The organism is Photorhabdus hindustanensis, from assembly GCF_002968995.1.
Taxonomy (GTDB): domain Bacteria; phylum Pseudomonadota; class Gammaproteobacteria; order Enterobacterales; family Enterobacteriaceae; genus Photorhabdus; species Photorhabdus akhurstii.
On sequence record NZ_PUWT01000049.1, the window covers coordinates 1 to 57,671 of the forward strand.

Consider the following 57,671-nt stretch of genomic DNA (forward strand, 5'->3'; position numbering starts at 1 on the left):
TGCCAAAGAGCTGCGGGCATTGCAAGGTGACTACAGTGCCCGGATAGGCGAAATTCAGGAAAAAGCCAGAATGCAGGGGCTGGATTCCCTTACGCCGGCAGAAGTGCGGGAATGTGCAGATTTACGCGGTGCGATGTCAAATATTGACGCATCACGGAATTTGGTGCTCCATCGTGCCCAAGTCACCGGCGGCTCAGAAGAAACCACCCAGGAAATCGTGAAGATTATGGGGCAGACGGGAATTGCGGCGTCTGCGGGGGTGGCCGCAAAAGGAATAAAGGGAAGCCCTATACCGGTTCCTGATCCTGTGACAACTAATAATGGATTAGTGTATAAATCAAACCCTAAACATACCCCAGGACAAATAGGTTATCACCGTAATGCCGGGACTGAACCTAAAAATTCGGTCGAATTGTTTGGCAATTCAGTTGCAAGTGGTAAAAAAAGATACGCATTGGATAGTGATGGTAATGTACATCAATTTACCAATACTAATGATGGTACGTGGCATTGGTCCGGTAGTACAGGTGATAAAAGTGCGGCATTAAGCAAGAGCGACGTTCCATCAGACGTTAAAAAGAAACTTGGTTTACCAGAAAAATGGAGATAATTATGATTTTTGGTGATCCAAATCATTTTGCCATACTTATAGAGTATTTATCTGATTGGAGTACAGAAAATGGATATAGAAATGGCTTATTTCATTTTTGTATAGATGGAAAGCTGTATCCAAATAGTGCGAAAGTAGCAACATTAGGAGGAGATATCCTGTGTTTATCTGATGGGAATGCTTTGGCATTACCTGTTGAAAATAATAATATTTTTAATATGGAAAAAAAAGAAGCTTACTTCTCTATGTTAAAAACAATGTTGCCTGAACGGGCTGAACCAGGGAAAGAAGTATCAGACGATTTTGTTACTTCTTACAAATATCAAGCATCTACATATAATTTAGAAAATGACTGTTGTTATGTTTTTGCTGTATCTAATGGCAGTATGATAAGAATCTTAGGTTCAAAACTGAGTGTTTTAAATGGTAATGATGATGTTGGATATCATTGGGAGGAAATACTAAAACCACATATTACTGATATTATTTTAGAAAAGGAAACAGTGAAAAACATTGTCACTTCGACAATAAATTATTATTACTGCCTAAAGTAAAATCCCATCCATGTGAACTGCTCCCCAAATGTTAGATAATCATCCGGCATTTAAAAGGAGCAGTTCATTACGTCTGAGAAAAGTGGCTTACAGGCTAAAAAGTCGCGAAAACACGCAGAGAGAACAACAAGCTGTACCGGCACAGAGCAATGTGTTGCTGTTGCCAAAGAGCTACGGGCATTGCAAGGTGAGATGACCGAACATTACATAACCACTCACAAAATACCCAGTCCCATACACCAAAAGAAACTTTTACCGGGCCTCGTGCCCGGTTTCTTTACCCTAGTGTTAAAAAATGGCCTTCGGATTATTTTAGCTCCTCATTAATGACCTGCCGAACAATCAACTTTGCGGCCCATAGACGCCGCTCAGACTTTTAGCTAACCTAACCAGAAAATAATCATATTATTTATCTGAACATTGTTTCAACAAGAGACTACCCAATGACTAACCATAATGACATACAACGTACAATGCGCGCTCAGATTCGGGGAGCAAAAGCTGCCAGGATTTATCGTAATTTACGCCAGCGTTTACGTACTTGGGATGCACATTGTGTTGCCAAAGCCCACAAATACAATCTCCCCAGTTGGATAGGACATTTACCAATTTATCTATTTGTTGGCAGCTCAGTTATTGCATTACTGCTTGGGTCATTGGCTATAGCTATAATGGTTATACTGGCCTTTGTATTATTACTAGGAATTTCTCAAAACATGTGGAATAAAAAAAAATTCAAATATAAGTGAGCAAAAAGCTGCTTATGAACGTTTTTCATGGGAACAAGATTGGGATAAAGACACTTATAAAAGACATTCATGGGAATCAGATGACTGTTGAGATCAAGAGTAACCCTATCCAGTCATCCATATCAGGCTATACTAAGTAACAATTAAAGCTTTCCAGATGTCTTAGAACCTAATTGACTGCCAGCCGCCTTGCTATCCTTAGTTGCTGTGCTGCCTGCATTTTCTATTACTCCACCAACTTTAATTCCCGCCCACGACAACGCTCCCATCCACAATGCCGGCAGCACAATAAACATCGTCCCCATCACAAAACTCATAATGATATCGTCTGTGCTATTCTGAAAACCGGCCATATTCCAGCGGCTGTGCGTATCTGAACCATACAATGCCTCCAGAAGCCAACTGTCTAGCCAGCGTGCCAACTCCCACCAGAATGTCAAAAAGTTCAGCGCAAACACGACAAAGGTCAGCGTAATGACCGTCTTATATTCATAGACAGCAAATACTATAATCAGGGGCAATATGATAATCACCGCCATCAGTATAACAGCCTGTACCATTGGTAATGCCTGGCGCATTGCATCAAACGCCGGAAAGGCCGCCAAGCTTCCCAACGACACCCCGCCCAATGAGGCTATCCGGCCCACCGAATTCATCAGGGTAAAATCTGCGTTACCGCCGTAGCCTGCATAGACATGTCCCCCTTGAGATGCGGTCAAATTTTCCGGGCTCACCAGACGCCGTATCACCGCTTCTTTGTATTCTGACGTATCTTTGCCCATCAGTTTCAATGCTGCCGATAGCCGAAACCACATGCCTGGCTCAACCTGAGCCATCACCCGTTTTTCCAATCCTACCTGACTGTCTGACCACCATTCCTTACAGGTCGGATATCCCCCCTGCCCCGTATTAGCCAAACCGTCATCCCGGTGCGGTTTCCAGGGAAAATCCGACCGGGGCGTTTTTGACTGAAGCACATCATAATAACCCGCACTATTCAGAAACGTTTTTGACCCTAACCATTCAATATCCCGTAATACCGCTTCATCCAAAGTTCTTCCCTCGTCCCGACGTTTCCACTGATACAATGCCAGCACATAACAGTCATGGGTGAAATCCTGTAATATCTGAGCCAGAGCCGGATTATTAATTCGCGTATGCTGGACCTCAAAACGCAGTTGCCTCAGGTCGGGACGGCAAGGAAGAGAAGCTGTTGCGGCCTGAGTCACCCCTTTGGAAATCTGATGAACCAGTATCCACCAAACCAGAGCCGCCGCTGTTTTACCATCAAGCGACGATATCACGGACGCATAACCCGTTTCAGCCGGTTTCGGTGTCCAAGTACCGCAACTTTTTGCCCGCGAGTCATCATACGTAATGGTATTCAGACTCACATTGACCAACGGCACACAGCAAACAATCATCACCAAGAAAGCGCCATACAAGGTGTTTTCAATCCGGGTCACTGAGAGCATGCCCTTATTTCCTTCATCCTCCCCATCTTCCCGGACTTGCAGCCAGATACCTATCATTTTGAATGTCAGCGGCAGCACAAATAACCCGGTGGCCAGCAGCACATTCCACAAGCCGTTATTCACCATCCAGCCCAGCAGGGTCAGAAAATATTCCAGATAGCTGTAAGTTGTCATGACTGCTCTCCGGAGACGAAGAACATGGCATACTCACAACATCCCACAAATCCCAGCGAAATGAGTGCCATCCGTTTCAGAGCCGCTTTCTGTGTTAACGGCAATGGGGATCGCCACAGCTGCCACATGAAACAGGCAATAACACTGTACATGGCCAATCGCCAGGCCAGCCAGCCGTAACGGGTCGCGTACATCCAGTGTTGTAAGGCATTGAACTGAGACGGATACGCCAAGCCAACTGCGGCAACAAGTAACATGCCCCCCATCATCAACGTGACGATTAACCCTCGCCTGAAATTCTGTTTCAGTCTCACGCTCAACCTTTGTGTAGTGCCAGCAGGTACCCGGATTTCACTTTGCTCAGACATCATTATTGTCCTTCGCGCCCTTTCGGCGGCACGGACAAGGTGTGAATACGGCTGTCGGTATTATCGATGGATTGCCGTTGCAGATTCATTTCAACCCGATTTTGTTCACGCTCAAGCGTGGTCAGTGCGGTATTTTGTGCAATCGCCCGGCGCAACTCCATTTCATTCTTCAGGGCAGTAATTTCTCTGTCCAGTGTCGCAATACGACGATCACTCTCTGCCATAGCCTGCACCTGAGCAGCGGCATTCAGTTCTGCCTGCCCGGTCATCAACATTCGCCGCATAGTGAGCGCAGTCTCAATGGTGTCTGCCATCGCTAACTCACTGGCCAACCGACTCACCAGCGCACCACTGTCCGGATCACGTTTCAGGGCCTGGACAACCCCACGAGTCACCGCCAAGCTACCCGTTTTGAGTTTTGCCAGATTGACTACAGTAGGCGCATTTTCCCCGCTGACCAGTTTCATCAATTGCTCAATGTTGGTTCTGGTAGCCTCTTCCAGCATCGGCGCAAACCCCGTCCCAGCGACACTTGCACCCGGCTGGTCTTCGGTACCGCCACTGGTACACTGACGACTGTCAGTACAGGTACGAACCGAACGATCACCTAACACCCTGACGACCGCGGCGGCGGCTTCTTCACTGTTCTTGAATTTCTGGCAAGCAGCGCCATTACATTGTGTGCGGTTGACATTGGCATGGCTATTCGCCGGCAGGTTGTTCATCATATTGAAGCCGGCTTTTGCCAGATCCCGGATAGGCTGAATGGCTTTCTGCCCTTTTCCTCCCCGTTTTTCACCCCCAATCCAATTTGAACCTTGTGTACCGTCCGCAACCTCCATTTTTTGTGTCGTGCCGACCGCATCACCGTTGCCGGTATTCACCAGCGTTTTGTATTCCTCCATCAACGCCGCTTTAGTCCATTTACTGCTATCCGAGAAATCCATCATACGCTGTGACATGTTCTGGCAACTCAGTTGTGATTTGTCGAACGCAATACCAGCCTGTAACACACCGTTGGTCAGCATTTCATATAATCCCGGATTAGCACGCTGGATAACCATTGCCGGCAAACTGGCTACGGCCCCAGTAGCCCCCTGTATTACTTCCCCCATCAGGTTTTTAAACCCCGAAGTCAGGCCATTAAGCTGATTCCCTACCGTCGTTTTTAAATCAAAGTTACCGCACATCAGGTCACTGCTCCAACCGAGGTTTAATCCACCCAGATGTTGCAAATGACTGCGGGTCGCCGGCTGCGATATCACGGATCCGCCACCTATGTTGTAAAACAGTTTGTCCGATACAGCCCCATTCAGGCTTTTCCCGTAACCTATCGGGCTGTCAGCAATGGCAAAACCTGCCGCCTGAACAACAGGAGCACGCATAAACGCCAGTGCTATCAATACAGGCAAAAATAATCGTTGTCTCATCCCATGATCCCAGTCTCAAAAATCGGTACTGTAGAGAAAAGTCTGCCCACGTTGCTGACAACAACTGTACGGTTGCCACAATGCAAAGACATAATTCCCGTCCTTGCACAGGTAGTCTTCTAAAAGCCAACTTAGACAACAAATGGTTCAACTTGTGATAGAGTATCCTAGGATATTACCTAGTAGGCAACATCGGGGATAAGGTAAGTTAAAACCGCCGAAAATTTTGTTGCCCTCATTTAAATTCTCACGTTAGGTTAAGCTGGATTACCGTCATATGCGCCAGATATCTGAATTTCAGTGTCTCCATTAGTCATGATCCAGCTCATTAAGAACTCGATGAGATGGACGAAACCGTCTGGTTCTTGGACGATGGGAGCGCTATCCTGTCAACAGTGGCTCAGACCGAACGGCAGCGGAGACTGGAACAAACCGACGAAGGGCGAATCGAAGCCAAGGGCGTCAGGTTCCGTCCATAAAACCGACAACAGGTTTTGGTAATGAAAGGTGAGGATTTTTGAGCTTCCGAGATTGTTAGGCAACTGGGTATTAGCCACTCCACCGTCTACAAGATACTGAAAGAAACAAGATAATCATGACATCAGAACTACAGATTTACACCTCGTTACTCACCGATGCAAAGGAACGGATCCGTGGGGGTCAGTTCAGAGCTGCGCAGTCCGTCAATGCTGAACTGATCCAGATGTACTGGGACATCGGTCACATGCTCCATGAACGTCAGGAGCAACAAGGGTGGGGAGCAGGGATCATCCCGAAGCTGGCACGGGATATTGTTAATGAATTGCCAGAGGTCAAAGGCTTCTCAGAAAGGAACCTGAAACGCATGCTACGTTTCTACCGCGAGTACGCCTTGCCACGAATGGAGCAACAAGGTTCCGGAAAGCCCGTATCGACAATTGTGCCACAGCCTGTGGCACAATTGCCGTGGGGTCACAACATTCTGCTGATCGAGAGGATAAAGGATCAAACCGAGCGATTCTGGTATGCAGAACAGACTCTGATACAGGGATGGAGCCGAGACTCCCTGCTTCATATGATCAAAAGCAATGCCTATGCCCGGCAAGGCTCGGTTGTCAGCAACTTCAAAAACCGGTTACCCGTATCTCAATCGGAGCTGGTACAGCAGACCCTGAAGGATCCCTATGTTTTCGATTTCCTCACCCTATCGGAACCCTTCAAAGAACGTGAGCTGGAAACGGAGCTTCTCAAACACCTTGAAAAATTCCTACTTGAACTCGGCGAGGGATTTGCTTTTGTGGGACGACAATATCGTATTACCGTAAGCGAACAAGATTATTACCTTGACCTGCTTTTTTATCATCTGACTTTGAGGGCTTTCGTTGTGATAGAGCTGAAACGAGGAGAGTTCAAGCCTGAACATGCCGGTAAGATGAATTTCTATTGCTCTGTGGTCGATGAAAAGCTACGGCATTCCACTGATCAGCCCACCATAGGTTTGATTTTGTGCCAGACCAAAGACCGGATACTGGCCGAATATGCCTTGCGCGGTATTCAAAAACCAATTGGCGTTTCGGATTACGAGTTAACCCGTACATTGCCAGAGGACTTAAAATCCAGCTTGCCAAGCATTGAGGAACTGGAAGCAGAACTCAGTCATAATGATGAAAACACCCCCTAACAAATGAAAGGAATTTCCCCTCAATTTGGTTACTGTATCCATCTTCCGTGTCATTATGAGAATAACCAATATACTGCTAAGTAAGTATTATAACCGTTGGCCTCGTATTTGGAGGCCATATCTTTCAGCAACATAAAGGCATAAAATCATTCTTACTATTATTAAAGAGGTACTTGAGACGTTTTACCAACCAATCCACATCACACCGCTTTTACCTCTAAAGATATTTTTTAAAAGTACTCATCATCACGGTAATAGCAAGCCCTAATAGGAGAGCTGCGGGTAACAAGAGTAAATTAGGATACACAGCCGATGGCCAAGAGAGATATAACAGACAGGGTACACAAAACGCCGGTTTCACAAACCGTTTGGCGTGATGATAGACAAAGCTCGATTCATAAGCGGCACCATAACGTCTCAAGTCACGTCGACTGAGTCCTTCAACAACAGCAACACCTATAACCATCACAAACAATGGCAAAAACAACACTAGAATAGTGAGCCGGATAATAAAGGTTACGGTCACATATACCGTTGCCAACAGGTACTTCCGCAAACTTTCCGCCAGCCATACACTCCAATCGCTCAACTCTCTCACCATTTCATGGTGGCTCCGAGCTTGTACTGTATGCTGTTGATTAATCCAGTCCAGTGTACCACTGTCTACAAGCACCCACTGATAACCCCATTTTAACCAGATATTGAGCGTAGTAGCGGGCTCTGATAAAGTAAGCTGCGGGTAAACTCTTTAGACAACCAACCGCTTTCCGTGATCATAACTTGTTGGCTGTGTCTCTCTCCCTGTTCCGGCCAGAAAAAGGCTATCCCAAAATATTCAATCACCAGACTGAAAAACAACGAAGCCAGCAACAAGCCAATAAGTATCCACGGAAAATCCCACAAAACTGTTTTTAATGGTCCTGACTTTTTCGGTGGTGTCTGCGGCGATTTAGTTTTCTGTTGCGTCATCGTCAGCTTCCTCATCAAGAGTCAGCACCGCTGGATTTAACATCATATCCAGGTCAGCCTGACTGTCACTTGGCATTGAGCCCGCTGACCACCAGGATTCACTGGTACGGTAATGTTTACGCATATCATCAGCGATTTTTTGCAGACTTGCCGGCATCAGGTCATCATCATCGGCTGCCGGCAGCGGCATCCGAATCTTCCATAACCGTCCCCCTTCAAGCAGAGCAAATGCCTGACCTTTCGGCAGATTAATCACCTCGGCGGGGGTAATTAACGGCGTTCTGATCGTGCTAACCCGGTCCTGAGTGTTAGAGGTAAAGTGACTCCCTTGCTCCGGACTGGAGATATCGGTAATCCCGGAGACCAAAGTTTTAGTGTACACTTCCACCTCTGGCAACTGGCGGGTTAGCAGTTCGGCAGTGTTGTTTTCCCTAACCCGCAGCATAACCAGGGTATTAAAATTTCCTGTTACCTGTGCCGCTTTAGCACTGCTGCCAATGCGTGCTTCGATATCAGACAAAGTCTGAGTGTAAGCGGTTACCTCTATCCCGGCACCGCCCCCCTTGTTAATCAGCGGAATAAATTCATCGCCCATCAGCTCATTGAATTCATCACAATGTAAGCTAATGGGGAGTTTTCTCGTTTTACCTTCTGGCAAACCGTCATCCAGACCAAATTTGTAGATATGACCAGCAACGGAAACCAAGTCTGCGAACATGGAATTGCCTACTGCCGAAGCTACTTCTGCATCCGATAAAGCGTCCAGCCTCACATAGACGATACCTTTCTTGCGTATCACTTGTTGCCAGTCAAAGATGGGACGCGGATCATTCATATCCGTGTAATCTGGTGCCAACAGCGCGGCTATTTTCCCCGTTGTCAGCTTTTCCAGTAATGGCAACAGGGACGCCACAATTTTGTCAAAATAGGTGCGATCATAGCGAACCGCACTGCGCAACCCGTCCAGTATCGGATCATAGAGTTCTTTCCCCACTTCTGAGCTTAATGCCATTTCAATCGCCCAGATTTTCACTGCATTCGCCTGCCCCTGCATATTGCGTGGCAAATCGTCTTCCGTCAGCAGACCCAGGCTTTTCTCCACCTGCTCCCACAACACAGGCAGGCATTGCCTGATAATTTTTTCAGCATAAGTTTCATACAGTTCGCCAATATTGGTGACATAACGTAATATCAGGGTGTAATCCGGTCGCTGCCCCAGTGCCACCAAAGCACGAGTAACGATATTGACAAAGCGCCAGGCAAACTCACGAAAAGCGGCACTGTTACCCGCCCCACTCAATTGTCCTGCTATACGAGAAGCGACTTCTGAAACCCGACCAAAACGCCCAACAGCATTGTAGCGAGCACTAATATCCGGCCAGCCCAGATGAAACACATGGAACTCATCTTCCCGCCCGGCACGATGCGCTTCCGCCCACATGCGTTTAAGCAGGTCTGCATCCCCTTTCGGATCAAACACAATCGTGATATTACCCCACCGGATATCCTGCGTGATGAGTAACTCTGCCAGCCGAGTCTTACCAACACGGGTTGTACCGAGGACCAACATGTGGCCAACCCGCTCGCACAGGTCCATTGATACATTAACCTCTTCCGGCTCAATGCCATGCAGTGCCGGATTGCCCCCTACTGGCGGCAATGGCCTCAACGGGTTCCACGGAGAATCACGTTGAGTCAGACGACATAAGGAGGGCAATGGGTACTCAAATCGCCGCTCAAATGCCCTCGCTAATTGATAATACCGGGAAGGTTGAACATACGCAGAGTATTCAGAAATCGTTGTGTATGTTTTTGTTGCCAAAGAAACCCTTTCCCCAGAAATAATCTCTGATGACTAACGGGCACCTGGTAGCTAGCCATCACATAACGGGGCAATCGTCGGATATTGCGCCGGTAGTTCAGTATACGTAACCCCTGTCCGAATCGGAGACCTGATAACACGCCAAAACCTGCCGCCATGACATAACTGACCGATGGTGACAATGCCACAGCCCACGGCGCTGCGATACAGACACCGGCGGCAACCGCCGAAACAACAGCGGTATTCATCTCAACTGCCGGACGTAACTGCGCTTCAATCACATAACGATCACCCATCTAGCCCGCCATAACACCACAATTGCCAACAACAATCCCAATAAAAGCACCGGGAAACTGTGTGGTAACACCAGTTCGGATAATATAGGATGACGGGGCCACATCAACGCACCTGCTGGGTTAAGCCAGTATCGGTAATCAACACTGGATAATGCTGTAAGCGCAAACGACGAGCCAAATCACTGCCGGAAGCGGGGGCTAATACCAATCCCTCGGCAAGCTGACGCAGTTCATCCAGTTGTGCTTTATCCCGCACACTGACCAGCAACCCCACCGCCTGCTTTTTCCGAAGGCCAACTAAATTTTTCTTCAACCACTGTTTTGACAAGGTATCGTCCCCAATAATGAACAACGCTCCCATTCCTGGCAATTGCAACGGACGAGCGTCAACAGGTCCGGGAGACAATTCCGGCGTTTCCACCGGTAACATTCCCCCTTCAGTTAAATCTGGCGGGATCGCCTCCGTATTTGAAGAAGTCGTCGGTTCATTGTCCTGAGCGTTAATGGCCTCAAAATACGCTGCTGTAGATTGTCCACCTAAATCAGCCACAATAGTCAGTGCAGCCTGAGAACAGGGCGTCAATATCATCATTAAAAATAAACGGCAGCGATAACGGATTAAGTTATGGATTAACATCTTCTTTATTTTTCCTTCGGTTCAATCCAGGTCCGTGTCGTATTAGCCACAGCAATATTGGTAGACAAAACAGGATATCGGGTCTTTAGCGTACTCAGTTTACGTGCGACGATTTTCCGATACTTACTCGCGGGTTGACCTCCAGCGGGATGGTGATAACAGCCTGCCGCATTCAACCAACTACCCGGATTGGATTGATAACAGGTTTTCAGAATACGGGCTGCCACATGAAGATTAGTATAGGGGTCCAAGGCATCCCAATAAGAACGAAAATAATGGCCGTTCCAGCCTAAATTCACTTGAGTAATCCCCACATCAATACGTTTGAGGGGTACGCTACGCATAAATCCCTGCAACGCCTGCCAGACCGCTTGTCGGGTTGCATAATGATAACTTTTTCCAGCCACATTGAGCGTCCACGGCCAGGGGCGTTCATGTTTCTCCTGTGGCAAACGTTTTGCCGATTCAGCCAGTGCCAACGCATAAAGCATTTCAGCGGGTACGCCATGAACCCGCGCAATCTGCTGGTACCCAGGCGGAACGACCTGTTTTACCGCAGCGGCCATACCTTCTGTCATCCAAAAGAGACTTCCCGCCACAGCGAGACTCAAAATGCCGCCACACGCCATCCGTCATTCTCATGTTGTAGTACGACCGGCATTTTCCCCTGACCAAATTGTCGCCAGTGTCCTTTATCATGATTAAGCGTGATTTCTCGGCTACGGACTTTTTCTGATGGAATATGATGTTTACCTGCCCAGGTACGTAAAACATCATCGTTGCCTTCGCTATCTACCAGGTAAATATCCACCTCACGGTCAGCTGACAAGGCAGCAGCCAGCCGGGCATCACAGGCTGCGCAATCCTCTTTCACAAATAACGCCAGCCGCCCCTGATTACCCTGTGCGATTCCGTCCCCCTTGCCTAAATTAACCGGCAAAATATTCGGCGCCAGACGCTTCCAGGCCGCATCCACCGCCCGCTGGAACGCCAGTTCCTTTTCAGTACGAACATATTCCTGCCTGACCCACAATTCGGCATAACGTTGACGCGCTTGTACTGTTTCGGCCTCAATACCCAATGCACTCAACGGATCGAGCCCAGGAGACTGAATACCCCGTTGCCCCTGCATCAATTGCTGATAACGCTGAAACTCTGCTTCCGTCAGCCCCCACATTTGCGCCTGAATACGGTGGTTTTCAGCCTGCGTGACCTGTTGCTGAGTCGCTTTCATTCCCGTCTCTGTCTGTTCAGAGATAGCAACCTGTGCCGCCGAAGCTGACAGAGACATAACAACGCCAATCAGCACCACCCCCTTCCTCTGGCTGAAAAAATCTTTTCTCATCATTACCCTCCATTGACTGACAGGGTTTGACGATACCCTTGTACCTGGAACAAAGCCTGATGATCAGAGATACTGACCAACGTCCACTCAAATGTGCGTTCACCTGGAGTCAGTAAACGCATTTGAGATATTTGGGAATGAGGATCTGTGTCTCGTGGAATAATAACGGCATAAACTTGTTCTCCCCGACGTTCAATACCAGAAAGTATGAAAGGAGCCACTATCCGTTTCTTCGTTCGAAGAACCTCCCGGTCAGGTGTGCCCGCTTTTTTACCAGAATGCTTTTCCTGCTGAGATTTCCACGCGATTAATGCGTCAACGCGCATTTCCTGCTGTTTCCCGATATTTTTCAATACATTCACTGCTTCGGTAAGATCCTGATGAGCACGGCTTACATCAGTCACTGACTGTACCAGCGGTTTCTGTTGATCGTTGATGGAGTCCTGTTGCGCTATCAATGTCTGATGAAATCGGTCATTTTGCATTTGCCAGTCTGACGGGAGACAAAGCCGGTATCCGCTTTATCAAGCCGTTCGTGCAGCTTTTGCACTTCATCAGGCAAATGCTGGAATGAGCCATTTCGCATCAATGACTGAAATTCCACTAACTGATGATGTTGCTGCCGTACTACGAATGCCAGAAATGCTATGCTGACAATAACAAGCAATATTGACAGATACCGCAGACATTTTTTTAACAACAATCTGGGTTGGGTCTTTTGAGAAACCGCTTGCTGAAAGCTATCAATTTCAGCTTCAGACGTAGGCGACAGAGGAGGGATTTCAGTTGTCATACACAACATCCTTGTTTGTTTTATTTAGCGCTGTGCCTGGCGTACTTTTAGTATTATCGGGTTGCTTGACAAAACAACCGACACAGAAATGCGACTTATTCAGGTCGTGATTAGAGTCTAATCATATGATTACCCGATACCGGGCAGCATACTGGGCAAAACCAGAAAGGATGACGATAAAAAACTCAATACGAAAAAATGAAAATTACACTCCAATATAGAGCATAAAATTCTATGGTCGCCCTCGTTTTTGCAACACTCATTTTGATGAATTTTGGGCTTACTTAAATCTATCCGGCGTCACTATAGGCAAGGAGCCTGCGCCTCGATGAGTTCCGCGCCTGATGAACCTTAAAACTGTGCCGGTTTCAAGGAGCCAATTTTTATGTTAGGTTTCTCATCAGGCCGGTAGGCCGTTCATGTCATCAATTATCAGTCTTCGCAAAACCAGTGGAGTAATCGTTAAATAGATTCACAATGATGTCAGTTTCAGGCAACAAATACCGTGTTTCGCGTCGTAATGGCCCAGGCTATTCGGGCGAGTTTATTCGCCAACGCACAGGCTACAATATTAGAATGCTTTCGTTCAAGTTGCTGCTTAACCCAGTCAGCCAGTTTGCCCTTTCTATGCTCGATATGCAGTATGAACGTTCGGGCACACAGCACCAACAGTTGCCGGAGTATCTTGTTACCCCGTTTACTGATACCCATTAAGGTCGTCTTGCCCCCAGTACTGTACTGGCGGGGAACCAATCCCGTCGAGGCTGCAAAATCCCGGCTGAGCACAGTAGCGAGCTGTTTTATCACGGCAATCCCCTTCGGCATACTGATGCCAAACTCAAGCAGGAAAGCCTGCATCTGGTTGGTGGCTTTCACTTTATCCCGCACCAGCGATTCCCAGACACGGTGCAGCGCTCGCATGGCTTGTTGAGTTTCCGTTCTGGGCTGAACAAACCGCATTGAAGGCCGTGAGGCCGCTTCACAGATGGCTTCCGCGTCAATAAAATCATTCTTGTTGCTTTTGACGAAGGGACGGACAAACTGCGGTGAAATCAGCCTGGCCTCATGCCCCAAATCAGTGATCCTCCTTGCCATGAAATGGGTGCCAGCACAAGCTTCCATCACCACCGTTGCCGGAGAGCAGGCAGCTAAGAATTCCATCAACTTAGTTCGGGTGAATTTTTTACGTAGCAGGGCTTTCCCCGATTGATCCTGACAATGGACATGAAAGGAATGTTTGCCGAGATCGATGCCAATCAGTGCGATCGTGTTCATGATGGTAGCCTCTTAAAAAATAAATCACACGCTGTCAATATATCGCTAACAAGGTGAGGGCGGCCATCTCATTACCGTGGGACATTTATGCAGCAATCTTTTCTGTCCAAGAATGCTCCGTTTCGTCACCTAATTTTATGCCCGGGTACCAATGCTCAAATTGGGTTTTCAAATCATCATTCAGTACGGCTGTACGGGTCTGGATTAAATAATGCGCACCTTGCTGACTCCATTGCATCTGCTGCTTTTTCACCATCCGTTTAGCAATCACTTTATTGATCGTCGATTCAACAAATGAAGTGGAAATGGGTTCACCATAGCAGTACATTTCACCGTAATTCGGGATCATCATGCTGTTATTTTCGATATAGGTGTACATCTCATCGACATGTTTTGACAAGGATTTCTTATTATCATAATGCGAGATGTCCTCATCACACATCGCAGCACAATCATCCAGGTGTTCTAATGCCTTAATCACATTGCCATGCCAGAGATACCATTTTGTACTGATTAAAGCGTCTAATAATTCTGCACCGAGTTCCGGGGCGTTTTTCGATACCCCTCTGGCATATTGTTTGAGTACTGTCAGACGCATCGTGATATGAAACCAATCCAGTACATGCTGCGATTCGGGGTACAAATTAAATTGCAGATCTCTGAGATTATCGGCACCATCCGATAAGAAAGTAATTTGTTGATTCGCCTGCATGCCCTGTGAAGATAGCTGGGCGATGAGTTTTCTTTTGGGGTGATTCTCCAGACATTGCACAAAACCAAAGCGTTTTTTTCCCCATTCGCGGGGATCTCCGGGGAGAAAATCAGGCTCCCCCTCTAATTCGGCCTCTTGTTTTTTGGCGATCTGACAGAGATGATTTCTGACGGTGGCGGCATTACAGTGTTTTCCCACTGGCAGAACATCTTTGAGCAGACTGACGGTTTGGGTTGAATGTTTCTCTCACGCACACCGGTAAACTCGAAATCCCTCTACCGGGATAATACCAAATAAGGTTCGGTACTGGATGGTATGTTTGTCTTTTATCCGGCGATTTCGTTGACAGCAAGGACAAGCACGATGTTCATCCAGATATTCAGCCGCCTGTTTCTGGATCATTGATTGCTGGATAGCGTTCAAAAGTAATTTAGATTCAGACAGGGAGAGTCCAATGTCATTGGGGGCATCGGACTGTTTTTCTATCGTGAATAACTTCTCAGTATGGCGATGCCCCGATTTATCGACCATCGCGATTTGGATTGTAAATTGCATGGTGCTGTCCTCCCGGGGTTGTGGCTACCGTATTTCCCCGTTTTTTAGCTGGTGACGCAATTTATAATACGTAGAAACACCTAATCCCACGTTATCGCAAGCTAGCTTTAACTTGATACCTTTCGATCTTAACGCGTCTATTTGAGGCAATTTACTGATTTCCGCAGGCGGTCTGCCCGTTCGTTCTCCACGCTGCTTTTTCGCGGCGATCCCTTCGGTTTGCCTCTCTCGAATGAGTGCCCGTTCAAACTGACTGAAGGCCGACATCATATGCAGTTGCAACTCTTGCATAGGCGTACTCTCGTTGGCACTAAAAGTGAGCGGCTCTTTCAGAAAGATCAGTGTAATACCTTGTTCGCGTAAACGCAGGGTCAGAGTACACATATCCATCATATTGCGGCATAACCGATCAATGGAGTGAACGACAATCGTGTCGCCGGTTCTGACCTGTTGAAGCATGTCCTGAAGCTGGGGCCGGTTGATGTTTTTCGCACTGGCCTGTTCGATATAGATTTTGTCAATTTCAATACCGGATGCAGACAGCGCCTCTTTCTGGCGATCAACGTGCTGGTCAACCGAACTCACCCGGATATAGGCATAGTGCATACTACCCTCAAAAGTCTTTAAACGTGATAAAGATTTGTAGAATACTCTATAAAGTTGACTTTTTCGGGGTTTATAGAGGATTATTGCTTTGTTTTCTGCACGGATGAAAAGGTATACCTTTATGGATATCTATCATCACTATCTACTACAGCCATATCACGATGGGTTCAAGTTCTGGTGAATCAAAGTTAAGTCTATTTAATTGGCGGTTAACCTTTGGCCGGTTGAATCTGACAGTATCAAGATCATCTATCAATGGACGAATTTCTCTGACTGTTGTTGTTTCATCAGCATGAATAATCGCGTTAAGTAGTGCCAGTGTTTTAGCGGTTTCATCGGCCAACGTTGCCCCGGGCATTCTGTTTCCTGCCAAACAAAAAGGAGACTTCAGATTAGAGTTTTCGAGAACAGTTTCAATACGGATATCGTGAAGCCAGTGCTCAAAAAAATTGTACTCATAAGTAAAGCGATCACCGGCATCAAATTCAAAGTCATCCAGCGCGATTTTGTAAGGGTTATCAGGAAATGCAATCCCGCCAGAGTAGGAAATGCCGTAATATTTGCCATAAATACGGAATTGGTGAAGGTGATCATCCTGCCATCCCTGAGAGATCTGAATGATATAGTGAAAAGCCGCTAAAGAAGTCCCACCTGATAATCTGAATCGGCGCCAGACCATAGGACTGATACCCCGAAGGGCGACTTTCACGATATAAATTTTCATGGTGAAATATCGGACTTAATAAGTGCACTTAGTTGTTCATTCTATCGCCGATTTAACACTATGCCCCACGGTTTTTTATGCTCTCTTTTATCCTGAGTTCACCTTCCTCTGATACCAGCGCGAAACAGCTGACATCGGGGTTTAATACCATCAGTTTGGCCATTCTTTTTAGTAAGTAAATTATCTTCATTCTCTTCAGCGTCATTTCAAGCCCCATATCGCGCTGCGCCGCCTGTTCAATATTGACAATGATTATACTGGTGTCTTCTGCTGCCTGATGAAGCAGCACGAGATCTTGGTCACTGCGCCACAGTGACAGGTTGGCTATGCCGGTATCAGAAAACCGGATGACTGAATCCTGACCCCGATCATCTATCGTGATATACCGGTAGTGAGTCAGCGCCTCCGAGGGGGAAAGCCAATAATACAATTTTTCTGAACGCCCGGTGATGGCCAGCCGATCGGTGCCCGCCAATTGCGGCAGCAGGATTCTTCCTTCCGGAGGAACCTGACCTACCTGCAATACCAGCCTCTCCGGTGTTCGGTTAACAAAACGGTAATTCCCCACTCGGGCGGGGATGGATTCTCCTTCGCTGATTTGCCACAAATCTCCGGTAGTCTGGTCATGGACATAACTGGCCTCCTGCCCGGCGACCTGACCCAGATAATGCAGAACATGATCCGGGTTAAGTATGCCGGCGGAACGAAGCGTTTTCTTTTCTTTCGGCAGATACCACGCAGGATAACCATACTCAGAAAACAGTCTAACGGCTTGCGATAATTCAGCCTCATTACTGAGTGCCACAATGGCTGAGGCAATTTGACTGTCCGGGCGATCCTGCACATGCCAGGCAATCAGCACCGGACGGTCTGTCATCTTGGCATCAGCTGACAGCAGTAAGACCGCTCCATCCGGGGTTTCCAGCCGGAGTGTATTGCCCTGACGAACCGCACTACAGTATTGATGGCTGGCCCGGAGCCAGGGTTCCGCTGCGGCAGGTTCCCCAGAGAGCACCCGCTTTTCACTCAACTTAAGGTCAGTCTCCGTCGACAGAGGCTGGCGATATAACTGATGGTTGTCGGTGTCAAAAATCCATGCCTGCCTGCCATCTTCCGCTTCCGCTAAACCAAGATAGACCAGAGTGTGTTCTGTATTGAGCCCAACTCTGCCCTGCACCACCAAATCTGCCTTACTGTCATACCAGGCACTGACGGGTTTTCCGTCTCTGTCCTGCAACCCCAGTAGCAGCAGGGTACTGAACTGATCTGGAGTATCCCGCGCCAGCTGTCTCAGTGCGGCCGTCAGACCCTGCTGGTGAGGTTGCAGCAGCCAGTCTACCGTCACCCCGATCAGACGGATACTGCCCTGATCGTCTGCCAGCCACAACTTCCCACTGCTGGAGAGTGCAACCAACTGCTTGTTCACGATGGATACGGATCTGATATCATCAACCGCCACCTTGCTGGCCGGGGTGTCGGACAGGCCATTATCCTGCTGAAAATAAAGACTATGTCTCTGATGGCTGTAAAAATAATAACCCGGTTTATCACCGGCCGTGGTGAAAACACGGGTGAAATCCTCCGTCAGGGTCAGCAAGTCCGGATTTTTATTTTTCAGCTCGGCATCCTCCTGATCCGGATTTATCCGGTTCATTCTGACCACATTTTGCAGCTGTTTTCCATCAGTCTGTAACCAGTAATGTCTGTCCACACCCGCTACTTGCCCAGAAAGGCTGATCACCTCCGCCGGGCTGCTTTTAACCTGACGCTCCGGCGCGCAGAGTTCGACGGTGAACCTCTGAGTCGCTGCCTGTGGTGCCAGCAGGCCATTAAACTCACCGTCATTGGAACCGAGAGGAACAGGCAACGAGATTTTTTTACTGACTTCATCCAGAGTCGCCAGCATGGCCGTATTCCCGTCAACTGCCACCAGTTTCAGTGCTTCCTCTTCCACCTGATAAGTATACGAGATACGGTTTTCATCCCGCTGCTGTTCCACCACAAACCAAAGCTGGTCATTGCTTTGCATCACGTGACTGCTGATTTTCCCCTGATCACTTTCCGGAAACATTATAGGCAGATACTGCCGCAGAACTTCGCCACTGACAATATCCACTTGCCAGAGCGTGGTATCCCGGTAAAACCACGCCTTATCACCCTTAACGTTCGCCAGCTCTACATTGTTGAGAAAATCCGCTGCGTCAGGGACGTTGGTGTAAATCATACGATCACGACCGGTTTCATAGAATGCACGGCCGACAGGACGGCTTTGCGGTGGTGAGTGTCGGTAGTGTTCCACCACTACATATGGCCTGTTGTGATGATCAGAATTGCTTAACTGCTTGAGATGATCATGCAACGCCTGAAGGCTGTTAAACCGCTCAGCATTCGTTTCAATCTCTTTTATCTGCCACTGCTGATTCTTTTCGTCCTGCTTGACAGAAAATACCCCTGCATTATTTATCAGGGAAATATTAACCGACGTTTCAGGCAGGGTTATCTTTATACTGCCAATATGCATTTGTCTGTTATCTTCTTTGCTGAGACTGGGGTTATCATAAGAATGGATATGACGGGCATCCAGTACCCAATGGGTAGCGGTGTCATTTCCCTGTAAGGACAGAGAGGCACCCTCCTGCAAGCTGATACGGTATTTGCCCTTTCCGCCAGTCAACCAGTAGGACAAGATCCCGTGAACATCTTCCGGTAACTGCTGGATGACAATATCCCGGTCTTCATCGTCCAGAATAATGTCAACCGGCGTTTCAACAAATTCTGGCTTTATACGGCGTACCACGCGCTCTGAGGGAAAAGCATAAAAATCAAAGTCGAATCGTCCGTCTTCTTCCAGTCGTCGCAGAACGTCAAATCCCCGGTCGTTGCGAGCAGTGACGAAGGGCAGGATCATATATTCGTAATTAATGTAGGACTTCATGGTAACGGGCAAGATCAGTATGTCGTTGCTTCTGGGATGGAAATGGAAGTCGATCTGCGCCTGTTTGTGACCGATGCCTTCACGGATATTAATTGCCTGTTTTTTATCAGTATTAGCTGGCCTGCCGGGCCACCAGCCAAAGTAATTACTCCGGCCTGACCCCCATGAGTAAGTCGGGTCGTTGCGATAGAGATACTGGCTGTCAAAAGTCAGATTACCATGGCACAAATCGAGCTGACGGATTACTGCGCCGGGGATTGGTTCCATCACCGTATAACGGCTGCCATCTTTTGCCACTTTTTCCGCCTGCCGGTATCCACCCTGCTGATAAGCTGCTTCCAGATCGGCAAAATAATTGCCTACCGCCTGTGCATCACTGGCTACCCTGCCGAACGCTTCGGCCAGAGCCGTAAAACCAATACCCAAACCAGCCAGTGGCACTGCCAACGAAGAGGCAAAACCAGCAACAATCGGGGCGCCGAAGATCCCAGCAACAATACCCACGCCAGTTGTCACCAGGCCAGCACTGTCAAACGCCAGCTGAGTACCATAAACAGCCTTCTGGGATTCATTCTGTGCATGCGCCAGTTCTAGGCTGTCCAGTATCACACTGAAGATATTTAACCCCACTCCGACACCCGTGCTGACATGGGACAGCGATGAAAACAGGCTGCTGGTCACTCCCCGGCCTTCACTGGCCACCGCTCTGTACAAACTGGCGAGTTTAGCACCGTCCTCCAGCGCACCATGAGCCATCTGCGCCAAGTTAACATAAGTGTGCACCTGTAGTGCGGTCTCTAACGTATTGGGCACCTTATCACCGGACACGGTGGTGCGATTTCTATCGGCAAACCATGGGATCAGAGTCCTAACCATAAAGGCGGTATTCAGTCCGTGAACAGCATCTGCTTCGAGGATACCTGTGCGCTGGGTTAGTTTCCCTTTGGTATACTCGTGAGTTTTGCTGACAGTCTCGAGCTCTTTATCATAAGAATGAATAAAATCAATAATACGTTGGTCATCCGTCGCGAATGTCCGGGGAGGAAGCTCAGACCGTGCCGTATTAATAAACCGTAAAGAATAACTTCCGGGCCGGGACTCATCCTCCCTGAGGCTGCCCAGTACTGGCAGCCATTCTTCTGCGGACAGTGCATTTTTGCTGTACAGCTGCTCCATGGCCTGCTGAAAATCTTCTGCACGATTAAGCATCGCCAGCAGCCGGATGTCAATCTGCGCATTGTCTGGATTATTTCCCAGTGGCGGGTTAACCATATCCCTTACAGGGACTGATTTACCTGGTGTTACTGTTCTCTCCTTCTCCCATACACTATTCTCCGGATTAAAATAGCGGCCAAAATGTGGTAAATGGAACTTCTTAGACTCTGGCAAGCCCTTATTGATGAGATCCATCACTCCGGCATACAGTTCACCCTGTAACGTTTTTTCTCTGCCTATATCGCGGTACTTGTCGAACATCTGTAACATGTCCTTGCCGATACTGCCCTTCCCTTCCGGTTCATAACGTGCAGCGACGTAGAAGGTTTCAAAGAACGAGTGATAGCCGTTATGGATCATGAAGGCGGCATTGGCCATCTGGAAGTTCCAGTACTCCTTGACGCTCAACGCACCATCAAACAATTCCGGTAAGACATTGCTGACAGTCTGGGTGGTCCCTGAAATTCCGCCTACAAACGGGGTGTCCAGGTCATTCATGTAGCGCGTGGCTTTATTTTCAGGGTCAGGACGGAATTGGTTGTAGCTGCGGTACTTATCGTCCTTGATTAGGTACGAACCATCATGATATACCCGCTCTTCAGGGCGGGTATTGAGGAGCAGATACGGGTCTGGCTGATTCAGCCGATTATTGATTATGACCTTGTTTTCACCTTTTTCCGACATCAGCTCAGCATGGGGATTTATCGGGACTGCACGCTTGGAATAGCTATCGGCTACCGGGCGCAAGACATGGAACAAGGCCTGTTTGCGCAGGCTTCTGCCCTTATTGCTCAACAGCGCCTCTCGCGACTTTTCAGCCGTCAGATCCTGTTGTACCTCGCTGCTCTCAAGGCTCTCGGGACCGACCAACAACAAGGAGAGTAGCTTTTTGTTCACCGAACGCTCAACTTCGGTATGATTGAAATCCTGTTTTTTCGGGTTGTTTGGATTCTGTTGGTTGATCCGTTGGGTTTCTTCTTCGATGGCCTGAATGCGCCATTGTTCGTACTGCTGTGCCAGTAACTCCTTAGATTGGGCGATGTCACTTTGCACATAGTTATTTTCTAGGATCTTGTCCACGATCTTGGAGGAGAACACGAGACTATTCAGTTTCTTCGCTAATTTGGACAATAGCGGGTCATTTTCGATGTTTTCCCAGACCGAAGTGGCAAATTCCTTTTCCCACAACACCTTGTTCAGGTTATTGCCCTTGATATCGCGCGTTTTGGCATTGAAGTTCTTCGACTCCAACACCGCTGCGGGGGTGATGTGGTTGCGTTCGAGCAAACGCACCAGTTGCTGCTCGAACACGTTGCGTTCTCCGCTGTCTTCAAACAAATGGCTGGCTTCCGCACCATTGTCTCGCAATAGATCCAGCTTCTCGAAAAATGCGGCGTTGTATTGATACAATTCGGCGGTCTGCGTCTGAGTCAAGTGCTTACTGTCGATCTTGTCGCCTTCAACGCTTATCTTCAAAAAGGGCGTTGCGGACAGGTAGGTTTCGCCCTGTGGCATTTCCAGCAAGTACTGGCGATCGGCAAAACCAACCGAGCGTTCCAGCTCATGGATATTGGTGAAAAGCCCATCACGATCCGGGTTATAACTGTTATTGCGAAAATCCTCCAAGCTGGTAGTCCGGAAGCTGGTGATATCAGCATTCTGGTTGATTAAGTCACTCAAGGTGCTGGCCAATGGAACGTTATCGGATCTGCTGGACACCTTAATTCCAATTTGGTTCGGTACCTTGCGGTCAACGTTGCTCAATAGTATTTTGCGATCGTTATCCAGAAAATGCTCCTTGAGGCCTTCGCGCTCGGAGTTTTCCGAAACCAGATAGTTAGCGAAAAACTTCTCGACAAATTTGATTTTGACCAGTACTGAGCGAATTGGTGCATAGGTCGGGGAGCGCAAGGATGGCTCATACTTGAGCCGGTATTGTTGTTGCCAGGCCAGGGAGCGGGCTGGAGTACCAAAGGAAAAGTTGAATACCCTGCCCTCCGGCACGACCAGCCTGCCGTCCCTCATGAAGAAGTCCTTGAAGCGTCCATCGGGGCTGGTATCAACCAGAGCGACACTCATGCGGATGTATCCAGGACGTTCCTCCATCATTAACAGTGAAATATTTACCGGCAGATTATCGGAGGTTTGGGGTACTTTGGTCAGCTTGTTGAGGGCCTCAACTTCTTCCGTAGGGGTTGTAGGGGTTGCCTTGAGAAAGTCGTTGTAGCGAGTTTTGACATACTTGTAGGCCTGCAGATTGGAAAAATGCTTCACGTATTTTGAGCTTAACTTTTCTAAAATGGGCTTCACGTCTTTTGAGTTTAACTTGGGATCAGCCTTCTTCTGTATAGTGAGTTGCTGTTCCAGAAGCTGTTTCAGAAACTGTTCCTGAGACGTGATCTCGGTATCTAACTGAGTCTGCTTGTCTGCTGCGTTCTTCCTCAGAGTCTCCGCATCCAAGGTGAGGCCATCACTGAGAATATTCAAGGCCTTTTTCCTAGAGTTGTCAAAGTGCGTTATGGCCGACTGCTGCGTTCTGTATATCTGGATATCGCGCTCCAGTTGCAGCTTGTAGGCCTCTCTCGCCGGCGTGTTAGGTCGTTTGTCCAGCTCCTGCCGGCTTCTCTCTAGTGTCTGCAAATGATCCTCAATAGAAACAGGATTTTCCTGCATCTGAAAATGCTGTGCAGCCAATACACTCAGGGTACTCTGCTGCATTTCTTGCAACCGTTCGTTTACCTGCTTGATATAGTCGGCACGCGCGTTGGTATCCATGTCGAACCATTCGGTCTGACGACCCGCCGCCTTGATCTGTTGATCGATCAGAGTATTGAGCAATTCTTCGAAGTCTTTGGACATATAAACCATTCCAGTAATCCTTCATCTGTTTTTGAACGAAAATCAGTCATAATATCTAAAGATATCTAGCTAAACCGTATTGATAATTACTATCAAAAATAATTATAAGCATCAATTAATTTTTGATAAAATAATTACATGTATAAATCAGTTAGTTGATTTATAGCGATGATGTTTGTTATCTGGTTGTTTTGGTTGGCTTTATTATCTGGATATGACGTCAAAGGCTTTATAACGACCTTTGCCAGTTCTGAAAAGCAGTGGGATACCCCATCGTGGCGATTGACGATAGCCGCTGTGGTAATCAGAACACCGACACCGGGAATTTTCATGATCCGCTGACAATCCGCATTCTATTTTGCCCACTCAGTCAGTTGTTTTTCCAAGCATTCAATCTCTTCATCACGTTTACTCAGCCGATAATATTGCTCTTCAATCAGATTGATCAGGAAGGGAGCGAATTTTATCCGGCATTGTTGCAAAGTTTGAGTCACTGGTTATGCTAAATTAAATGTTTAGTAACGGGAGCTCACCGTATGAATGTATTCAAAAGCCGTCATTTTACAGGCATTATCATTTTGTGGGCAGTTCGTTGGTACTGCAAATACGGCATCAGCTATCGTGAACTCCAGGAAATGCTCACTGAGCGTGGCGTTAATGTTGACCATACGACTCTTTATCGTTGGGTTCAGCGCTATGCACCTGAAATGGAAAGACGACTACGATGGTATTGGCGTAATCCAACGGGTGTCGGCGCTTGGCACCTAGATGAAACGTATGTGAAAGTGAACGGCAAGTGGACTTATCTTTATCGTGCGACAGATAGCCAAGGATATACAATTGATTTTTATCTCTCACCACGCCGGAATACCAAGGCGACTTATCGATTTTTAGGCAAGATTTTTAATCGCGTGAAGAAATGGCAAATACCAAAAGTCATTAATACCGATAAAGCCGCGCCTTACGCCCGTGCACTTAATATACTCAAGCTTGAAGGGAAGTGTCCCTTTCACGTTGAACATCGACAAATCAAATACCACAACAATGTGATTGAATGTGATCATGGTAAATTGAAGCGTATTATCATTCCCACATTAGGGTTTAAATCGATAAAAACCGCGCATGCGACGATAAAAGGAATTGAAGTGATGCGCGCTCTGCGCAAAGGTCAGGCAGAAAGCTTTTATTATGGGCAACCTTTAGGCGAAGTGCGTCTAGTGAATCGAGTATTTGGTCTATAACCTGCTTCGAGCCGGAACAGATCAAATTGATAACTTTATTTGCAACAGTGCCGAATAATGTACAGACTCGTCAGGCATGGGACTATCTAAAATAATTTTCATTTCTATACTTCCTTAATCATTTTCTATAGTCTCTGTTATTTCTCTAATAAAGATCATCGTTATATATAAGACCAAGTAGATAATATTCAGGAAGGCCAGAAGTACTCTTAACTACCAGACCTTAACGCTCCCCGCTGTCTATAGCAAACGTATCAACCCCGCAGATCTTCCCCATGTCCCCCTTCAAATATTTACATAATCACAAGGTAGTCAATATCCTAAAACCTGCCAATTTATTTTTTACTCTTTTGTACATGCAGAAATAAAAACCCCCCGTAATAACGGGGGCTTATAGTTAATTATTTACTAAAATGCTTTAGGTAAATCCTAAGCGGTACAGTGCTCCTGGTGACGAAAGCGCCACCCACCGCTGAACGGTACCTGTTCGATAATGAAGCTGCGCGAGGCGATCACTATACGTTTCGCAAGTGCAACCGCCTTTCACCGGACAGTAAAACTGTGGCGACAATCCATTATGGAGGGGGAAAAAGAGAGCCGGAAGACGGGAAGATCGCTTCCCCTGTCGACGCGGCGCTGGTTGATATTGCTACCATCGGGAAGTTGTATAACGCAATCCTTGCAGAGCTGAAGAAACTTGCGGGCAGCGCGGCAAGCTGACCGCGCTTAGTTGACAACGTGATGCAAAAACAATGGCAGTGAGAAATCACAACCATTCAGACCGCTGACAAACCTCGTTGAAAATAACGGGGTTTGTTCCTTTCATCATGAATCATAATCATTAACCCCGTTTAATTCCCCCCCAAAGTGCTATTTTCACTTCCCCTGCAATACGTTTTTTACGGCAGGGAGCAGTCACACATCCATGTCTAGATTGGTATGAGATCAATAACAACGACGTTTGCGATTACATCCCCTGTCATCACTTTGGTTGTTCCGGCCATACGATATCAGGGGCAATTGAGCAATCCACTCGACTGAGCCACACCCTGTATTTACGCCATTCAGTTAGTGAGGTTTGTTCTTTATCCGTAGCAATATCCAAATCAACGGCGTCCTGTAACGGTGCGATAGTATTTGCGGCCTGTAACATCAGATGCTGCTTTTTTCGTTCTGCCGAACGTTGCAGCTCTTTTTGAGATGGCGGCGGAATGTCACTCCATGCAGGTAACCCATCAGAGCCGGCAATACGGCGCTTTCCTACCGGTGGACTACTCGACGCGAATTCTAAATAAATTTTCTCACTTACCTCAATACCATCTTCAGGCCATGAGTCAGAAGCCATATATCGTTGTTTTAGTTCAACCGGATAAAATGAATTTGATTTTGGGCTATAAATATACCTCATTTAATACCCCACAACATAAATCATAGGTTGATATTGACGATTATATGCACCAGATGCAACTAATTGCAGCTCCACAGTGACTGATGCTTTATCCCAACCAATAACTTGCCAAAAACCGTCAGCGTAGACGTCGTATTTAGGTACTTTGGTTGACACCTGAACATTTAAAATACCTGTTGGAAAAGTTATTGGTAACGGAACCTGCATTGAAAGTTCTGCTGTCGCGATTTCACCTGTCGCCCATGCCGTAATGACCCCAGTGTTATGATCTTGAATCCACCCCGCCGTTTCCAAAAGTGTTGAACTTCTAACCAATTGGCTAACCCACCCACCCCATGTGTTTCCCTTATCCCAAGATTGCCGAACGGCTTCTTGTCCATGATGAGATGTGTAACGCTGGAAAATAACGTTACCTCCGTTCAATGCTTCCAAAATTCCATCTCCGTATAAATATCCTGCGGAAAACAGCGGAAAATCTGGGACGGAAGACGGATTTGAAACAGTTACGTTATAGAATCCACTCAATACATAATCACTAAACCGACTACCATTTCCAATAGTTCCCAAACTGGTAGCGTTCATTGCTCCGATATCAGCAGCATTCAAAGAGACATCATTAGTCAGTGCTCTTCCATTAATTTTCCTGCTATTAGGCACCGAATTTTTCGCCAGTTCCACAGTTTCCCGTAATCCGAGATTCTTCACAAACTCCGCTTTATCAGGAACATCCGCCCCGTTCTGCTTTTTCTCCAAGAAATTAGCATTATTTCTAATGGCGTTTTGATTAGCTATATTTGCCAGATCATATGCTGCTTTCACTGCTTTAGATGTTGCCGCATGAGTTTCACTATCACTACAAACATCATTACTTAGAGTAACAAACCCTCTATCTTCCAATGTTGCGTAAGGGTGGCTCCTGCTCTGTGCGTGCTCTTCAATCGCGCTTTTGATTGAATCTTTAACATATTCAGGTGTTGGTACTACTACTAAATTATCTTCTAAGGCTTTTATCTCAGTTTTTTTATCTTGAGTGCTCATATTTATTCCCTCATTTAATCAACAATACACATTGCTAAGTAACATGAAGGCGGGGGAATACTTCTCCGCCTGTAAACATCAATAAAATTGGTTTATCAATACTGGAGAGTACGACTTGACTAAATTTAGTTGGTTAACATTTGGTGAGTTGCATATTTCGATAACAGAATGACATAAAATAACATATGATCAAACATAATCGTTTATCTCTGTTTATTAATACACCGGCCAGTTAAACTCATTCAACAGTGGCGCTTATGGACAAGTTAAGAGCAATCAACGTTTTCCGGCGTGTTGTGGAATTAGGCAGCTTCAAAGCCGCCGCCCAAGATCTAGGCTTATCCAAGGCTGCTATCAGTAAGAACATCAATGAGCTTGAAGAGCATCTTAAAAGCCCCCTGATTAATCGAACGACCCGAAGCATGCATATAACCGCAAGTGGCAGGAATTACTATCATCAGGTATGCAACATCTTGGATGAACTTGAGAATGCTGACTTATCAGTTATGAAAACCTCTCACACTCTGACAGGCTCGATAAAAGTGAGTATTCCAATGTCTATAGGGCTCAAGGTATTAAATCCACTGATATGCCAGTTTATACATGCTCACCCCGGTATTTCTGTCGAAGTTGTCATGAGCGATAAATATACCGATCTTATTGAGCATGGAATAGATGTTGCGATACGTGGGGGAGGTGAACTGAGCGACTCCAGCCTTCGTTCCAGAAAGCTGATAAAAGTGCCCCGAGTCTTATGCGCCTCACCAGCATATATTGAGGCTTCTGAAAAAATACTCATCCCTGAAAATCTCGCTTCTCATAACTGCCTTATCTACAGTTTATCTTCTTCTCCACGACGCTGGATGTTTCACAATCAAAATGATGTGAAAGTCGTTGACCTTAAGCCCGGAACCTATGTGGTGAATAACGGACTTGCGCTCAAACAGGCAGCCCTTTCTGGACACGGCGTAGTTTTACTGCCTGAATTATTGGTCATTGATGAGCTACAGTCAGGCGAACTCGTCAGACTGCTTCCTGAATGGGAAGCGGACACACAGGCACTGTATGCCATACAACCCTTTCATAAAGAACGCTCTATCAAGACAAGGGCTTTTATCGACTTCCTTGTCAATGCACTGGATGAAACTTGCTGAATATCTTGTGATTTTAACGGACGCTTGATTACAAAATCACAGCACTCGCTCTGTTTTTCCTGAATACCGACAATCTCTTAAATAGCAAATTTCCGATTGAAATAGACGCCAAGCAAACTGGTCATGAAAAGTAATGGCCCTATCAGCGAGGGATTAAAATTGTTTACTATCAGTGCATAATATTTTCACATAACAGGCATTTTAATAAACTATCCATCTCCCTATACTCGGTTTTGCAGATGAATTTACCGGTTACATCAAAATTGGGGTGTAGATATGAACAATTCCGCTATTTCAGCATCAGAAAATCTTGTCCTGTTTTATCTTGATGGACGTCAACCAACCGTTGGCATTGAGAATATCAACAAGATTTTATTTTCCGTCGGCGTTCGGGTCAGTACAGTTCCGATCCCTGAAGAAGCTAAACCTATTCTTGAAGTGTCAAAAACGCGCACACTCACTGGAGAAGAGAGCGAGAAACTGATTTCGCTATTTTCTTTACACCGCGGAGAACTTCTGGAGCAAATCCGACTGGCTGGCCGCCAGCCGGAAGCTCACCGCGGCGGTTTTCTGTCGATATCGGAAATAGGTGTTGCACCTTATCCTAAGGTCTACGATATGAAAGCAATTTCGGTTGAAGCCAGAAAAACCGTTCTCGAAAAATTCGGCAAACTGCACGTGAATAGCTCTGAAGACGGGATGGGTATTGATGAAGTCATGACAGTTGTAGCTGGCGGCCCGTGGACCTGGTTCTTCCGTCTGCCGGACGGAGAGATTGCAAAGCTATCGATAGGACGCGTGGAAACTGGCGATCCCGCCTGGCGCCTTAGCTATCCCGGACTCGGAATGCATGCTGGCTTCCTGGATGCTAAGGATGGACTACTCGTGGCATTTGCCCACGGGCCGAAGCATTTCGTTATGCGCTATGACGAACCAAGTGTTGATAGTGCAGAGATGCTGGGCGCCAACCCGTGGATTGATTTCAGCGGTGATATCCCGAAACTAGTAAAATAAAAGCCCATTTTCCGGTTGTCGCTTCATGCACAACCGGTTTGTTATTTTCTGAAATCTATATCAGAAGGCTGTGATGATTCGGTAATTCTGGAGCCTACAGAAGACAGAGATAATCGATATCGAATCACCCATCAACAAGTGGATATCCATAAGGGGAGCAAATTACACTGTCCCCCAATTATGATGAACTCGATGTAAACGATTTCAAGGAATTCCGTATTAATTACGGTATGCAATTCGCGGATACGAAAGTTATCATAACTACTTCAAGGTATCAAAAGTTACAATATTAGTATCACTATTTGTCCATATGTCAGTTAACAACCAATGAAAATTGCAATTTTACGCCGTAATGGTCTTGGTGATTTAATTTGTACTCAGCCATTAATAAAATATTTATAATATAAATTTCCCATAGCTGAGATTCATCTATTTATCGAATCTAATAATAAGGAATTAGCTGATTATCTCTGCCCAGAAGTCATCACACATATTATTCCAAAAGGAAATAAATATATCACTACTCTGGGAACCGCGTTGAAATGGCGTAAATTACATTTTGATATCGCCATTTCAGCAAAGCCCACTCCCATGAAACTGAATAACCTATTTTTATGGCTTTTAGGGGCCAAAAAACGTTATGCGGTAACACAATCACATCAATGGCACGAAAAGCTAATCAATTACCCAACCTGTCCGCAGCATATTAAGGGATATCATCAATCACTCAAAATATTAAAAACATTTGATTCTGAAATAAACAAATTGTCCTCTGAGTTACTCCCTAAAATTTCATCTCAATATTTGTCACCAATCAAACAGCATGGCTCTCCCACTATCCTATTTTCTGTCTCAAATAATCGGCAAAGTAGCTGTATTACTCATGAACGGATAGCATTAATTGCCCAGAAAATTAGAAATCATTTTCCAGATGTGAGATTTATTATCTCCACTCTTCGACATGACAGATCACATGCTGAGAAGTTACTTGCAATGATAGGAGACCAAACTCAGATAGTCGAATGTCAATCACTACACTCTTTTTTGTCACTTCTCAACAGCACAGATCTGATCATTGTTGGTGATGGTGGAATATGCCATTTAGCCGCCGCATTAGACAAAAAACTGGTGGCTCTCTATGGTGTCACTAAGCCGGAGAATTGGGCTCCCCTTGCTTCTGAAAACCAATGTGTGACACTTTATGATCCCAAAAATGTCAACAATATTCCTCTGGAAGATATCTATCAGGCAGTTTTTAAATTGCTCTCCTCAGAAAAAACATACTTATTATTCGAATCAAGCTGTAGGTAAAGTTATTTGCACTTATTCATGCGAATGCACAGTAACTTGTTAACTGTTTCAATGTCACTCCACCAGACAGAGACGCTAAATGTATACACCACATAGATTGACATCTGTTAACGCTCGGTTCCAGCCCGGTTAATTTCTTCCATGACTAAAACTGTGATTAATGATTTTGATGATGAAATATACAGCCACACTAATAGCAATGGAATATCCGAATTAATAATAAGACAAAAATGAATCAATTTGTCTAATTTATATCATGATGAAAAATAAGACATTAAATAAACATCATTACTATTTCTTAATTGAATTAACTCAATCAATCGATTAATTTAATCTTATAACACAATGAAATAGAAAGAAATTTTAATTAATTGCAAAAAAAATACTATTTTTTTGTTTAAGTTGTTGAAAAAGATCATATTTTAGTTAATACTATTTTCCGTCGAGTGAGAAATAGACCTAAAACAAAGAAGAAACTCTGGATTGGAAATCAACTTAAGATTCTAACAAAAATAAGAAGAAATTTTCGTTATCTTAACTGTGGTTAAGATGGCAGTTTATCCGATCGTATTGATATTATTAATGCGATGGCATTACATATTACGGTTCGCCCAATCAGAATATTCACTTTCTTTGAGTAAGATACTAGTGTGTTGCGTTGAGTAGCTATAGACTACTTTTATTAATATCGCTATTGAATTTCCATTTCAGTAAAAATAGTGAAGATGAATTTATCCATATGTACTATGCACCTTACCTATTAAGCACTTTTCACTGCATTATTAGCAATACATTAAAAGAATTTTGCTATTAACACGAGACTTATCGTGTCGTAAGATTTTAGAACATCTTAATAAAAATAAGAATCATTATTAACAACACGAGTAGATTTATAACAATAGATGATATTTTAGAGAATAAAACAACTCTTTTCTGGAAAGAAATTAATATCAGACATTATTATCAATAATATGAATATAGATGGGGCAGACTATAACATGGTGAGAAACAATGACTAAGTTAGGATAAACTAAAGATATATGTAAGAAATGGTTAAATATGCAATTGCATTATATTACCATGTAAAAATGACTTTAATGATATCATCAACCATTAAACTATAATAATGGTTAGATGTATATTTCTATTGTATAGGCAAGACTAAAAAATATATTTATTAAGGTAAGGTATTTTTAAATGAAAAAGAATTTTATTTTGGTTTCTTTAGTAGCAGCATTAGGAATTTTTAGTAGTTTCAGTGCGTTATCTTATGATGGAACAATTAAATTCCGAGGTACTATTATTAATGAAGGGTGCACAATAAATGTCCCGGACAGTGGAACCGTAAACTTCGGTAAGCTGTCAAAAAACGTATTTGGAGGAAAAACAAATACAGTTGGTATAAGTAAAGATTTTTCTATCTCTTTAACAGCCTGTCCTAAAGATGGAGCTGTAGGTATCTCATTTGATGGTGAGCCTAATATTCATAATAAAAGTTTTTACGCTTCAGGATTGGATGGAGTGGGTATTCAAATATCCAATGCAGATAGTGGAACTGAAATAAAACCAAGAGAACATGCTACGGGAGTTGCAACAATCACAAGTAACACCGCCACTATGAAATTCATAGCAAAACTAATTTCGACAAATAATAGTATTACAGCAGGTGCGATAAATAAAGATATCAATTTCACAATCATATATCCATAATCATCGAACAAACATCTTTAATATAATTAAACATTTTTATAACTAAAGGAGTAAAAATGCTTCGCTTTATTACTCCCTTTTTGCTTGTCTTTTTTATAGGGCAAGTACAAGCAGGGATTACTTTAGGTGGCACTCGCCTGATCTATAATAGCTCACAAAAAGAAGCCACGATTTCTATCACCAACTCAGACACAGAAAGACCTTATCTTGTTCAATCATGGGTAGATAATATCGATAACAGTCAAAATAAAGTACCGTTCGTTATTACACCGCCATTGTTTAAGATGTCGAAAGAGAGCGAGCACCAAATTCGTGTTTCATATATCGGCAATCATCTGCCTGCGGATAGGGAATCGATATTTTTACTCAATGTCAATGCGATTCCGGCAGTTGAAAAAAATGACAATAGCAAGATGATCATCACGATAAAAAACATTATCAAATTGATTTATCGTCCATCCGGGCTATCTGATAACGATGCTAATGATGCCATTAATCGTTTGGAAGCATCACGTAATGCCAATGGAATTCAATTAACTAACCCCACGGCTTATTACGTTAATCTTAATGAGATGAAAATTAACGGAACATTAATACCTAGACCCGGATTTATTCCCCCTTTTAGTCATAAGGTATTTTCAGCCGCAAATGGCATAAAAAGCGTGACTCTGACTGCTATCAATGATTACGGTGGCACAACAGAAGAGCGCCGGTTTAATTTCTAATAATATTGTCTGATGAGTGTATTGTGAAAAGAATAATCAGTTTTGCTTTAATGATTTGTTTTTTATCGTTGCCAGCATATGCAGAGCTGTATTTCGATATCAATGCATTACAATTATCAGACGAAGACAAAGAGAATATTAATCTGGAAAGTCTGGCAAAAACGGACTCCCATATTCCAGGCGTCTATAAAGTTAATGTTATCGTCAATAAAAGGGATATCGGCATTAAAAGCCTATCCTTTATTGACTGTGGAAATAAACTTTGTCCTGAATTATCTATCAGTTTATTGAAAGAAATCGGGGTAAAAACAGCAAGCTTCCCAGAATTAGCATCCCTTGCTGAACAAGAGATCATTTCTCAACCGGAGAAATATATTAAACAGGCGTCAGCAGAACTGGATTTAAGCGCTTTGACGCTGATGTTGAATTTTCCACAAGCTGCCATGCAATCGCAAATCAGGGGAGATATCTCTCCTGATCAGTGGGACGATGGTTTGCCTATGTTTTTCACCAATTATCATTTAACAGGAATGCAATCCTGGAATAAAAATCAAAGTGAACAGAATCAATATCTGAATTTACGTAGTGGCTTTAATTTAGGTCCGTGGCGAATTCGTCATAATAGTTACTACAACCATACCGGTACAACATCTGAATGGAAATCGCTTAAAGCCTATGCTGAACGGGATATTCGACCATTGAGATCTCGACTGGTATTAGGCGAAACATCCACCGATAGCATGGTATTCGATAGTTTCACCTTTAATGGCATTAAATTGATGTCTGATAGCCAAATGTTGCCAGATAGCCAACAAGGGTTTGCGCCTGTTGTACGCGGTATCGCGATGACTCACGCAAGAGTAGAAGTGCACCAGAAAGATAATATTATTTATCAAACTTTTGTGCCACCCGGCGCTTTTGAAATTACTGATATTTACCCCAGTAACCTGAATGGTGATCTGGAAATATCCATTTATGAAGAGAATGGCAATGTCAGAAAATTTACTCAGCCCTTTGCTGCCTCACCATTGATGATCCGTTCCGGTCAAATGAAATATTTTGCTAATATCGGTAAATTCAGCGGTGGCAAACAGGCTAGTAAAAAAAGATTTATTCAGACAGAAGCTATTTACGGGCTATGGGATAGCACCACCATTTATGGCGGAGTTATTGTTTCTTCTGACTATCAAAGTCATGCATTAGGTTTAGGACATAATTTAGGAAAAATTGGCGCGGTATCAATCGATGTCACCAATGCAGCAACTCATTTCCCAAATGGAGAAAAGAAAAGCGGGCAATCTTATCAAATACGCTACAGTAAAGGTTTTACTGAAACTAATACAACGGTGACATTGGCGGGTTATCGCTACAATACCAATGGTTATTACAGCTTTAGCGATGCTAATAATAACCACCAATTTACGAATAATAACAGAAATAGCGCGCCTAAAAACCGGATGCAAATAACAATGGGCCAAAGCTTAGGGCAATATGGCAGTCTTTCATTATCGGCCTGGCAACAAGATTACTGGCAAGATAAAACCAGTAAGAATCAGTCATATTCTATGTCCTATAATACTAATATTCGTGATATCTCTTTGTCATTGAGCTATAATTACCATCGTAATCGCTCAAACATTAATAACGATCAAGTGTTTTCATTCAATATTAGTATTCCTCTGGATAAATGGCTGCCATCAAACAATCATAGTGCATCGGTAGATTATGATACCTCCTATAACACTAACGGTAACAGCCAGCATTCAATGACATTATCCGGCTCTTTACTGGAACAACAGAATCTGAACTATACTATTTCTCAAAATTACAGTTATGAAAAATCTGAGAAAGAAAAAGAATCAGGTAATGCCGCCAGTTTATATTACCGAGGTTCATATGGTTCAATTAATGTAGGCTATACCACTGATCATAGAAAAAATCAGCGGGTTAATTATGGATTAGAGGGAGCGATTATTGCCCATCCCTATGGCGTTACCCTGGCGCAAAATATTAGCGAAAGCGGCGCCAGTGCTTTAATTCGTGCCCCCGGAGCAACCAATGCCAAGGTACTGAATAATACCTCTATCAGTACAGATTGGCGAGGATATACCGTTGTGCCTTATATATCGCAATATCGGGAAAATATGTTATCTCTTGATACCAATACATTCAGTGATGACGTAGATATTGATAATCCAACCACTAAGGTCATTCCAACCAAGGGGGCTTTAGTATTGGCGGATTATTCTATTCGTATTGGTCATCGAGTATTTTTAACTTTACAACATAACGGCAAGAAACTTCCATTCGGCACAGTCATTACGGGCCCAAATGGTGTCAATGGTATGGCGAATGAAAGAGGAGAAGTTTTCCTCAGTGGTGTGAATGACACAGCAAAATTAACAGCCGATTTAGGCAATAAACAAAACTGTCATATTCAATTCGATAGTAAATTATATCAAAAAATTAATGGTATTATTCTGACTTCATTACGTTGTCAGTGATTAAAGCAGTATTTATTCAGGGAAAGTATGAGAAACAAATTAATTATATTATCAATATTATTATTAACACTGCTCAATATTACAAAATCAATTGCCTCATGTAAATTAAGCAAGAATTTTAAAGCAATTGATTTAAATGTTGAGATAAATGAAATTATCAATGCAGACTTTAATATTCGAAGACCTATTATCATCGCTGAATACGGTCCTATGGAGCTGGCTAACAAAATAGGAATTAAAGCCGACTCAACCATTGCTAGCTGTGATAATAATGAAGATATATCTTTCGAAACAACATCAGGTAGAATAGGATTCGCCAAAGAGAGTGGTCGGATAAAAACCAGTGTAGATAATTTATATTTTTCCATATCTTATGACGGAGATGTTAAGGGTAGCTCTCATGATGGCATCAATAGAAAAATAACTTTAAGAGATATTGGTAAAATAACAATTAATCTTATTCAAGAGAGTGATATCAAATCAGGCTCCATACTAAAAAGAGGGTTTATATCTTCTTTATCAACAAGTGATGGTAAAAAATTAATAAATATAAAATATAATAAGGAAAATATCATTGGCAGTCAAAGCTGTATGACATCCACACCCTATAAAGAAATAAAACTTGGCAAGATTCATACTTCTTCATTTAAAGGGAGAGGCTCTACTGCTGGTCGTAATAACTTTTATATTCTCATTCAATGTAAAGATAAAAATATCCCCACGATTAAGTTCACAGGAGAAGTAGTGAGTCCAAGCCTAAATAGCATTGTTAAACTACACCAATACAGCGAGGGAAAAACAGCCAGAGGTATTGGCGTTCAATTGTTGCATGAAAATAATCCTGTTGATATGGATACATCTCTTTCTATAACTGAATGGGGAGGTGAAAAAGATCTTTATTATTTACCGCTTACTGCCCACTATTACCAAATAGATGATAAAGTAACCGGAGGAAAAGCTAATGCAACAATTCATTTCACAATTGAATACAAATAGCTTTACAAACCACATAATTTAACTTAAATTATTAACATCATGATAACATGAGAAACAAGAGACATTTTCCTCAGTGATGTTAATAATACAGCAGAATTAAAACCTGATTTAGACACTAGATAAAGCTGCCATATTAATTTCACTAATAAATTATATCGGGAAGATAATGGCGCTACTCTCGCTTCGTTGTATTATTAATAAATCGCGTTATTAGTAAATTGCGTTGTCAGTAATTAAGAATAAATCTCAACAGGCATAGATATGAAATCTTATTTACGGTTATTAATTTCTGCTGTTTTACTGTTTAATATCAATAAAATAGATGCTGCTTGCATCTCAGAATCCACAACGAGTAGCGGCACTGTATATTTTGATTTAAATTCACTTAAATTAAACTTAAATACATCAAACACTAAAAGTATTCATGTCGCCAGATTTAGTGCTGAACAGTTAGCTAGCAGTATGGGGCTAAATATAAATGATCCTATTTTTTCATGTGATGACAACGGATATTTGGTTTTTGGTGAAAGTGTTTATCCCAGCATAGCCGGTAGTACAAAGCATGGGACCGGAAAGTTAACAACAGGCATAGATAATCTCTATTTATATTTTGTTGCTTCTACCGGTAACTTAAATAATATGAAATATCCCACAATGGATGGCAGAAGTTATATCTATTATCCTCCAGAAAAGAAAAAAATCACCTGGAAAGATATCGGTGATATTGATGTTTATCTCTATAAAGAAGGCGCAATTAAATCGGGAAGATCACTACATGCTGGAATAATTTCCCTATTACAAACATCGAACGGCATCCGTCTAATAACAATAAGAAACAAAACAAGATATCATGTTACTGCTCAAGGCTGCATGGCGCTATCTGGCGATCAAACCGTTAGATTTCATGATGTTTATAGTTCTTCGTTTAAAGGAAAAGGAACAACTGCCGGCTACGCTGATTTTAATATCGGCATTGAATGCACAGAAAAAATCGAACCTACCATTACATTTTCAGCAAGAACAATCAGTGGCGCCCCAGAGAGTATTATTCAATTAAACAGAGCTAATGCAACGAATACAGCAAAAGGGGTTGGTGTGCAAATCTTATATATGGGAGCACCCGTTCCTATTGGAAAACCATTTGTCGTCGGTCATTCTGACAGGAATGCTCGTTATAATTTACCTTTCACTGCCCGCTATTACCAAACCGATGATAGAATAACAGGCGGAAAAGCTAACGCAATAGCACATTTTACCGTTCAATATGAGTGATATTAAGTATAGACTGTAGGATATTTTATTATCAGGATAATCAACATGGAACAGACAGTTATACACACCAATCAAGCGCCGCTGCCAGAATATGACAACGGATTTATCACTCAAATCGAGTATGGAACGGTTGTTAATAACCCCCAAGTGCATTTCTGGCAAGCTCGTTTTGAACTTTCACATTATCACGATGAATTGTTCAATCAATTAAATCTCCCCTTCCCTGCTACATTAGCTAAAGCCGTCAAGAAGCGGCGGGCTGAATATCTGGCGGCACGTTATTGCGCCAGACAACTTTTAGCGCAATTAGGGCAACCGGAATTTAATTTGATCTCCGGTAATGATCGCGCTCCAATCTGGCCGGAAGGTATTTGCGGTTCTGTTTCTCATTCAACTTATTGTGCAATTGTGCTGGCTGCGCCGCAAATTCATAACAGATTAATTGGTGTCGATGTAGAAGCTATCGTCGATCGTCAAAATATGGATGAAATCACAAGAATGATTGTCAATGACAGAGAAATTCAACTTCTGAAACATTGTCATTTACCACTTGAACAAGCGTTTACCCTCGCTTTTTCTGTAAAAGAGAGTTTATATAAAGCGCTATATCCACAAGTAAAACGGTTCTTTGGCTTTGAAGCGGCGGAGATTATTAACCTATCACTTGAAAATAATGAAATAACATTAGCGTTGCGGGAAACACTCACTCCTCATTACCCAACAGGTACAATATTTCGTGGGCAATTTATCATCTATCCACAAGAAATATTAACGTTAATTATTCAATAAGTTAAAACAATAATTTCTGATGCTGACCTTGATCTGCAATTTAACCAATGAAATCGAGAACAGCCGTAGATTAACTGATTAATTATTCTATATCTACCAATAGCTCATCGAATTGACTTACAAATAGCTAAACTTTGCGACAACATCGAAATAATAAAAGAAGATCGTTCGAATTATTATAAGAACTTGCTGGATAGGGCGATTTTATGCAGCGCCGACTGGCGCTGCAACAATGGCAACAACTAAGCGGAGGGTTGGACATCCGACCAGACTGAAATAACCGCAACCGCCCGAGCCCGCCCGCCGGCGCCGTCAGTCTTCAACAGAACCGGTACCACAGACACTTGCGTCGATGCCGTGTAGCTATCGCCCGCTTGTTTAACGTATCTTGCGTTCTCCCCTTCACCTCGGTGCCCGGTACTGAGTGATAAGGGTTTGTTGGCCGCATCAGTAAACGCGAAGGCGACATCTTCTATTGAAGAGGCCAGGGCATTCGGTTTCCCCGGCACAAAGGGTCCATCGATCCGGTAGAGCAGGCGTGAATTTTGAAAGACATCTTCATCGCCGGAACAGGTGCTGCTTATCCCTATCTGCCTCGCTGACTCTAGTGGATCTCCCGCCTGTTTACCCGCTCTTTTCACTGTTCCCCAATCCACCGATGACGGGGTAAGGACAACGGCACAGGTGGACGGCTTTTTAACGGATGAGAGGATGACGGTAGTCCATAGGGGTTTCAGCATGCCGTTAGAACCGGATATTGCTGTCGGAGTCCAGCCGATCGCGCCCACGGACAAATAACTGCCGCCCGGTTTCGCATTGAAATTGCCGTCACTGTCCGGGTAAATCGCCCCGGTCACCGAGCGGACACTGATATCAACCAGACCGTTGGCATCCGGGACGCAGGGAATGCTGGCGTCGTTATTCCCTTTGACCAGACTGGTTGATTGATAGGTTCCGGGTGAACCGTGCGTCTGGCAAGAGAGTGAAGATTGCCCGATATCAACCATAAAGTCGCCAGCCTTTCCTACCCGGACACTATTCGATGGAGACAAAGAGATCGATGAGCCGGTTCCCGAATCCACGGTGTAGGCCATCCGCTGCGTATCGGCAGGGACGCGACAGGTTGTCGACCAGTCAAGAGGGCCGCTGGTGGTATATCCCACTATTTCATCCCGTGAATAATCACGCTTATCTTTGTTGTTCGGCATCATGGCATAGCCGGTGACGGTTACATTGCTAACCTTATTCATCAGTTCAGTTTCGCAGTCCTGATAAGTCTCCGCCGCCTGGAGTGGCAACGCGGTCAATAAAAAGACCAGTGACGCCCCCAGCCCCATGATAGTTGGCGCGGGGTTGGCTGCATGCCCGCCCCACAAACGTTCAGTGTTTAACATCCTTCTCTCCAAATTACTTATCTGTTCACATCGCTCTTTCACTGCCGGGGCTAACCTCGCTTTGGGTGGCGCCCCGGATATTAAAGCGATATCGGTGATATCTCATCGGGCATACCGGTCAGGCTGCCCATATGAAGGTCACGCTTATAGACACACGGCATCGGCCTGCACCAGTTTCCCGGGAGAATCGGACGACACCTGATAACGGGTGGTGCATTGTTGATCTGCCCCGCTGCCCCATTTAACTTTCACATGACCGGCGGACGGCATGCCGCTCAGATAAACCCGGCCGTTATCGCCCACAATGCCGCTGCCGGCTTGAGTAGCGTTTCCTGCCAGCGTCGCGGCGGCGCCAAAGGGCACGGGTTTGCCATTATGTGTCAGGGTCAACAGCAACTGGCTGCCCAGCCGAACCTGATAGTTCGCCAGCGTCACCGCCCCTTTGGTCGGGTAAACGTTGCGGCTGGTCTGGTCAATATCCACCCCTTCCGGCAGGGTGGACGGGTCCAGATTGATGGTGTTTTTGTGGTAGACCGATCCGCCCGGCAGCACAGCGTAGCCACGCCAGTCGGTCTGTACGTTGCCGTTGCTGACCGTCACCCCTTTCGCACCGGGGGCGCGAACCAATACCGCGGTATCCCCCAGCGAGCGTGACAGCGTTATTCCGTAAGGATGGACCAGCAGGGCGCCAGAAGTGCCATAGGTCAAATGCTGGCTGTCTGCGTTGTCATTGTAGCCAAGATTGGCGCTTCCCTGACTGCCCTGATAGCCCAGCGACAACGCGCGACTGTTTTGCTGGCCGCTGTTCCCCCAGCCTTGCTGGAGGTTATAACTCAGGCGGTTATCCCATAACATGCCGCTGATGCCGGTCTGCTGAGAGAGGTTGCCCTGCGAGTCGCGCGAGGCGGTATAGCGGGCGTAAACGCCCCGTAACGCCGACGATGACCCAAAGAGACTGAACGGGACCTGCATATTGAATGACACCTGACGGTTCTCCGGCCAGTGACCCTCGCCCTTTATCCGAGAAATGTTATAGCTCAGGTTATAGCTGATCCCCATCAGCATCGCGTTGTAACCCAGGCTCAAGTTGTTGTCGGTACGGCCATTCCAGTAATCGTTGCGCGTCCCAGAGGCGTAAAGACTGCCCCAGCGTCCCAGTGTCTGGCGCAGGTTCACCTGCCAGGTGTTCTGACGCCGGTCAAGCGCCCACGGCGCCTGATATTCATTCAGGCTGTAGCCCATGCTGTTAACATCACTGAAACTGTAGTAATGCTCAGTGGAATAGCGGTAGGCGGCCAGATCAATGCCGGTGCCGGTACTGATCAGGTTCTTGGAATATTTTACGCGATAAGACTGGCCGAATTGTTTGCTCTCTTCCTGCCCTTTGATCTCCTGCAACTGTGCCTGCGCCAGAGTCACATCCGCAGACAGTGCGCCGAACGCCCCCAACGAAACGCCGGTGCCTAATACACTCGACTGGTAGTTGCCGGCGACCAGTCCCCCGCCGTACAGGGTGATACTATGGGGCAAACCATAGACCAGCGTACCCATCGTAAATACCGGGGAACGGTTGCCATTGGTAAGGCTGCCGCCGTGATATTGACCGGCCGTCAATTCATATTTAACGCCCCCGGGACGCTGCATCACCGGGACAGATGAAGAGGCTATTGTCGAGACGCGGGTGCGGCCATTTTCCTCTTTGATGGTTACCGTCAGGTCGCCGGCACTCCCGGTGGTATAGAGGTCGGTGAACCGAAACGGCCCCGGCGCCACCGTGGTTTGATACACGATATTGCCGTTCTGGGATACCGTCACCTGCGCATTGGAGTTCGCCACACCGGTTATCTCCGGGGCAAAACCGCGCTGACTGTCGGGCAACATCGCCTCCTCCGAAGCCAATTTCATGCCCCGAAACGGGATGCTGTCAAAAATATCACCACCAGTATAGGTTTCACCCGCCGTGAACTCACTGCGCAGTGAGGGAATATCACGTTGTAGATAGGTATTACTCACCTGCCATTGGGTCTGTGCCGGCGTGGAAAAACCGGAGGCGCCCTCGTTGCGCTGACGATTGTAACTGTAAGTTTGCGTGCTGCGCAGACGCCACGGCCCCAGATTCAACCCGTTACGAAAAGAAGCAAACAGATTACGGGAACGTGATCCTTCCCCGTTTCCCTGGCGGTCATAACGTCCTTCCGAACCGTTGACAGTGTAGTTCATTAAAAAAGCCGGGATTCCAGAATCCCAGAGTGATGGGTCAACCGTTCCAGAGTAATGAGGCTGCATGGCGACCTGCGGGACACTGAGATCCAGACGCAACCGGGCGAAATCCAGAGTCGCGCTGGCGTGCGGGATCTTTTTCGCCAGATCCGTGATGAGGCTGTCGTCCGCTTTACCCTTAAAAGCCGGTAATCCGCGGGTATTGACCCCGTACCCTTCCAGTTGTGCGACGGTTAATACTGGTTGGAGATGGCCGTTAACCAGCCTGAATTCAATCTCGCGGTTGTCCACCTTATTCTGGTTCAAGTAGACATCGACCAGATAGCGTCCGGGGGCGACATAGCCCGCGTTTTCATACGCCGAGAGATCGACATGGCTGCGTTCACCGTCAGCACCCATCAGGAATGCGGGATTAAAGTATTCCCGCGCCGAGGCGGGCAGGGCCGTTGCCGTCAGTGAACACAGCAGACATAGGTAGACCGGACGGGGCCGGAAACCGCCCGGTTGACCGGGCACGCGCTGGTTACCCGCCCGCAGTGCAGACGGAAATAAAGTGTTTATTGCCATAGCTCATCTCTGCTTCTAATTAAGCCTGTGCTTGTTGATATTGAAGTCACTCTGCCGGTACACCGTCCGCCGATGCGGCGGGTTTATAACGGAACATGGCGATCCTGACTGTCACCGGGAAAACGCCAGACCAGTGGCCCCTGTACCCCGGTGGTAAATGAATAGGTCTGTATGCCTTTCGGGGGCACCAGCGCCTGGCGTGTGTGGTCATCCGCCTGTTGTGTTCCTACTTTTAAGGCAGAAAAGGCCAGAAAATAGGGCGTGGGATTTTCCACCCGCAACTGCGTTCCCTGAAGGGAAAATTTCACCTGTTTAGCCACCGTGGCGTTATCCCGGGCGGGGACGCCTTGAGGACGATAAAACAGCCGAATATTCATCTGTAAGGCGACCTGTACTTGCGAGTTTTTGCCGGTTTGGTGTTTAGAGGCTCCCATCTCCGGCACGGCGACGCCGGGGATAGCCCGCAGCGAGATCACAAAGGCCGATTCCCGATCCGGCGGTAACGACCCGCCAAGCTGGCGAATACGGAACGAAAATCTCCCGCCGGCTTCGACCCGTTTTAACGGCGGCAGGACAACAAAAGGGGGAACTTGCCCGGTTTTGGTGTCAAAGCGACCGGTATCGGGGTCCATCGGGCTGACAAACCCCTGTACCAGATAGCCCTGCGCCGTGTGATTGGTCATACTGAGGGTCACGCCGCCCGGACTGTCTTTAGCCACATAAGACAACTGCATCGGGGAGAACGATAACCCCTGATTCTCAGCCGCCTGCGCCTTAAACAGGCTCCCTAGCAATAGGGCGAAACAAAAGGGAGACATCATGGCCGCCCAATGCGCCCGTTTATGCCCGTTACTGACTCTCTTCACTTTCCACCTCTGGATAAAACAAGGGCGAATTTAACGCGCCACGTTGGCGGTAAACCGGTTTGAAGCCCCACCGTAATCATTAATCATCGACCAGCTCACCGATTTTTTGTCCTGCTGTCCGACATAGGTCACACAATCCCGTGGCGCTATCATGGAGGGATAGCGATTCAGATCGAGCGCCTGTCCGTCCAGCGTGAGGCTGTCCAGTGACAGGAAATACGGCGTAGGATTGCACGCCTTAACGCCATCGGGTTGCGACTGAAAGCGGAGCTGTCCATACGCCTCTTCCGGCAACATCGGCAGGCCCTGCGGTCGCCAGAAAAACTTAATTCGCATGCCCACGCTCATCGACGCCTGATCCCGAGTGTGCTCCGCCGCCATCTGATGGGCGGCGGGGATAGCGTTCATCTGGACATACCCAAGCGATTCCCGATCCACCGGAAAGGGGGACAGATTAAACGTCGGCAAAATACGCAGACTGTTCTGATTATTGGCCTCCAGCCTGAATAGCGGCGGCGTCACCACAAACGCTGGGGCGGTTTTCGCCTGATCGCCCGTGATTCTCACCTGAACCAGCCACGCCTGAGGCGTGGTATTGACTACTGTCAGCGTCTGCGCCCGCTCGCCCTGGGTAAAAATCACCCGGGTTTTATTCAGGCTGATACCGGCGGCCTGACAGGGTTCTGCGCTGATCACGCCTAACCCCAGCCAGAATAATAGTAGTGGCGCCAGCCTGTACCGCGCTGGGCATATCCGACCTTGCTCCACATTCACTCCTGAGACCGTTACCTGAGATGTCCTCAGTGATAGTCAAACTGAAATTGAATGTGCGCGGTCAGCTCACCGGGGGTGGGGACAGCCGTGCCGGATTCATGTCGCATATCCATCTGGAAGGTGATTTGACCGTCTTTAACGGCGCTACCCGGTGATGCCAAATCCACATAATCGCCATTTTTCAGGTAGCTTCCCAGTCCGCCTCCCGGTGATTGATAGCGCAGGCCAAATCCCACGTTTCCCGCCACAGAGGAAGATTTATCCCGAAATAACGTCGGGTGGTTTTCCGGTGTGGGGCCGGCTATTTTAATCGCCGGGGTACGGCCCGCTCGGGCTGATCCCGCGCAGCCTGACAATGCCAGCGTAACAGGCTTGTTGTCCGCCGCTTCGATATGTTCCGCACTGCGTTGCACTTCGTTAAGCGGAATGGATGAAAACTCGACACGGGATGTCTGCACGTTAAGTTCACAGGTTGGCTGTTCCAGTGTCAGAGCCAGCGTCAGTTCTGCCGTGTTGGTGCTCGCGCCTCCGGGCAGGGGGGCGGTACAGAGCAAACCGGCCAGGGTTGTCCGTCTGATAAAAGTCCACGATTTGCGCATTACGGTATCTCCCCTTTATAGGATGATGATCCTCCGAGGTCATTAATCACCGTCCAGCTTACTTTGGCCGGGTAATGTACCCCCTTGAGCGGGAAAGACAGGGCCGAAAACGGAGAAACCATGTTCTCTTTCTGTTGTTTCGTCATCAGTTCCTGTCCGCCCACTTTCAGGGAAGCGAAGGTGATGTAATAGGGTGACGGATTCGTGACCGTGATCCCTTCGGCGGTTGGTTTGAAGCGCAAAGCGCCGAAGCCCTTTTCCGGCCTAATCGGCAACCCTGACGGGCGATACATCAGCTTAATTGTACTAGCCATAGCAATCTGTATACCCCCGGTAACCTGCTGACGGGAGGGATTGTCGGTTTTATGGCTTAACGGGATAGCCTTCGCAGTAAACCAAAACAGGGATTCCCGGTCGGTGGGCAACACCTGGCCGGTTTTGATGATACGGACCTGATTCTGAGTGCCGGGCTCCAGGCGAAACAGGGGCGGCGTCACCAGAAACGGCGCGGTCGTACTTCCCCCTGGGGTGGTACTGACCGTCATCTGCATCAGATAGACGGCCTCCTTACTGCTATTGCTCACCGAGGCGGTTGCCGCATGGCGGTCAGCCGAGTAGATAATGCGGGTAGTATCAAGACCCACCCCCCCAGCCTGCGCGGCGGTGACTGCTCCGCCTAACAGGCCGGTCATTATCATCGCTGTCATCAATCTTTTCACTGAGTCACCTGAATGTGTCTGTGTTGGTGATGTGTAAGCAAGAATTGGACCTCCCTGTCCAATTCCACTGTTACGATGTTCCTGACGCCTAACGGCGCTAATTATGGATACGCTATACCCACGACCAAGTTTGCTGTGGAGGCTGCTGCTTGTACCGCGGTATTGGCATCAGCAATCTTCACCAGCCCTGCCTTAAGCGTGATGGTATTATCAGCGGCTACTGCGGCTCGGGTATTGGCATCGTGTAGGTCAATTGCTTGGTTTGGTTGCACTCGTACACCATTCAGCGTCAGACTAACCGCATGGTCTTGGACTACGGGATTACCATGAGCATTGCTAGTAAGCTGAAAGAAATTGTCATTTGGTCCTACTCGTGTGCCTGTAATAGTCAACTGAGCTCCGTTAGGAGCATCGCTGAATAGGGGGCAGCCGCTCGTTCTAATCGTGACATCTTGTAATCCAACTGCCAGTCCGCCCGGGCCCGCTACTTGAGAAAAGGCTGCTGTTGAAGCATTAAGAGCGACAACGGGTATTGCCTCAAACTGACAAGCGCCCTGAACCACGTTAGAGTTCACCACCAGCTGATTATGACCATTAGCTTCAACATCAACTGCCAACGCCTGCGACATTCCCCCCAAGCACAGTGCCGCTGCCACACAAGTCTTCAAAATTTGCTTTTTCATTTCATCTATTCCTTATCTACATCTACTGAATACATTTTGCCTAAAACAACACCATGACAGATTAAACAATCGGACCGCCAAGGCGGTGCGTTTACTGGTCATTTAGAGTTATTTTGTTCAGTTATTAACTTGATGAAATATATGAATATAAATATTCACCTAATGAAATCACATCTGACTTATATCGTTTTGTTTCAGGATTTCTGCCTTTGGCATAAGAAAACGAATATTAAATCGTTCAGAAAAACAACATCTCGACATCGGGAATATTCGTACAAAAAGAAATAATTTCTTTTTGTTATCAAAAGAATGCATAACTTTTTACAAAAAAATACAAAAAATCTCTTTTAAGTGATGAAATTTTCCGTATACTGCCCCGGCGGTTGAAGATAACCGAACAAAATAACTCTAAATGTTCGGTTTTTTGTTCCATATCGGAAATCGATGTCATTGAAAGTTACGCCGCGACTTTGAGTAATCCTTTTCCTCACTCTTACCTTTTCCCCCATTGCATAAAGATGCGGATCTCCAGCATCGAAAAAGCGTTACATTAAATATTCTTATTGATTTTCGGTATTAAGGGGATTTGTGAGACCTGATATCGGTATTAAATGTAAAATAGAACAATAACTACAAGCGCTTACCTCCAGTTATGCTTTAGGTCAGTTTGGCGATATGTAGATACCTCTATAATTAAGCCTTGAATTAATCCGCCAAATAGCAGTTCAAATCCTCCGTTAATACTTCATTAAATTTAAAAAAATCAAATAATTATTTATCATCACAATTAAAAACTGACATAATCTATTTATTAATTGTTATTTGAAAACCTTGAAATAGTATCTCAATTGAACTATTTTCAATTAGATGATTGATGGAGTAAAGAATCTTTATAATTTTCCCAGAATCTCTACTCATTACAGATATCAATCACTAGTAATGACATAAATAGATAGTTATAACAGTGAAGTTCAGTAGCCTATTTTATTAGGCAACTTCATTCTGCTTATTAACCCATAATCAATAAAGGTGGAAATATGACAACCGAACAACGTATTAGCTTTAAAGAATATTTGGAAAACGATAATATCACTAATGATGCCGCAGCTATTGGGAAATTCCTGGATTATCTAGCCGATAATGGCGGTATTGGAGAAATAGAATCAGGAACTTATACATGTAATTCATACTCCAGAGATAGTGAAAAAAAACCAATTAAACCCTTCAAACTTATTGGAGCTGGAATAGGAAAAACTATATTAAAACTTTCTAATAAAGGAAGTTTCCTTACCTGGAGAAATGCCACCGGTATCCATATAGAAGGTATCACTTTGGACTGTCAATATAGTCAATATAGCCCAGAGGAAATTGGAAACACTAGGATACATGGTTTTGTACTATGTAATTGTAATGATTGCTCCATTAGTCATTCAAAAGCCATTGATTTTTGCGGCACAGGGTTTATGGGATATATTGATACTAAAGATAAAACTGATACTGAAACTAATCCTGAAACTGATATTAGCACTAATATCAATACTGATACCTTACAACCCGGTGAAAAATATAAAGGAGTTTTCATTAGAAACTGTTATGCCCAGGCAACTAAAGCATTCAACGATTATATGGATTTAAAGAATGCCGATAATTCAGGAAATGCCGAAGAACTTAAGAAAAAACTCAGGAAAAAAGAATGTAACGGCGTATTGCTATCCAACTATTGGTACAGTGGTATATCAGACTGTACTGCGGAAGATATCTCCTTATTTGGTATCGAACTAAAACAAAATGCAAGATGGAATAAAGTCATTAACTGCAAGGCAATAAATTGCCAGTATGGATTTGGTATGGGACAACAAACCGATGTTAAAGATATTGGTTGTGAGAACAATACTGTAATTGGCTTTAAATCTATAAAATGCCATCACGGAGGAATTATTGGGAAAGGTAAATGCAATCATATCAATGATATGTATATCGATTTCACGGATATAATACCGGATAATTTAAAGAATGGATTCCGGTTACAATTAAAATCCAGATTTAATACTTTATCTGACATTAAAATAAACGCTCTCCAGAATGGAAGACCGGCCATTTACTATGAGAAAGGAGCAAACAATAACTATGTTGTTATTTCCAATTGTACCAATACAGATGGAAAGTTATTAGTTGCAAAATATATACACACCAACAGTCGATCTAGCGATACTATTGATAATATTACTCGGCTATGTAAATCTGACTCTAACAACGATGATATAATTGCATCCGGTGATCTGGATCGTAATAAGACTCATTATGATCATTCTGGTACAGATATTAGCTCATAATTTTATCTTATTACGCCATTTAGAGTTTAGTTTAGAAAGGAAACAACAGTTCTCTATCAATAAATAAAACCACTCTTTGGGTTTTAACCAGCGGAAATTATTGCCTTATCCCTCAAGAATAATGAAACCACATTACGATTGAGGGAAACTCTCATCTATCATTTTCAATAAAAATTCTATTTACTTAATATCCTTTTCCGTATTTATCTGTGAGTTATTGCCCACAGCAATTAATTCTTCCAACAAAGCTGAAAGCTGAATCAGCTTTTCCGGCGAAAAGGCTTTTTCAATAGCCTGATATCCCTGCTCCACCTGCTCTTTCGCCTTTTCATAAAGTTTCTGACCATCCGGGGTTAAAGAAACATAAAGTTTACGTTGGTCATTCATCGGTTTAAGACGAAAGATCAAGCCATCACGCTCCATGCGAGTCAATATCCCGGTCAAACTTGGGCGAAGAATACAGGTCTGGCAAGATAAATCATAAAAATCAATCGACCGATTATCAGACAGTACGCGGATAATACGCCACTGCTGTTCAGTCAAATTATGACTTTTAAGGATTGGGCGAAAAAAACCCATCGCGGTTTCTCGCGCTTGAAGTAATGCAATTGTCAGAGATTCATGCATGGGTAATGAAGGCTCTTATTTTTAGTTAATCACTGATTTACGAGTGCTATCTCACTCTATAACCACAATAAAAAAGACTAGCACGTCCCTCAGTCAACCACAAAGAAAAAATCATAAAAATATTAATAAGTAAACAAAAATAAACTCTGAAAATCAGGTTAATAAAAGGTTAATACAGGAGCAATCACTTTATCCACAAAAAGATTAATACACTGATTAATAACGATAAAAAATAAATTTAGTAGAGATATTGTTACTGAGATCACAATTAAAATTAACAAACACATTAACATATTGCAACAGTGCGCCTTGTGGTTTATTAATATATTAATAAATGCATCTTAAAACCACCAGTTTAAGTTCATGAGGAATCGTTAATGAAAGGCACTGTCTTCGCCGTAGCCCTCAACCATCAGAGCCAGGTAGATTTCTGGCGTGACTCATTTCAGCAAGCACCGTATAGCACTTTACCTAAGACACCTGTGTGGTTTATTAAACCACGGAATACCGTTATCACCTCCGGTGAAGCGATTCCCCATCCGGTAGGTGAAGAGGTTCAAAGCGGTGCGACGCTGGCATTAATAATAGGTAAAACCGCCCGCAAAGTTGCTATCGAAAACGCAGCCGAATATATCGCAGGTTATGCATTAGCTAATGAAGTCAGCCTGCCTGAAACCGCTTTTTATCGTCCGGCAATTAAAGCTAAGTGTCGTGATGGCTTTTGCCCCATAGGCCAAATGGCTCATCCTGAATCCATTGATGCGTTAGATATCATTACCGAAATCAATGGTCAGGAAGTCGATCGCTGGTCAACCGCCGATCTGGTGCGTTCAGCCACGGAATTAGTCGCAGCATTAAGTGATTTCGCAACCCTCAAAGAGGGGGATGTCATCCTGCTTGGGACGCCACACCAACGTGTCGCTATCAAACCGGGCGATAAAGTTGTTATTCGGGCAGCAGGTTTCCCATCACTGGAAAATCAGGTTGTGCAAGCGGGAGAAAAAGCATGAAACACGCAAGAGTTCACTATCAAGGTTGCGATTTGATTGTTACTGTCGATGAACAGGAAAATGTCTGTCTGACAGATGGCAGCAAAATCAGCGGCGAATCCGTCCAATGGTTGCCCCCCGCAAACGGTACCCTGTTCGCCCTCGGTTTGAATTATGCTGATCACGCCACCGAGCTGGAATTTAAGCCCCCCAAAGAACCGCTGGTTTTTATCAAGGCCGCCAATACGCTGACCGGTCATCGTCAGGTTTCCGTTCGCCCTGATAATGTGGAATACATGCATTATGAAGCCGAACTAGTTGTTGTCATCGGCAAAGCCGCCCACAAAGTCACCAAAGAACAGGCGATGGATTACGTTGCCGGGTACACCGTCTGTAACGATTACGCAATCCGTGACTATCTGGAAAATTATTATCGCCCTAATCTCCGGGTAAAAAGCCGCGATACATTGACGCCCATCGGTCCGTGGTTCGTCGATAAAGAAGATGTACCCGATCCGCATAATCTGACATTAAGCACCTGGGTTAATGGTGAATTGCGTCAACGCGGTACAACCGCTGATCTGATCTTCAATATTCCATTCTTAATCGCTTATCTAAGCGACTTTATGACGTTGCAACCGGGAGACATGATCGCCACCGGGACGCCAAAAGGATTATCCGATGTGGTACCGGGAGATGAAGTTATTGTTGAAGTTGAGAATGTTGGGCGTCTGGTCAACCGTATTGTCAGCCAGCAAGAGTATGAGGAGAGTTTGTAATGACCATGATTAACCATTGGATCAACGGCAAAAACGTCAGCAGTAGAACCTATTTTGAAACGACAAATCCTGCTACCGGCGAAGTGCTGGCAGAAGTCGCTGCCGGTGGTCAAGAGGAGATTGATCAAGCCGTCGCCGCCGCCAAGGAAGCATTCCCCAAATGGGCAGATCTGCCGATGAAAGAGCGTGCACGCCTGATGCGCCGTTTGGGTGAGTTGATCGATGAAAATGTGCCTGAAATCGCCTCAATGGAGACCAAAGATACCGGCCTGCCCATTCATCAAACACAAAATGTCCTGATCCCACGCGCTTCTCACAACTTCAACTTCTTTGCTGAAATTTGTCAGCAAATGAACGGCCATACCTATCCCGTTGATGACAAGATGCTCAACTATACGCTGGTGCAACCCGTTGGCGTTTGTGCGCTGATTTCCCCGTGGAACGTGCCATTTATGACCGCCACCTGGAAGGTTGCTCCCTGTTTAGCGCTAGGTAACACCGCAGTGCTGAAAATGTCAGAACTCTCCCCATTAACCGCAAACCGTTTAGGCGAATTGGCACTAGAAGCCGGTATCCCTGCCGGTGTGCTGAATGTGGTTCAGGGATATGGCGCTACCGCCGGTGACGCGCTGGTGAAACATCACGATGTACGCGCGGTTTCGTTTACCGGCGGCACCGTGACCGGTCGTCAGATTATGAAAAATGCCGGTCTGAAAAAATACTCAATGGAGCTAGGGGGAAAATCTCCGGTTCTGATCTTCGAAGATGCTGATATTGAGCGAGCACTGGATGCCGCTCTGTTCACTATTTTTTCTATCAACGGTGAACGTTGTACCGCAGGTTCACGTATTTTTATTCAGCAAAGTATCTACCCTGAGTTTATTAAACGTTTTGCTGAACGCGCTAATCGTTTACGGGTAGGCGATCCACAAGATCCAAATACCCAGATCGGCGCACTCATTAGCAAACCGCATTGGAAGAAAGTCTCCGATTATATCCGTCTGGGAGTAGAAGAAGGCGCCACGTTGCTGGCTGGCGGCCCAGATAAACCGATTGATTTACCGGCGCACCTAAAAGAGGGCAATTTCCTACGCCCAACGGTTCTGGCGGATGTTGATAACCGTATGCGGGTGGCTCAGGAGGAGATCTTCGGCCCTGTCGCCTGCCTGCTGCCATTCAAAGATGAAGCAGAAGGTCTGCGCCTGGCAAATGACGTGGAGTACGGTCTAGCTTCTTATATCTGGACGCAAGATGTCAGCAAGGTATTGCGTCTGGCCCGTAATATTGAAGCCGGCATGGTATTCGTCAACACCCAGAACGTCCGTGACCTACGTCAACCATTCGGCGGCGTGAAAGCTTCCGGCACCGGCCGTGAAGGCGGTGAATACAGCTTTGAAGTGTTTGCTGAGATGAAAAACGTCTGTATCTCTATGGGGGATCATCATATCCCGCGTTGGGGAATTTAACCGTTTCATCAGCGTTAACCACGGCGAATTACGGTTCGCCGTCCTGATATCAAATGAGGATTTTATGGGTAAGTTAGCGTTAGCAGCCAAAATTACACATGTGCCATCCATGTATCTGTCTGAATTACCGGGAAAACATCACGGTTGCCGTCAGGGAGCCATTGATGGTCACAAAGAGATTAGCCGCCGTTGCCGCGAAATGGGGGTCGATACCATTATTGTGTTTGATACGCACTGGCTGGTGAATAGTGCTTATCACATCAATTGCGCCGACCATTTCTCCGGCATTTACACCAGTAATGAATTACCCCACTTCATCCGGGATATGAGTTATGAATATGACGGCAATCCTGAATTGGGACAAATGATCGCAGAAGAGGCGCGCAATGTCGGCGTGCGTGCTCAGGCGCATGAAATTCCAAGCCTGAAACTGGAGTATGGCACGCTGGTACCGATGCGTTACATGAACAGTGACCGACATTTTAAAGTTGTCTCTGTCTCCGCGTTCTGCACCGTTCATGCTTTTGAAGATAGTCGTCGTCTTGGGGAAGCGATTCTGAAAGCGATTGAGAAATATGATGGCACTGTGGCGGTATTCGCCAGCGGTTCCCTTTCTCACCGCTTTATTGATGATCAGCGTGCCGAAGAGGGCATGAACAGTTACACCCGAGAATTCGACGAACAGATGGATCATCGGGTAGTTCAGCTCTGGAAAGAGGGCAAGTTCAAAGAGTTCTGCAAAATGCTGCCGGAATATGCAGATTATTGTTATGGCGAAGGCAATATGCACGATACGGTGATGTTATTAGGACTACTTGGTTGGGATAAGTATGACGGTAAAGTGGAATTTCTGACTGAATTGTTTGCCAGTTCCGGCACCGGGCAAGTCAACGCTGTATTCCCTCTACCTGATTACATCACCAATAAACCCGCTATCGCCTGATTTGGAGCAACCTATGCCACATTTTTATGCTGAATGTACAGAAAACATCCGTGAACAAGCCAATCTGCCAGAGTTGTTCGCCAAAGTGAATCAGGCGCTGGCAGATACCGGCATTTTCCCATTAGGCGGCATACGCAGCCGCGCCATCTGGCTGGATACCTGGCAAATGGCCGACGGTCAACATGATTATGCATTCGTCCATATGACACTAAAAATCGGCGCAGGACGCAGCCTTGAAAGCCGTCAACAGGTTGGTGAGATACTGTTTCCTCTGATCAAACAACATTTTGCCTCGCTGATGGCCCAACGTTACCTTGCTCTCTCTTTTACAATGGAAGAATTAGACCCGGTATTGAACTACAAACAAAATAACGTCCATGCCTTGTTTCGTAAGGAGTAGTGATGCCGAAATCTTTTCATCAGCATCCTCCTCGTTGGTTAATCCCTTTATTAGGCGCGCTAGTGGCCTTCGGGCCTCTGTCGATTGATATGTACCTGCCAGCCTTGCCGGAAATGGCAAGGCAATTACAGGCAACACAAGGGCAAATGCAGCATACCTTAGGCGTATTTTTCGCCGGTTTCTGTATTGGCATGCTGTTATACGGCCCACTGAGCGACCATTTAGGGCGCAGAAAACTGCTGCTTAGCGGTATCGCATTATTCGTCGTCGCCAGTGCGTTGTGTACCTTGGCGACACAAGTTGAACAGCTGATTTTACTACGCGCATTACAGGCATTCGGCAGTGGCGCCGCGGTAGTCATGGGCAGAGCTATCGCCCGTGATATCTATAGCCCACAGGAATTACCACGTGTGCTATCACTCATGACTTTAGTGACCATGATAGCGCCACTTATCGCCCCATTACTCGGTGGCTTCTTGTTAACCTATTTCAATTGGCAGGCCATATTTACGCTATTGGGCCTGTTCGGTTGTATCAGTGGAATATTATTACTATTTTTCTTGCCAGAAACGCTGCCCGCTCAGAGTAACAATGGAAAACTTATCACCGCGTTTAAAAATTACGGCAAATTACTGACTGATGGCGAAGCTATGGCAACTATCGGCACATTGGCATTCACTTGCGCCGCCATGTTCGCATTTATCAGTGGCTCCCCTTTCGTCTATATCAATTATTTTCAGGTTCCGGCGAATTACTACGGCTTACTGTTCGCCTGTAATGCGCTAGGCATGATGGCAATAGTGCTGCTTAATGTCCGTTTACTAAAAGTCTACGATGTTTCTCGTCTGTTATTTATCCAAACCAGTGCTCAATTACTGTTCGGCATCTTGCTGGTGATCTTTTATCAGCAAAGTCTGACTGTGATCGTCATTTTGGTCGTACTGTTTATCTCGCTGGTTAATGCCATTGGTACTAACAGCCTCTCTTTATTACTTCAACATCGCGGTCAACTTGCCGGTAGCGCCAGTGCGCTCGCTATTTCCGCGCAATTCGGTATGGCCGCGTTTGCCAGCGTCGCCGTCTCTTTACTACAAGATGAAACCCCTTTTGCTATGGCCTTTGTGATGGCAGTTTGCGCTGGATTGTGTTGGTTATGCCAGCAGCTAGTAACTTTCTACCAGCGAAAACCTCTCACACAAGTGTCTTTAGGAGAAAAAAATCATGACAAATAATGTAAATACAGAATTACTGCGTCAACAAGCTTATATCAACGGGCAGTGGGTTGATGCCGACAACCAAGCAACGTTTAAGGTGACTAACCCGGCAAATGGAGAAGTTATCGCCCATGTCAGTAATATGGGAGCAACTGAAACAGAACGTGCAATTGCAGCCGCTCAACAAGCCCTGCCTGCCTGGCGAGCAATGACAGCCAAACAACGCAGCCAGATTCTGCAACGTTGGTTTCAGTTAATGATGGCAAATCAACAGGCGCTGGCTGAATTGTTGAGCCGGGAGCAAGGGAAGTCACAGGCAGAAGCTATGGGCGAGATCGCTTATGGCGCCAGTTTCATCGAATGGTTTGCGGAAGAAGGTAAACGCACCTACGGTGAAACTATCCCAAGCCCGATGCCAGGCCGACGGATCATCACGATCAAACAACCTATCGGCGTTGTGGCGGCGATCACACCGTGGAACTTCCCCAACGCCATGATCACCCGCAAGGTTGGCCCTGCGCTGGCTGCGGGCTGCACGGTGATCCTAAAACCCGCTTCAGAAACCCCACTTTCAGCTCTGGCTCTGGCCGCACTAGCGGAACAAGCAGGTATTCCCGCCGGGGTATTCAACGTGGTGACTGGCGTCGATGCAAAAACCATCGGTGGTGTTTTGACCCAAAGCCCGATTGTTCGCAAACTCTCTTTTACTGGCTCAACCCGCGTCGGCAAATTATTGATGGCACAAAGTGCCGACACCGTGAAAAAGCTATCGCTGGAATTGGGCGGCAATGCGCCATTTATTGTTTTTGATGATGCCGATATTGATGCCGCTGTACAGGGAGCGTTGATAGCCAAATTCCGCAACAGCGGTCAAACCTGTGTTTGCGCTAACCGAATTTTGGTTCAGGAAACCATTTATGACGCCTTCGCCGAACGTCTGGCACAAGCGGTCAATAAGTTGCAGGTCGGCCCGGCCAGCGATGCCAAATCACAACAAGGCCCACTGATCAATCAAGCCGCCGTCGATAAAGTAGAAGAACATATCAACGATGCCGTTTCTCGTGGCGCACGCATATTGGCCGGGGGTAAACCACACGCTCTGGGCGGTCTGTTCTTCGAACCTACCGTACTGGCTGATGTCAACGAATCCATGCTTATCTCCCAAGAAGAAACATTCGGACCTATTGCTCCTCTCTTCAAATTCCGTGATGAAGCAGAAGCCATCCATCTGGCGAATGATACTGAATTTGGTCTGGCGGCTTATTTTTATTCCCGCGATATCGGCCGAATTTACCGTGTGGCAGAAGCGCTGGAGAACGGCATGGTCGGGATCAATGAAGGCTTGATCTCTAATGAAGTTGCCCCATTTGGCGGCATTAAACAATCGGGCCTGGGACGTGAAGGTTCACGTTACGGCATCGAAGATTATCTGGAAGTGAAATACCTCTGCTTTGGCGGCATAGAGGACACAGGAGTTTAACCGCATGTTACAGAAAGAAGTCGTATCACAGGTTGCACATCGTCTGCATCAGGCAGAAAAAAGTCGTGAACAAATACGACAGATCTCATTGGATTACCCTGAAATCACCATCGATGATGCTTATGCTATTCAGCGTCACTGGGTGGAGTTGAAAATCGCCGAAGGTCGGGTACTCAAAGGCCATAAAATTGGCCTGACCTCAAAAGCGATGCAAGCCAGTTCACAAATCAGCGAGCCGGACTACGGCGCTCTGCTGGACGATATGTTTTTTCCTGATGGCAGTGATATTCCATGCGATCGCTTTATTGTGCCCCGTATTGAGGTTGAACTGGCATTTATTCTGGCAAAACCTTTGCGTGGCCCGAACTGCACCCTGTTCGATGTTTACAACGCGACCGATTACATCATTCCCGCGTTGGAACTGATCGACGCCCGTTGCCATAACATCGATCCGGAAACCAAGCGTCCACGCAAAGTGTTCGATACGATTTCTGACAATGCCGCCAACGGCGGCGTCATTATGGGCGGCCGGCCGATTAAACCTGATGCGTTTGATCTGCGCTGGATCAGCGCCCTGCTCTATCGCAATGGCGTGATTGAAGAGTCCGGCGTCGCGGCTGCGGTACTTAATCATCCGGCTAATGGTGTCGCATGGTTGGCAAACAAACTGGCTCCACATGGCGTTCAGCTTGA

Annotated in this window: 49 protein-coding genes and 3 pseudogenes (1 of these 52 running past the window's edge); 26 read left to right on the forward strand and 26 right to left on the reverse strand. The window is 45.7% G+C overall.

Annotation, left to right across the window (positions count from 1 at the left end; genetic code table 11):
* From C6H66_RS26885 to C6H66_RS16870, 4 genes are all read left to right on the forward strand, one after another.
* Positions 1 to 610 (forward strand): hemolysin/hemagglutinin-like protein HecA precursor (locus C6H66_RS26885; RefSeq protein WP_105396170.1); only part of this gene is annotated, 610 nt, incomplete at its 5' end.
* Positions 611 to 612: 2 nt separating this feature from the next.
* The gene (locus C6H66_RS16860; RefSeq protein WP_065824372.1) at positions 613 to 1,164 is read left to right on the forward strand and encodes an immunity 42 family protein; all 552 of its coding nucleotides are present in this window, start codon (positions 613 to 615) and stop codon (positions 1,162 to 1,164) included.
* Positions 1,165 to 1,192: 28 nt separating this feature from the next.
* Complete coding sequence (locus C6H66_RS26040; protein ID WP_181148741.1) at positions 1,193 to 1,360, forward strand: hypothetical protein; 168 nt, start codon at positions 1,193 to 1,195, stop codon at positions 1,358 to 1,360.
* 247 nt (positions 1,361 to 1,607) lie between these two features.
* A complete protein-coding gene (locus tag C6H66_RS16870; RefSeq protein WP_105396171.1) occupies positions 1,608 to 1,913 on the forward strand; it encodes a hypothetical protein in 306 nt (101 codons plus the stop codon).
* Between the two features lie 143 nt (positions 1,914 to 2,056).
* Here C6H66_RS16870 and C6H66_RS16875 read toward each other — a convergent pair whose 3' ends face one another.
* The 3 genes from C6H66_RS16875 to C6H66_RS16885 are packed head-to-tail and all read right to left on the reverse strand — an operon-like array spanning position 2,057 to position 5,360.
* Positions 2,057 to 3,562, reverse strand: a complete 1,506-nt coding sequence (locus C6H66_RS16875) for a conjugal transfer protein TraG N-terminal domain-containing protein (RefSeq protein ID WP_105396172.1) — start codon at positions 3,560 to 3,562, stop codon at positions 2,057 to 2,059.
* Positions 3,559 to 3,930, reverse strand: coding sequence for a hypothetical protein (locus C6H66_RS16880; RefSeq protein WP_105396173.1), 372 nt, complete (start codon positions 3,928 to 3,930; stop codon positions 3,559 to 3,561). The genes C6H66_RS16875 and C6H66_RS16880 overlap by 4 nt, the downstream gene beginning before the upstream one ends.
* A gap of 2 nt (positions 3,931 to 3,932) precedes the next feature.
* Positions 3,933 to 5,360, reverse strand: coding sequence for an integrating conjugative element protein (locus C6H66_RS16885; protein WP_105396174.1), 1,428 nt, complete (start codon positions 5,358 to 5,360; stop codon positions 3,933 to 3,935).
* Positions 5,361 to 5,955: 595 nt separating this feature from the next.
* On the opposite strand from C6H66_RS16885, the gene C6H66_RS16895 reads away from it, so the two are divergent.
* Entirely contained in the window at positions 5,956 to 7,020 is a 1,065-nt protein-coding gene (locus C6H66_RS16895) for a PDDEXK nuclease domain-containing protein (RefSeq protein WP_105396175.1), read from the forward strand.
* A 217-nt stretch (positions 7,021 to 7,237) separates the two neighbouring features.
* Here C6H66_RS16895 and C6H66_RS16900 read toward each other — a convergent pair.
* The 12 genes and pseudogenes from C6H66_RS16900 to C6H66_RS16955 form a co-directional block, all read right to left on the reverse strand.
* Positions 7,238 to 8,004 (reverse strand): annotated as a pseudogene (locus C6H66_RS16900) (TIGR03747 family integrating conjugative element membrane protein).
* Positions 7,970 to 10,107: pseudogene (traD, locus tag C6H66_RS16905) on the reverse strand (type IV conjugative transfer system coupling protein TraD). Before traD ends, C6H66_RS16900 begins: the two co-directional pseudogenes overlap by 35 nt.
* Before the next feature lie 103 nt (positions 10,108 to 10,210).
* Positions 10,211 to 10,744 carry an integrating conjugative element protein gene (locus C6H66_RS16910; protein WP_105396176.1) on the reverse strand — a complete coding sequence of 178 codons (534 nt, stop codon included), beginning with the start codon at positions 10,742 to 10,744 and terminating at the stop codon, positions 10,211 to 10,213.
* 5 nt (positions 10,745 to 10,749) lie between these two features.
* Positions 10,750 to 11,322: a transglycosylase SLT domain-containing protein gene (locus C6H66_RS16915; RefSeq protein WP_105396224.1), complete on the reverse strand. Its 573-nt coding sequence runs from the start codon at positions 11,320 to 11,322 to the stop codon at positions 10,750 to 10,752.
* A gap of 29 nt (positions 11,323 to 11,351) precedes the next feature.
* On the reverse strand, positions 11,352 to 12,089 hold the full coding sequence (locus tag C6H66_RS16920) for a TIGR03759 family integrating conjugative element protein (protein ID WP_105396177.1): 738 nt from the start codon (positions 12,087 to 12,089) through the stop codon (positions 11,352 to 11,354).
* A gap of 2 nt (positions 12,090 to 12,091) precedes the next feature.
* The gene (locus C6H66_RS16925) at positions 12,092 to 12,574 is read right to left on the reverse strand and encodes a hypothetical protein (RefSeq protein ID WP_105396178.1); all 483 of its coding nucleotides are present in this window, start codon (positions 12,572 to 12,574) and stop codon (positions 12,092 to 12,094) included.
* Positions 12,544 to 12,882: a hypothetical protein gene (locus tag C6H66_RS16930; protein WP_105396179.1), complete on the reverse strand. Its 339-nt coding sequence runs from the start codon at positions 12,880 to 12,882 to the stop codon at positions 12,544 to 12,546. The genes C6H66_RS16925 and C6H66_RS16930 overlap by 31 nt, the downstream gene beginning before the upstream one ends.
* 489 nt (positions 12,883 to 13,371) lie before the next feature.
* The gene (locus C6H66_RS16935) at positions 13,372 to 14,157 is read right to left on the reverse strand and encodes an IS110 family RNA-guided transposase (RefSeq protein ID WP_105396180.1); all 786 of its coding nucleotides are present in this window, start codon (positions 14,155 to 14,157) and stop codon (positions 13,372 to 13,374) included.
* Positions 14,158 to 14,242: 85 nt separating this feature from the next.
* Positions 14,243 to 15,424, reverse strand: a pseudogene (locus tag C6H66_RS16940) (ISKra4 family transposase).
* A 24-nt stretch (positions 15,425 to 15,448) separates the two neighbouring features.
* The gene (locus C6H66_RS16945; protein WP_105396181.1) at positions 15,449 to 16,030 is read right to left on the reverse strand and encodes a recombinase family protein; all 582 of its coding nucleotides are present in this window, start codon (positions 16,028 to 16,030) and stop codon (positions 15,449 to 15,451) included.
* Between the two features lie 145 nt (positions 16,031 to 16,175).
* A complete protein-coding gene (locus tag C6H66_RS16950) occupies positions 16,176 to 16,754 on the reverse strand; it encodes a plasmid pRiA4b ORF-3 family protein (RefSeq protein WP_105396182.1) in 579 nt (192 codons plus the stop codon).
* A gap of 58 nt (positions 16,755 to 16,812) precedes the next feature.
* Entirely contained in the window at positions 16,813 to 23,763 is a 6,951-nt protein-coding gene (locus tag C6H66_RS16955) for a TcdA/TcdB pore-forming domain-containing protein (protein WP_248000705.1), read from the reverse strand.
* A 168-nt stretch (positions 23,764 to 23,931) separates the two neighbouring features.
* Here C6H66_RS16955 and C6H66_RS26890 point away from each other — a divergent pair, with 168 nt between their 5' ends.
* Positions 23,932 to 24,105, forward strand: coding sequence for a hypothetical protein (locus C6H66_RS26890; RefSeq protein ID WP_248000706.1), 174 nt, complete (start codon positions 23,932 to 23,934; stop codon positions 24,103 to 24,105).
* A gap of 11 nt (positions 24,106 to 24,116) precedes the next feature.
* On the opposite strand, the gene C6H66_RS26895 is transcribed toward C6H66_RS26890, so the two are convergent.
* The gene (locus C6H66_RS26895; RefSeq protein WP_248000707.1) at positions 24,117 to 24,257 is read right to left on the reverse strand and encodes a hypothetical protein; all 141 of its coding nucleotides are present in this window, start codon (positions 24,255 to 24,257) and stop codon (positions 24,117 to 24,119) included.
* Positions 24,258 to 24,299: 42 nt separating this feature from the next.
* Between C6H66_RS26895 and C6H66_RS16965 the strand changes: the two genes are divergently transcribed.
* Both C6H66_RS16965 and C6H66_RS16970 read left to right on the forward strand, forming a co-directional pair.
* Complete coding sequence (locus C6H66_RS16965; RefSeq protein WP_105396184.1) at positions 24,300 to 25,004, forward strand: IS6 family transposase; 705 nt, start codon at positions 24,300 to 24,302, stop codon at positions 25,002 to 25,004.
* A gap of 450 nt (positions 25,005 to 25,454) precedes the next feature.
* Positions 25,455 to 25,724 carry a hypothetical protein gene (locus C6H66_RS16970; protein ID WP_146111061.1) on the forward strand — a complete coding sequence of 90 codons (270 nt, stop codon included), beginning with the start codon at positions 25,455 to 25,457 and terminating at the stop codon, positions 25,722 to 25,724.
* A 262-nt stretch (positions 25,725 to 25,986) separates the two neighbouring features.
* Here C6H66_RS16970 and C6H66_RS16975 read toward each other — a convergent pair whose 3' ends face one another.
* Entirely contained in the window at positions 25,987 to 26,412 is a 426-nt protein-coding gene (locus C6H66_RS16975; protein WP_105396186.1) for a tail fiber assembly protein, read from the reverse strand.
* Positions 26,413 to 27,450, reverse strand: a complete 1,038-nt coding sequence (locus tag C6H66_RS16980) for a tail fiber protein (RefSeq protein ID WP_105396187.1) — start codon at positions 27,448 to 27,450, stop codon at positions 26,413 to 26,415. It lies immediately after the preceding gene.
* A gap of 257 nt (positions 27,451 to 27,707) precedes the next feature.
* Here C6H66_RS16980 and C6H66_RS16985 point away from each other — a divergent pair, with 257 nt between their 5' ends.
* The 9 genes from C6H66_RS16985 (at position 27,708) to C6H66_RS17025 (ending at position 38,925) form a co-directional block, all read left to right on the forward strand.
* Entirely contained in the window at positions 27,708 to 28,604 is an 897-nt protein-coding gene (locus C6H66_RS16985; RefSeq protein ID WP_065391270.1) for a LysR family transcriptional regulator, read from the forward strand.
* Between the two features lie 276 nt (positions 28,605 to 28,880).
* Positions 28,881 to 29,618 carry a hypothetical protein gene (locus C6H66_RS16990; RefSeq protein WP_105396188.1) on the forward strand — a complete coding sequence of 246 codons (738 nt, stop codon included), beginning with the start codon at positions 28,881 to 28,883 and terminating at the stop codon, positions 29,616 to 29,618.
* 537 nt (positions 29,619 to 30,155) lie between these two features.
* Complete coding sequence (locus C6H66_RS16995) at positions 30,156 to 30,929, forward strand: glycosyltransferase family 9 protein (protein ID WP_105396189.1); 774 nt, start codon at positions 30,156 to 30,158, stop codon at positions 30,927 to 30,929.
* A 1,197-nt stretch (positions 30,930 to 32,126) separates the two neighbouring features.
* Positions 32,127 to 32,639, forward strand: coding sequence for a fimbrial protein (locus tag C6H66_RS17000; RefSeq protein WP_105396190.1), 513 nt, complete (start codon positions 32,127 to 32,129; stop codon positions 32,637 to 32,639).
* 56 nt (positions 32,640 to 32,695) lie between these two features.
* On the forward strand, positions 32,696 to 33,364 hold the full coding sequence (locus C6H66_RS17005) for a fimbrial biogenesis chaperone (protein ID WP_105396191.1): 669 nt from the start codon (positions 32,696 to 32,698) through the stop codon (positions 33,362 to 33,364).
* Positions 33,365 to 33,387: 23 nt separating this feature from the next.
* Positions 33,388 to 35,868, forward strand: coding sequence for a fimbria/pilus outer membrane usher protein (locus tag C6H66_RS17010; protein ID WP_248000708.1), 2,481 nt, complete (start codon positions 33,388 to 33,390; stop codon positions 35,866 to 35,868).
* Between the two features lie 27 nt (positions 35,869 to 35,895).
* Positions 35,896 to 36,864: a fimbrial protein gene (locus C6H66_RS17015; protein ID WP_105396193.1), complete on the forward strand. Its 969-nt coding sequence runs from the start codon at positions 35,896 to 35,898 to the stop codon at positions 36,862 to 36,864.
* Between the two features lie 261 nt (positions 36,865 to 37,125).
* On the forward strand, positions 37,126 to 38,136 hold the full coding sequence (locus C6H66_RS17020; RefSeq protein ID WP_105396194.1) for a fimbrial protein: 1,011 nt from the start codon (positions 37,126 to 37,128) through the stop codon (positions 38,134 to 38,136).
* Positions 38,137 to 38,181: 45 nt separating this feature from the next.
* Positions 38,182 to 38,925: a 4'-phosphopantetheinyl transferase family protein gene (locus tag C6H66_RS17025; protein ID WP_105396195.1), complete on the forward strand. Its 744-nt coding sequence runs from the start codon at positions 38,182 to 38,184 to the stop codon at positions 38,923 to 38,925.
* 242 nt (positions 38,926 to 39,167) lie between these two features.
* Here the strand turns inward: C6H66_RS17025 and C6H66_RS17030 are convergent, their stop codons facing one another.
* The 7 genes from C6H66_RS17030 to C6H66_RS17060 form a co-directional block, all read right to left on the reverse strand.
* A complete protein-coding gene (locus tag C6H66_RS17030; protein WP_046395654.1) occupies positions 39,168 to 40,319 on the reverse strand; it encodes a hypothetical protein in 1,152 nt (383 codons plus the stop codon).
* 144 nt (positions 40,320 to 40,463) lie between these two features.
* The gene (locus tag C6H66_RS17035; protein ID WP_105396196.1) at positions 40,464 to 43,106 is read right to left on the reverse strand and encodes a fimbria/pilus outer membrane usher protein; all 2,643 of its coding nucleotides are present in this window, start codon (positions 43,104 to 43,106) and stop codon (positions 40,464 to 40,466) included.
* Between the two features lie 83 nt (positions 43,107 to 43,189).
* The gene (locus tag C6H66_RS17040; protein WP_105396197.1) at positions 43,190 to 43,972 is read right to left on the reverse strand and encodes a fimbrial biogenesis chaperone; all 783 of its coding nucleotides are present in this window, start codon (positions 43,970 to 43,972) and stop codon (positions 43,190 to 43,192) included.
* A 30-nt stretch (positions 43,973 to 44,002) separates the two neighbouring features.
* Positions 44,003 to 44,668, reverse strand: coding sequence for a fimbrial biogenesis chaperone (locus C6H66_RS17045; RefSeq protein WP_248000709.1), 666 nt, complete (start codon positions 44,666 to 44,668; stop codon positions 44,003 to 44,005).
* Between the two features lie 104 nt (positions 44,669 to 44,772).
* Entirely contained in the window at positions 44,773 to 45,345 is a 573-nt protein-coding gene (locus tag C6H66_RS17050) for a fimbrial protein (protein ID WP_105396199.1), read from the reverse strand.
* Positions 45,345 to 46,064, reverse strand: coding sequence for a fimbrial biogenesis chaperone (locus C6H66_RS17055; RefSeq protein WP_105396200.1), 720 nt, complete (start codon positions 46,062 to 46,064; stop codon positions 45,345 to 45,347). Before C6H66_RS17055 ends, C6H66_RS17050 begins: the two co-directional genes overlap by 1 nt.
* A 101-nt stretch (positions 46,065 to 46,165) precedes the next feature.
* Positions 46,166 to 46,747: a hypothetical protein gene (locus tag C6H66_RS17060; RefSeq protein ID WP_105396201.1), complete on the reverse strand. Its 582-nt coding sequence runs from the start codon at positions 46,745 to 46,747 to the stop codon at positions 46,166 to 46,168.
* Positions 46,748 to 47,784: 1,037 nt separating this feature from the next.
* On the opposite strand from C6H66_RS17060, the gene C6H66_RS17065 reads away from it, so the two are divergent.
* Entirely contained in the window at positions 47,785 to 49,080 is a 1,296-nt protein-coding gene (locus tag C6H66_RS17065) for a hypothetical protein (RefSeq protein WP_040150299.1), read from the forward strand.
* A gap of 180 nt (positions 49,081 to 49,260) precedes the next feature.
* On the opposite strand, the gene hpaR is transcribed toward C6H66_RS17065, so the two are convergent.
* A complete protein-coding gene (gene hpaR / locus C6H66_RS17070; protein ID WP_040150297.1) occupies positions 49,261 to 49,707 on the reverse strand; it encodes a homoprotocatechuate degradation operon regulator HpaR in 447 nt (148 codons plus the stop codon).
* A gap of 377 nt (positions 49,708 to 50,084) precedes the next feature.
* Here hpaR and C6H66_RS17075 point away from each other — a divergent pair, with 377 nt between their 5' ends.
* The 8 genes from C6H66_RS17075 to hpaH all read left to right on the forward strand — a co-directional run.
* Positions 50,085 to 50,717 carry a fumarylacetoacetate hydrolase family protein gene (locus C6H66_RS17075; RefSeq protein ID WP_105396202.1) on the forward strand — a complete coding sequence of 211 codons (633 nt, stop codon included), beginning with the start codon at positions 50,085 to 50,087 and terminating at the stop codon, positions 50,715 to 50,717.
* Positions 50,714 to 51,475: a fumarylacetoacetate hydrolase family protein gene (locus C6H66_RS17080; RefSeq protein ID WP_105396203.1), complete on the forward strand. Its 762-nt coding sequence runs from the start codon at positions 50,714 to 50,716 to the stop codon at positions 51,473 to 51,475. The genes C6H66_RS17075 and C6H66_RS17080 overlap by 4 nt, the downstream gene beginning before the upstream one ends.
* Positions 51,475 to 52,941: a 5-carboxymethyl-2-hydroxymuconate semialdehyde dehydrogenase gene (hpaE, locus tag C6H66_RS17085; RefSeq protein WP_105396204.1), complete on the forward strand. Its 1,467-nt coding sequence runs from the start codon at positions 51,475 to 51,477 to the stop codon at positions 52,939 to 52,941. The genes C6H66_RS17080 and hpaE overlap by 1 nt, the downstream gene beginning before the upstream one ends.
* 64 nt (positions 52,942 to 53,005) lie before the next feature.
* Positions 53,006 to 53,884, forward strand: a complete 879-nt coding sequence (hpaD, locus tag C6H66_RS17090; RefSeq protein ID WP_040150290.1) for a 3,4-dihydroxyphenylacetate 2,3-dioxygenase — start codon at positions 53,006 to 53,008, stop codon at positions 53,882 to 53,884.
* A gap of 13 nt (positions 53,885 to 53,897) precedes the next feature.
* The gene (locus C6H66_RS17095; RefSeq protein ID WP_065391252.1) at positions 53,898 to 54,284 is read left to right on the forward strand and encodes a 5-carboxymethyl-2-hydroxymuconate Delta-isomerase; all 387 of its coding nucleotides are present in this window, start codon (positions 53,898 to 53,900) and stop codon (positions 54,282 to 54,284) included.
* A 2-nt stretch (positions 54,285 to 54,286) separates the two neighbouring features.
* Positions 54,287 to 55,516 carry a Bcr/CflA family multidrug efflux MFS transporter gene (locus tag C6H66_RS17100; protein WP_181150228.1) on the forward strand — a complete coding sequence of 410 codons (1,230 nt, stop codon included), beginning with the start codon at positions 54,287 to 54,289 and terminating at the stop codon, positions 55,514 to 55,516.
* Positions 55,506 to 56,978, forward strand: coding sequence for an NAD-dependent succinate-semialdehyde dehydrogenase (locus tag C6H66_RS17105; RefSeq protein ID WP_105396205.1), 1,473 nt, complete (start codon positions 55,506 to 55,508; stop codon positions 56,976 to 56,978). The genes C6H66_RS17100 and C6H66_RS17105 overlap by 11 nt, the downstream gene beginning before the upstream one ends.
* Before the next feature lie 4 nt (positions 56,979 to 56,982).
* Positions 56,983 to 57,671, forward strand: partial view of a 2-oxo-hept-4-ene-1,7-dioate hydratase gene (hpaH, locus tag C6H66_RS17110; protein ID WP_046396111.1) — the 5' portion only. Its footprint extends 115 nt past the window's final position; the window shows 689 of its 804 coding nt (coding positions 1-689); the start codon lies at positions 56,983 to 56,985; its stop codon lies beyond the right edge, outside the window.

What these genes read in the sequence shown, in the direction of transcription:
- C6H66_RS16860 (WP_065824372.1), top strand. Translation starts at nt 613, where the DNA reads ATGATTTTTGGTGATCCAAATCATTTTGCCATACTTATAGAGTATTTA.
- C6H66_RS26040 (WP_181148741.1), top strand. Translation starts at nt 1,193, where the DNA reads ATGTTAGATAATCATCCGGCATTTAAAAGGAGCAGTTCATTACGTCTG.
- C6H66_RS16870 (WP_105396171.1), top strand. Translation starts at nt 1,608, where the DNA reads ATGACTAACCATAATGACATACAACGTACAATGCGCGCTCAGATTCGG.
- C6H66_RS16875 (WP_105396172.1), bottom strand. Translation starts at nt 3,562, where the DNA reads ATGACAACTTACAGCTATCTGGAATATTTTCTGACCCTGCTGGGCTGG.
- C6H66_RS16880 (WP_105396173.1), bottom strand. Translation starts at nt 3,930, where the DNA reads ATGTCTGAGCAAAGTGAAATCCGGGTACCTGCTGGCACTACACAAAGG.
- C6H66_RS16885 (WP_105396174.1), bottom strand. Translation starts at nt 5,360, where the DNA reads ATGAGACAACGATTATTTTTGCCTGTATTGATAGCACTGGCGTTTATG.
- C6H66_RS16895 (WP_105396175.1), top strand. Translation starts at nt 5,956, where the DNA reads ATGACATCAGAACTACAGATTTACACCTCGTTACTCACCGATGCAAAG.
- C6H66_RS16910 (WP_105396176.1), bottom strand. Translation starts at nt 10,744, where the DNA reads ATGTTAATCCATAACTTAATCCGTTATCGCTGCCGTTTATTTTTAATG.
- C6H66_RS16915 (WP_105396224.1), bottom strand. Translation starts at nt 11,322, where the DNA reads ATGACAGAAGGTATGGCCGCTGCGGTAAAACAGGTCGTTCCGCCTGGG.
- C6H66_RS16920 (WP_105396177.1), bottom strand. Translation starts at nt 12,089, where the DNA reads ATGAGAAAAGATTTTTTCAGCCAGAGGAAGGGGGTGGTGCTGATTGGC.
- C6H66_RS16925 (WP_105396178.1), bottom strand. Translation starts at nt 12,574, where the DNA reads ATGCAAAATGACCGATTTCATCAGACATTGATAGCGCAACAGGACTCC.
- C6H66_RS16930 (WP_105396179.1), bottom strand. Translation starts at nt 12,882, where the DNA reads ATGACAACTGAAATCCCTCCTCTGTCGCCTACGTCTGAAGCTGAAATT.
- C6H66_RS16935 (WP_105396180.1), bottom strand. Translation starts at nt 14,157, where the DNA reads ATGAACACGATCGCACTGATTGGCATCGATCTCGGCAAACATTCCTTT.
- C6H66_RS16945 (WP_105396181.1), bottom strand. Translation starts at nt 16,030, where the DNA reads ATGCACTATGCCTATATCCGGGTGAGTTCGGTTGACCAGCACGTTGAT.
- C6H66_RS16950 (WP_105396182.1), bottom strand. Translation starts at nt 16,754, where the DNA reads ATGAAAATTTATATCGTGAAAGTCGCCCTTCGGGGTATCAGTCCTATG.
- C6H66_RS16955 (WP_248000705.1), bottom strand. Translation starts at nt 23,763, where the DNA reads ATGTCCAAAGACTTCGAAGAATTGCTCAATACTCTGATCGATCAACAG.
- C6H66_RS26890 (WP_248000706.1), top strand. Translation starts at nt 23,932, where the DNA reads ATGATGTTTGTTATCTGGTTGTTTTGGTTGGCTTTATTATCTGGATAT.
- C6H66_RS16965 (WP_105396184.1), top strand. Translation starts at nt 24,300, where the DNA reads ATGAATGTATTCAAAAGCCGTCATTTTACAGGCATTATCATTTTGTGG.
- C6H66_RS16975 (WP_105396186.1), bottom strand. Translation starts at nt 26,412, where the DNA reads ATGAGGTATATTTATAGCCCAAAATCAAATTCATTTTATCCGGTTGAA.
- C6H66_RS16980 (WP_105396187.1), bottom strand. Translation starts at nt 27,450, where the DNA reads ATGAGCACTCAAGATAAAAAAACTGAGATAAAAGCCTTAGAAGATAAT.
- C6H66_RS16985 (WP_065391270.1), top strand. Translation starts at nt 27,708, where the DNA reads ATGGACAAGTTAAGAGCAATCAACGTTTTCCGGCGTGTTGTGGAATTA.
- C6H66_RS16990 (WP_105396188.1), top strand. Translation starts at nt 28,881, where the DNA reads ATGAACAATTCCGCTATTTCAGCATCAGAAAATCTTGTCCTGTTTTAT.
- C6H66_RS17000 (WP_105396190.1), top strand. Translation starts at nt 32,127, where the DNA reads ATGAAAAAGAATTTTATTTTGGTTTCTTTAGTAGCAGCATTAGGAATT.
- C6H66_RS17005 (WP_105396191.1), top strand. Translation starts at nt 32,696, where the DNA reads ATGCTTCGCTTTATTACTCCCTTTTTGCTTGTCTTTTTTATAGGGCAA.
- C6H66_RS17015 (WP_105396193.1), top strand. Translation starts at nt 35,896, where the DNA reads ATGAGAAACAAATTAATTATATTATCAATATTATTATTAACACTGCTC.
- C6H66_RS17020 (WP_105396194.1), top strand. Translation starts at nt 37,126, where the DNA reads ATGAAATCTTATTTACGGTTATTAATTTCTGCTGTTTTACTGTTTAAT.
- C6H66_RS17025 (WP_105396195.1), top strand. Translation starts at nt 38,182, where the DNA reads ATGGAACAGACAGTTATACACACCAATCAAGCGCCGCTGCCAGAATAT.
- C6H66_RS17030 (WP_046395654.1), bottom strand. Translation starts at nt 40,319, where the DNA reads ATGTTAAACACTGAACGTTTGTGGGGCGGGCATGCAGCCAACCCCGCG.
- C6H66_RS17035 (WP_105396196.1), bottom strand. Translation starts at nt 43,106, where the DNA reads ATGGCAATAAACACTTTATTTCCGTCTGCACTGCGGGCGGGTAACCAG.
- C6H66_RS17050 (WP_105396199.1), bottom strand. Translation starts at nt 45,345, where the DNA reads ATGCGCAAATCGTGGACTTTTATCAGACGGACAACCCTGGCCGGTTTG.
- C6H66_RS17060 (WP_105396201.1), bottom strand. Translation starts at nt 46,747, where the DNA reads ATGAAAAAGCAAATTTTGAAGACTTGTGTGGCAGCGGCACTGTGCTTG.
- C6H66_RS17065 (WP_040150299.1), top strand. Translation starts at nt 47,785, where the DNA reads ATGACAACCGAACAACGTATTAGCTTTAAAGAATATTTGGAAAACGAT.
- hpaR (WP_040150297.1), bottom strand. Translation starts at nt 49,707, where the DNA reads ATGCATGAATCTCTGACAATTGCATTACTTCAAGCGCGAGAAACCGCG.
- C6H66_RS17075 (WP_105396202.1), top strand. Translation starts at nt 50,085, where the DNA reads ATGAAAGGCACTGTCTTCGCCGTAGCCCTCAACCATCAGAGCCAGGTA.
- C6H66_RS17080 (WP_105396203.1), top strand. Translation starts at nt 50,714, where the DNA reads ATGAAACACGCAAGAGTTCACTATCAAGGTTGCGATTTGATTGTTACT.
- hpaE (WP_105396204.1), top strand. Translation starts at nt 51,475, where the DNA reads ATGACCATGATTAACCATTGGATCAACGGCAAAAACGTCAGCAGTAGA.
- hpaD (WP_040150290.1), top strand. Translation starts at nt 53,006, where the DNA reads ATGGGTAAGTTAGCGTTAGCAGCCAAAATTACACATGTGCCATCCATG.
- C6H66_RS17095 (WP_065391252.1), top strand. Translation starts at nt 53,898, where the DNA reads ATGCCACATTTTTATGCTGAATGTACAGAAAACATCCGTGAACAAGCC.
- C6H66_RS17100 (WP_181150228.1), top strand. Translation starts at nt 54,287, where the DNA reads ATGCCGAAATCTTTTCATCAGCATCCTCCTCGTTGGTTAATCCCTTTA.
- C6H66_RS17105 (WP_105396205.1), top strand. Translation starts at nt 55,506, where the DNA reads ATGACAAATAATGTAAATACAGAATTACTGCGTCAACAAGCTTATATC.